Origin of the sequence: Polymorphobacter sp. PAMC 29334 (assembly GCF_019431245.1) — a bacterium.
Taxonomy (GTDB): Bacteria; Pseudomonadota; Alphaproteobacteria; order Sphingomonadales; family Sphingomonadaceae; genus Polymorphobacter_B; species Polymorphobacter_B megasporae.
This window is the reverse complement of sequence record NZ_CP080243.1, coordinates 1,712,205-1,769,875: the sequence shown is the minus strand read 5'-3', so window position 1 is coordinate 1,769,875 and position 57,671 is coordinate 1,712,205. Positions and strand designations below refer to the sequence as shown.

The 57,671-nt window shown below is 67.0% G+C and carries 45 protein-coding genes and 1 pseudogene (1 of these 46 only partly in view); 27 read left to right on the top strand and 19 right to left on the bottom strand.

Going from position 1 to position 57,671, the window contains the following annotated elements:
* Positions 1 to 74 precede the first annotated feature (74 nt).
* Genes KZX46_RS12235 through KZX46_RS12225 form a run of 3 tightly spaced genes read left to right on the top strand, consistent with a single transcriptional unit; the run spans position 75 to position 4,158 of the window.
* Positions 75 to 1,370 carry a cytochrome c gene (locus KZX46_RS12235; RefSeq protein WP_219776801.1) on the top strand — a complete coding sequence of 432 codons (1,296 nt, stop codon included), beginning with the start codon at positions 75 to 77 and terminating at the stop codon, positions 1,368 to 1,370.
* A complete protein-coding gene (locus KZX46_RS12230; RefSeq protein WP_219776800.1) occupies positions 1,367 to 1,831 on the top strand; it encodes a (2Fe-2S)-binding protein in 465 nt (154 codons plus the stop codon). The genes KZX46_RS12235 and KZX46_RS12230 overlap by 4 nt, the downstream gene beginning before the upstream one ends.
* Positions 1,828 to 4,158 (top strand): xanthine dehydrogenase family protein molybdopterin-binding subunit, encoded by a 2,331-nt coding sequence (locus tag KZX46_RS12225; RefSeq protein ID WP_219776799.1) that lies wholly within the window; start codon positions 1,828 to 1,830, stop codon positions 4,156 to 4,158. Before KZX46_RS12230 ends, KZX46_RS12225 begins: the two co-directional genes overlap by 4 nt.
* Before the next feature lie 334 nt (positions 4,159 to 4,492).
* Here the strand turns inward: KZX46_RS12225 and KZX46_RS12220 are convergent, their stop codons facing one another.
* Positions 4,493 to 6,559 carry a TonB-dependent receptor gene (locus KZX46_RS12220; protein ID WP_219776798.1) on the bottom strand — a complete coding sequence of 689 codons (2,067 nt, stop codon included), beginning with the start codon at positions 6,557 to 6,559 and terminating at the stop codon, positions 4,493 to 4,495.
* Between the two features lie 82 nt (positions 6,560 to 6,641).
* Positions 6,642 to 8,552 (bottom strand): M61 family metallopeptidase, encoded by a 1,911-nt coding sequence (locus KZX46_RS12215; protein WP_219776797.1) that lies wholly within the window; start codon positions 8,550 to 8,552, stop codon positions 6,642 to 6,644.
* 461 nt (positions 8,553 to 9,013) lie between these two features.
* On the opposite strand from KZX46_RS12215, the gene KZX46_RS12210 reads away from it, so the two are divergent.
* Complete coding sequence (locus KZX46_RS12210; protein WP_226896251.1) at positions 9,014 to 11,716, top strand: TonB-dependent receptor domain-containing protein; 2,703 nt, start codon at positions 9,014 to 9,016, stop codon at positions 11,714 to 11,716.
* 22 nt (positions 11,717 to 11,738) lie between these two features.
* Here KZX46_RS12210 and KZX46_RS12205 read toward each other — a convergent pair whose 3' ends face one another.
* Positions 11,739 to 13,679 carry a S9 family peptidase gene (locus KZX46_RS12205; RefSeq protein WP_219776795.1) on the bottom strand — a complete coding sequence of 647 codons (1,941 nt, stop codon included), beginning with the start codon at positions 13,677 to 13,679 and terminating at the stop codon, positions 11,739 to 11,741.
* 141 nt (positions 13,680 to 13,820) lie between these two features.
* On the opposite strand from KZX46_RS12205, the gene KZX46_RS12200 reads away from it, so the two are divergent.
* Both KZX46_RS12200 and KZX46_RS12195 read left to right on the top strand, forming a co-directional pair.
* The gene (locus KZX46_RS12200; RefSeq protein WP_219776794.1) at positions 13,821 to 15,377 is read left to right on the top strand and encodes a DUF1800 domain-containing protein; all 1,557 of its coding nucleotides are present in this window, start codon (positions 13,821 to 13,823) and stop codon (positions 15,375 to 15,377) included.
* 9 nt (positions 15,378 to 15,386) lie between these two features.
* Positions 15,387 to 16,589 (top strand): DUF1501 domain-containing protein, encoded by a 1,203-nt coding sequence (locus tag KZX46_RS12195; RefSeq protein ID WP_219776793.1) that lies wholly within the window; start codon positions 15,387 to 15,389, stop codon positions 16,587 to 16,589.
* A 7-nt stretch (positions 16,590 to 16,596) separates the two neighbouring features.
* Here the strand turns inward: KZX46_RS12195 and KZX46_RS12190 are convergent, their stop codons facing one another.
* From KZX46_RS12190 to KZX46_RS12180, 3 genes are all read right to left on the bottom strand, one after another.
* Positions 16,597 to 17,979, bottom strand: a complete 1,383-nt coding sequence (locus KZX46_RS12190) for a metallophosphoesterase (RefSeq protein ID WP_219776792.1) — start codon at positions 17,977 to 17,979, stop codon at positions 16,597 to 16,599.
* A 23-nt stretch (positions 17,980 to 18,002) separates the two neighbouring features.
* The gene (locus KZX46_RS12185; protein ID WP_219776791.1) at positions 18,003 to 20,441 is read right to left on the bottom strand and encodes a TonB-dependent receptor; all 2,439 of its coding nucleotides are present in this window, start codon (positions 20,439 to 20,441) and stop codon (positions 18,003 to 18,005) included.
* 134 nt (positions 20,442 to 20,575) lie between these two features.
* Positions 20,576 to 21,514 carry a nitronate monooxygenase family protein gene (locus tag KZX46_RS12180; protein WP_219776790.1) on the bottom strand — a complete coding sequence of 313 codons (939 nt, stop codon included), beginning with the start codon at positions 21,512 to 21,514 and terminating at the stop codon, positions 20,576 to 20,578.
* A gap of 233 nt (positions 21,515 to 21,747) precedes the next feature.
* On the opposite strand from KZX46_RS12180, the pseudogene KZX46_RS22905 reads away from it, so the two are divergent.
* A pseudogene (locus KZX46_RS22905) lies at positions 21,748 to 22,122 on the top strand (glycosyltransferase family 2 protein); the annotation flags it as partial.
* A gap of 631 nt (positions 22,123 to 22,753) precedes the next feature.
* Here KZX46_RS22905 and KZX46_RS22900 read toward each other — a convergent pair.
* Both KZX46_RS22900 and KZX46_RS12170 read right to left on the bottom strand, forming a co-directional pair.
* Complete coding sequence (locus KZX46_RS22900) at positions 22,754 to 23,347, bottom strand: SAM-dependent methyltransferase (protein ID WP_226896250.1); 594 nt, start codon at positions 23,345 to 23,347, stop codon at positions 22,754 to 22,756.
* Positions 23,347 to 24,459: an acyl-CoA dehydrogenase family protein gene (locus KZX46_RS12170; protein WP_219776788.1), complete on the bottom strand. Its 1,113-nt coding sequence runs from the start codon at positions 24,457 to 24,459 to the stop codon at positions 23,347 to 23,349. The genes KZX46_RS22900 and KZX46_RS12170 overlap by 1 nt, the downstream gene beginning before the upstream one ends.
* Positions 24,460 to 24,461: 2 nt before the next feature.
* Between KZX46_RS12170 and KZX46_RS12165 the strand changes: the two genes are divergently transcribed.
* Positions 24,462 to 25,220, top strand: coding sequence for a PIG-L deacetylase family protein (locus KZX46_RS12165; RefSeq protein ID WP_219776787.1), 759 nt, complete (start codon positions 24,462 to 24,464; stop codon positions 25,218 to 25,220).
* Here the strand turns inward: KZX46_RS12165 and KZX46_RS12160 are convergent.
* Positions 25,126 to 26,262, bottom strand: a complete 1,137-nt coding sequence (locus KZX46_RS12160; protein WP_219776786.1) for an MFS transporter — start codon at positions 26,260 to 26,262, stop codon at positions 25,126 to 25,128. The genes KZX46_RS12165 and KZX46_RS12160 overlap by 95 nt on opposite strands.
* A gap of 100 nt (positions 26,263 to 26,362) precedes the next feature.
* On the opposite strand from KZX46_RS12160, the gene KZX46_RS12155 reads away from it, so the two are divergent.
* Both KZX46_RS12155 and KZX46_RS12150 read left to right on the top strand, forming a co-directional pair.
* The gene (locus KZX46_RS12155) at positions 26,363 to 27,568 is read left to right on the top strand and encodes a hypothetical protein (RefSeq protein ID WP_219776785.1); all 1,206 of its coding nucleotides are present in this window, start codon (positions 26,363 to 26,365) and stop codon (positions 27,566 to 27,568) included.
* Positions 27,565 to 28,806, top strand: coding sequence for a cysteine desulfurase-like protein (locus KZX46_RS12150; protein ID WP_219776784.1), 1,242 nt, complete (start codon positions 27,565 to 27,567; stop codon positions 28,804 to 28,806). The genes KZX46_RS12155 and KZX46_RS12150 overlap by 4 nt, the downstream gene beginning before the upstream one ends.
* Before the next feature lie 579 nt (positions 28,807 to 29,385).
* Here KZX46_RS12150 and KZX46_RS12145 read toward each other — a convergent pair.
* The 3 genes from KZX46_RS12145 to KZX46_RS12135 are packed head-to-tail and all read right to left on the bottom strand — an operon-like array spanning position 29,386 to position 32,629.
* A complete protein-coding gene (locus KZX46_RS12145; protein ID WP_219776783.1) occupies positions 29,386 to 29,835 on the bottom strand; it encodes a TadE/TadG family type IV pilus assembly protein in 450 nt (149 codons plus the stop codon).
* A gap of 5 nt (positions 29,836 to 29,840) precedes the next feature.
* Positions 29,841 to 30,392, bottom strand: a complete 552-nt coding sequence (locus KZX46_RS12140) for a TadE/TadG family type IV pilus assembly protein (RefSeq protein WP_219776782.1) — start codon at positions 30,390 to 30,392, stop codon at positions 29,841 to 29,843.
* Positions 30,389 to 32,629, bottom strand: a complete 2,241-nt coding sequence (locus tag KZX46_RS12135; protein ID WP_219776781.1) for a pilus assembly protein TadG-related protein — start codon at positions 32,627 to 32,629, stop codon at positions 30,389 to 30,391. The genes KZX46_RS12140 and KZX46_RS12135 overlap by 4 nt, the downstream gene beginning before the upstream one ends.
* A gap of 520 nt (positions 32,630 to 33,149) precedes the next feature.
* Between KZX46_RS12135 and KZX46_RS12130 the strand changes: the two genes are divergently transcribed.
* The 10 genes from KZX46_RS12130 (at position 33,150) to KZX46_RS12085 (ending at position 41,314) form a co-directional block, all read left to right on the top strand.
* On the top strand, positions 33,150 to 33,329 hold the full coding sequence (locus KZX46_RS12130; RefSeq protein ID WP_370647544.1) for a Flp family type IVb pilin: 180 nt from the start codon (positions 33,150 to 33,152) through the stop codon (positions 33,327 to 33,329).
* Positions 33,330 to 33,493: 164 nt separating this feature from the next.
* Positions 33,494 to 33,673: a Flp family type IVb pilin gene (locus KZX46_RS12125; protein WP_370647543.1), complete on the top strand. Its 180-nt coding sequence runs from the start codon at positions 33,494 to 33,496 to the stop codon at positions 33,671 to 33,673.
* Between the two features lie 160 nt (positions 33,674 to 33,833).
* Entirely contained in the window at positions 33,834 to 34,670 is an 837-nt protein-coding gene (gene cpaB, locus KZX46_RS12120) for a Flp pilus assembly protein CpaB (RefSeq protein ID WP_219776780.1), read from the top strand.
* Between the two features lie 71 nt (positions 34,671 to 34,741).
* Positions 34,742 to 36,037, top strand: coding sequence for a type II and III secretion system protein family protein (locus tag KZX46_RS12115; RefSeq protein WP_219776779.1), 1,296 nt, complete (start codon positions 34,742 to 34,744; stop codon positions 36,035 to 36,037).
* Positions 36,034 to 36,282, top strand: coding sequence for a hypothetical protein (locus tag KZX46_RS12110; RefSeq protein WP_219776778.1), 249 nt, complete (start codon positions 36,034 to 36,036; stop codon positions 36,280 to 36,282). The genes KZX46_RS12115 and KZX46_RS12110 overlap by 4 nt, the downstream gene beginning before the upstream one ends.
* 15 nt (positions 36,283 to 36,297) lie before the next feature.
* Positions 36,298 to 37,464 carry a hypothetical protein gene (locus tag KZX46_RS12105; protein WP_219776777.1) on the top strand — a complete coding sequence of 389 codons (1,167 nt, stop codon included), beginning with the start codon at positions 36,298 to 36,300 and terminating at the stop codon, positions 37,462 to 37,464.
* A complete protein-coding gene (locus KZX46_RS12100; RefSeq protein WP_219776776.1) occupies positions 37,461 to 38,855 on the top strand; it encodes a CpaF family protein in 1,395 nt (464 codons plus the stop codon). The genes KZX46_RS12105 and KZX46_RS12100 overlap by 4 nt, the downstream gene beginning before the upstream one ends.
* Position 38,856: 1 nt before the next feature.
* Entirely contained in the window at positions 38,857 to 39,858 is a 1,002-nt protein-coding gene (locus tag KZX46_RS12095; RefSeq protein ID WP_219776775.1) for a type II secretion system F family protein, read from the top strand.
* Positions 39,855 to 40,814, top strand: coding sequence for a type II secretion system F family protein (locus KZX46_RS12090; protein ID WP_219776774.1), 960 nt, complete (start codon positions 39,855 to 39,857; stop codon positions 40,812 to 40,814). Before KZX46_RS12095 ends, KZX46_RS12090 begins: the two co-directional genes overlap by 4 nt.
* Before the next feature lie 2 nt (positions 40,815 to 40,816).
* Positions 40,817 to 41,314: a prepilin peptidase gene (locus KZX46_RS12085; protein WP_226896249.1), complete on the top strand. Its 498-nt coding sequence runs from the start codon at positions 40,817 to 40,819 to the stop codon at positions 41,312 to 41,314.
* Here KZX46_RS12085 and KZX46_RS12080 read toward each other — a convergent pair.
* Entirely contained in the window at positions 41,296 to 41,571 is a 276-nt protein-coding gene (locus tag KZX46_RS12080; protein WP_219776976.1) for a DUF1294 domain-containing protein, read from the bottom strand. The genes KZX46_RS12085 and KZX46_RS12080 overlap by 19 nt on opposite strands.
* Positions 41,572 to 41,735: 164 nt before the next feature.
* Between KZX46_RS12080 and KZX46_RS12075 the strand changes: the two genes are divergently transcribed.
* Positions 41,736 to 42,386 (top strand): hypothetical protein, encoded by a 651-nt coding sequence (locus tag KZX46_RS12075; RefSeq protein ID WP_219776773.1) that lies wholly within the window; start codon positions 41,736 to 41,738, stop codon positions 42,384 to 42,386.
* Here KZX46_RS12075 and KZX46_RS12070 read toward each other — a convergent pair.
* Both KZX46_RS12070 and KZX46_RS12065 read right to left on the bottom strand, forming a co-directional pair.
* Positions 42,355 to 42,999, bottom strand: coding sequence for a response regulator transcription factor (locus KZX46_RS12070; RefSeq protein ID WP_219776772.1), 645 nt, complete (start codon positions 42,997 to 42,999; stop codon positions 42,355 to 42,357). The two genes, KZX46_RS12075 and KZX46_RS12070, sit on opposite strands and share 32 nt — an antisense overlap.
* Positions 42,996 to 44,381, bottom strand: coding sequence for a sensor histidine kinase KdpD (locus tag KZX46_RS12065; RefSeq protein ID WP_219776771.1), 1,386 nt, complete (start codon positions 44,379 to 44,381; stop codon positions 42,996 to 42,998). The genes KZX46_RS12070 and KZX46_RS12065 overlap by 4 nt, the downstream gene beginning before the upstream one ends.
* A gap of 191 nt (positions 44,382 to 44,572) precedes the next feature.
* Between KZX46_RS12065 and KZX46_RS22895 the strand changes: the two genes are divergently transcribed.
* The 3 genes from KZX46_RS22895 to KZX46_RS12050 all read left to right on the top strand — a co-directional run bounded on the left by KZX46_RS22895 (position 44,573) and on the right by KZX46_RS12050 (position 47,914).
* A complete protein-coding gene (locus KZX46_RS22895; protein WP_226896248.1) occupies positions 44,573 to 45,565 on the top strand; it encodes a PEPxxWA-CTERM sorting domain-containing protein in 993 nt (330 codons plus the stop codon).
* Between the two features lie 136 nt (positions 45,566 to 45,701).
* A complete protein-coding gene (locus tag KZX46_RS12055) occupies positions 45,702 to 46,433 on the top strand; it encodes an ABC transporter ATP-binding protein (RefSeq protein ID WP_219776770.1) in 732 nt (243 codons plus the stop codon).
* Positions 46,430 to 47,914 (top strand): hypothetical protein, encoded by a 1,485-nt coding sequence (locus tag KZX46_RS12050; RefSeq protein WP_219776769.1) that lies wholly within the window; start codon positions 46,430 to 46,432, stop codon positions 47,912 to 47,914. Before KZX46_RS12055 ends, KZX46_RS12050 begins: the two co-directional genes overlap by 4 nt.
* Here the strand turns inward: KZX46_RS12050 and KZX46_RS12045 are convergent.
* Together KZX46_RS12045 and KZX46_RS12040 are read right to left on the bottom strand one after the other, a co-directional pair.
* Positions 47,909 to 50,707: a M14 metallopeptidase family protein gene (locus KZX46_RS12045; protein ID WP_219776768.1), complete on the bottom strand. Its 2,799-nt coding sequence runs from the start codon at positions 50,705 to 50,707 to the stop codon at positions 47,909 to 47,911. The genes KZX46_RS12050 and KZX46_RS12045 overlap by 6 nt on opposite strands.
* 120 nt (positions 50,708 to 50,827) lie before the next feature.
* Positions 50,828 to 51,034 (bottom strand): helix-turn-helix transcriptional regulator, encoded by a 207-nt coding sequence (locus KZX46_RS12040; protein ID WP_219776975.1) that lies wholly within the window; start codon positions 51,032 to 51,034, stop codon positions 50,828 to 50,830.
* A 415-nt stretch (positions 51,035 to 51,449) separates the two neighbouring features.
* Between KZX46_RS12040 and KZX46_RS12035 the strand changes: the two genes are divergently transcribed.
* Both KZX46_RS12035 and KZX46_RS12030 read left to right on the top strand, forming a co-directional pair.
* On the top strand, positions 51,450 to 52,796 hold the full coding sequence (locus KZX46_RS12035; protein WP_219776767.1) for a gluconate:H+ symporter: 1,347 nt from the start codon (positions 51,450 to 51,452) through the stop codon (positions 52,794 to 52,796).
* A gap of 26 nt (positions 52,797 to 52,822) precedes the next feature.
* Positions 52,823 to 53,509 (top strand): FadR/GntR family transcriptional regulator, encoded by a 687-nt coding sequence (locus KZX46_RS12030; RefSeq protein ID WP_216708743.1) that lies wholly within the window; start codon positions 52,823 to 52,825, stop codon positions 53,507 to 53,509.
* On the opposite strand, the gene KZX46_RS12025 is transcribed toward KZX46_RS12030, so the two are convergent.
* Entirely contained in the window at positions 53,506 to 54,399 is an 894-nt protein-coding gene (locus tag KZX46_RS12025) for an alpha/beta hydrolase (RefSeq protein ID WP_219776766.1), read from the bottom strand. The two genes, KZX46_RS12030 and KZX46_RS12025, sit on opposite strands and share 4 nt — an antisense overlap.
* On the bottom strand, positions 54,396 to 54,926 hold the full coding sequence (locus KZX46_RS12020) for a gluconokinase (protein WP_219776974.1): 531 nt from the start codon (positions 54,924 to 54,926) through the stop codon (positions 54,396 to 54,398). Before KZX46_RS12020 ends, KZX46_RS12025 begins: the two co-directional genes overlap by 4 nt.
* A gap of 218 nt (positions 54,927 to 55,144) precedes the next feature.
* Here KZX46_RS12020 and KZX46_RS12015 point away from each other — a divergent pair, with 218 nt between their 5' ends.
* A protein-coding gene (locus KZX46_RS12015) for a glycosyl hydrolase family 28-related protein (protein ID WP_219776765.1) crosses the window boundary here: on the top strand, positions 55,145 to 57,671 show its 5' portion. It continues 500 nt past the right edge of the window; only the first 2,527 of its 3,027 coding nucleotides appear in the window; it begins with the start codon at positions 55,145 to 55,147; the stop codon falls past the right edge of the window.

Genomic DNA, 57,671 nt, shown 5'->3' with positions numbered 1-57,671 from the left:
CGACCGAGGTGCGGCGCGGAGTCGCGGCCGCTCCGGAGCGCGTCGGAGGAAGCCACGATGACCATAGCCTCGCCTTGCTGAGACGCGTCATCATCGGCGTCGCGGTTGTCGGCCTGCTGGTCGTCATCGGCCTCGCCGCTTTGTCGTGGCGGCCCGCGATCGCTGCGATCGACCGCCCGGTGGCGGCGAGCTTCCCGGCGACACAGGTCGCGCAGGGCGCGGTCCTCGCGAGCGCCGGATACTGCTCCGCCTGCCATACCGCCAAGGGCGGCAAGGCGTTCGCTGGGGGTTATCCGATGGCGACCGGCTTCGGCACGGTCTATTCGACCAACATCACGCCCGACGTCGCCACCGGCATCGGCGGCTGGTCCGAGGCTGCCTTCCGCCGGGCGATGCACGAGGGCGTGAGCCGCGACGGCGCGCACCTGTTTCCGGCGTTCCCCTACGATCACTTCACCAAGCTGACCGACGCCGATGTCGCCGCGCTCTACGCCTATTTCATGACCCGCGAGCCGGTCCGGCAGGAGGCGCAGGCCAACACCATCCCCTTCCCGCTCAGCCTGCGCCCGCTCCAGGCTGGGTGGAAGCTGCTGTTCTTCACCCCTGGTCGCTACGTCGCGCAAGCGGCGCACGACGCTGCGTGGAACCGGGGCGCGTACCTCGTCGGGGGCATCAGCCACTGCGGCGCGTGCCATACGCCGCGCAACGCACTGGGGGCCGAGAAGCACGACCGGATGTACGCCGGTGCGCCGGTCGACCATTGGATCGCGCCCCCGCTCGACGCGACCAACCCCGCGCCGCTGGCTTGGGGCCACGACGAGCTCGTCGCGTATCTCGGCACCGGGATCAGCCGCTTTCACGGCACCGCCGCCGGGCCGATGGCCGAGGTTCCGCGCGGCCTTGCCAAGCTGCCCGCCGAGGATGTCGCGGCGATCGCGACCTACCTCGTCAGCCTCAACGGCTCCGCCGCGCGCGCCGCCGAGGGACCGGCGGTGGTGCAGAAGGCGCTCGCCGCCGACCGGATCGGGGTCGGCCTGCAATACGACCCGGCGGTGCGGCTATACGCCGGCGCGTGCGCGTCGTGCCACTATAACGGCCGCGGGCAGGTCAACCCGCTGCGCCCCGACCTCGCACTCAACAGCGCGGTGACGATGAACGACCCGACCAACCTGATCCGCGCCATCCTGTACGGGATCGATGCCAGGGACGGCGCACCCGGCGTGGTCATGCCGGGGTTCGCCCGCGGCTTCACCGACGCCGACGTCGCGCGCCTCGCCGCCTATCTCCGCGCGACGCGGACGACCAAGGCGGCGTGGCCGAGCCTCCAGAACACCGTCGCCAGCATCCGCGCGCAGGGCCAGGGCCAATGACCAGCTTCACGATCAACGGGCGCGCGGTGACCACCGACATCGCCGACGACACGCCTTTGTTGTGGGTAATCCGCGACGGCGTCGGGCTGACCGGCACCAAGTTCGGCTGCGGCATCGGCATGTGCGGGGCGTGCACGGTCCACGTCGGCGGGCGCGCGACGCGGTCGTGCATCACCCCGCTGGCATCGGTCGCGGGGGCCGACATCACCACGATCGAGGGCCTCGACCCTTCTTCGAACCACCCGTTGCAAGCGGCGTGGCGCGCGCTGCAGGTCCCGCAATGCGGCTACTGCCAGTCGGGGCAGATCATGCAGGCGGCGGCGCTGCTCCAGGATTTCCCGTCGCCGAGCGACGAGGAGATCGACGCGGTGATGACCGGCAACCTGTGCCGCTGCATGACCTATGTCCGCATCCGCGACGCGATCAAGCAGGCCGCCGGCAAGACGGGGACCCCGGCATGAGCCGCCTCGCCGCCGCCGCAACGTCGCCTTTGTCCCGCCGCGGCTTCCTCGTCGCCAGCGCGGCGACCGGCATCGTCTTCGGCTTTTCGCGCGTCGTCGCTGCGATTGACCCAGCAGTCCCCGGCAGCATCCCTGCGCCGACCACCGGCCCGTCGTTCGACCCGACGATCTGGTTCGGCATCGACGGCGACGGCCTCGTCACGGTCAACATCATCCGCGCCGAGATGGGCCAGCACGTCGGCACCGCCCTCGCCCGCATCCTCGCCGACGAGCTCGAAGCCGACTGGGACAAGGTCCGCATCGTCCACGTCGACAGCGACCCGAAATGGGGCCTGATGGTCACCGGCGGCAGCTGGTCGGTGTGGCAGACCTTCCCGGTGTTCAGCCAGGCAGGAGCCGCCGGACGCATCGCGCTGATCGAGGCGGGGGCGAAACTGATGGGCACCAGCCCCGCAGCTTGCACCGCCCGCAACGGCGCGGTCCATGCCGGGGGGCGGTCGGTATCGTACGGCGACATCGCCAGGAGCGGCGCGGTCGCGCGCCAGTTCACCGCCGACGAGCTGGGCAAGCTGCCGGTCAAGCCGATCGCCGAGCGCCGCCTGATCGGCAAGCCGGTCCACGGCCTCGACATCGATGCCAAGACCAACGGCACCGCGCTCTACGGCATCGACGCCAAGGTCCCCGGGATGGTCTATGCCCGGCCCAAGCTGCCGCCGACGCGCAACGGATCGAAGGTCGTGTCGGTCGACGACAGCGCGGCGAAGAAAATCCCCGGCTACCTCCGCTTCCTGATCCTCGACGATCCGTCGAACACCATCCCCGGCTGGGTCATGGTCATCGCCACGAGCACCTATGCCGCGATCAAGGCGACCGACGCGCTGAACGTCGTCTGGTCGGGCGGCACCGGCATCGACGTGTCGGAGGCGATGCTCCAAGACCATGCGAGGGCGCTCGTCGCCAAGCCCGACGGCGGCATCGAGCTCGACATCGTCAATGCCACTTCCGCCCCCGCGTTCGATGCCGCCGCCGCGACGACGATCGAGCAGGTCTACACCACCGGCACCGTCCTCCATTTCCAGCTTGAGCCGCTCAACGCGCTGGCGTTCGAGAAGGACGGGGTGTTCGAGATCCACACCGGCAACCAGTGGCAAAGCCTGATCCTGCCGACGCTGGCGAAGGCGCTCGGCGTCCCCGAGACCAAGGTCGTCCTCCGCACCTATCTGCTCGGCGGCGGCTTCGGACGGCGGCTCAACGGCGACTATACGATCCCCGCGGCGCTCGCGACCAAGGCGCTGGGCAAGCCGGTCAAGATGATCCTGACGCGCGAGGACGACGCGCGCTTCGACTCGGTCCGCTCGCCGTCGGTCCAGCGGCTGCGGATGGAGTTCGACGGCAGCGGCACGATCCGGGCGATGGAGCACCACGCCTGCGCCGGCTGGCCGACGCAGGTCATCGCCGGACCGACGCTGCTGGCGAAGACCAAGGCGGGCGGGCAGTACGACCCGTTTGCGATCTCGGGCGCCGACCATTGGTACGACGTCGGCCACCAGAAGGTCCGCGCGGTGGCGAACGACCTGGCCAACGCCACCTTCCGCCCCGGCTGGCTGCGCTCGGTCGGCCCCGGCTGGACCAACTGGGCGCTCGAAAGCTTCATCGACGAGGCGGCGCATCACTCGAAGCAGGACCCCGTCGCCTTCCGCCTCAAGCTGCTGACCGGCGCGGGGCGCAACGCCGGGTCCGCGCCCAACGCGATCGGCGGCGCGCTGCGCCAGGCCGAGGTCGTCCGGCGCGCGGCGGCAAAGGCGGGCTGGGGCGCGACGCTGTCGCCCGGCACTGGAATGGGCATTGCGACGAGCTTTGGGCAGGAGCGCGACATGCCGACATGGGTCGCCTGCGTCGCGCGGGTCGCCGTCGACCGCAAGACCGGGATCGTGACGGTCGAAAAGCTGACGATCGTCACCGACGCCGGGACGATTGTCGATCCCGACTCAGCGCTGGCGCAGGTGCAGGGCGGGGCGCTGTGGGGCCTGAGCATGGCGCTCCACGAAGGCACCGAGTTCGTCGCCGGGCAGGTCAGGGACACCAACCTCGACACCTATACCCCGGTGCGGATCGCCGACGTTCCGGTGATGGACATCAGCTTCGTCGAGAGCGCCTACGTCCCCGTCGGCATCGGCGAGCCCGCGACGACGGTCGTCGGCCCGGCGATCGGCAACGCCATCTTCGCCGCGACCGGCGCGCGCCTCCGCCACATCCCGATCACCCCGGCGGCAGTGCTGGCGGCATTGGGCGGGGGCGACAGGGCCGGGTCGCAACCAGCCGGCTGATCGCGTCGCCGAGTGGCCAAAGGTTACACAAGTCCACTAAACGACCAGCTTTTCGCCATTCGGACGCGCTGCGGTCGCCAGGTTGTCGCGGCGTTTTGGTTATTGGCCAGACGCCGCCCGCCGGTGAAAGGTTACACAAGTCCACCGAACGACCAGCTTTCACGGTTTCGGGCAGCGATCGCGTGGCGAGATTTTACGAATTCGGACTTCGGCCACCGCCTGTCGTGCGCATCATGCCAGCAATGAGAAAGAGCGCGGCGTCGGCAGATTACACGCCGACTCGGACTCCGGACTCTATGCCATTCGCGGTCGTGTAGGACAGGGCTAAGCACGCCTAGCGGCTGAAGCGCAGCCCGACCGTCAGCGTCCGCGGTGTCCCCCGGTCGATGATCCCCGTCGTCGACTCGCCCGACTGGATCAGCGCGTCGGTCAGGTTCTCCCCGCGCAGCGTCACGACGATGCCGCGCGCCACCGGCACGTCGATCACCGCGTCGAGCGTGGCGGCATCGGACAGGCGGCGCGTGCCGAGGTCGTCCTCGTTCTGCGCCCCCGAATAGCGCCCGGTGAGCGCGACCAAGGCATTTGGCCACGGCACCCAGCCGACCGTCGCGCTCGCCTGATGCGACGGAGTCAGCGCGGGTGGTAGCCCGTTGAGCGCCGCCGCGAGCCCCGATCCGCGGACGCGCGCATGGGTGTAGGCGTACGACGCATCGAGCCGCCACGCGCCCTCGGTCAGGTGCGCCTCCGCCTCGATCCCCTGCGCGACGATCGCGTCGAGGTTGCGGCGGACGCGGTATATGCCCCCGGCGGCGACGAAGCCGACCTCGGGATAGGTGCCGGGGCCGACCCCGGCGGTGACGTTGCCGATCGCGCCCTCGAGGCGGTTGGTGAAGGCGGTGATGCCGAGGCGGACCGTCGACGAGGGGTGAAAGTCGGCCCCGACTTCGGCCCCCTTGAGGCGTTCGAGCCCGAGCGCGCTGTTGCTCGCGGTGGCATCGGCGCCGACGCGGAACGGCCGGTACAGCTCGTTCAACGTCGGCAGGCGATAGCCGAGATACGCCGCCGCGCGGAGCTTGAGGCCTGCGACCGCGTCCCATGCGATCCCGCCCCGCCCGGTCGGCTCCCAGCCGTCGCGGTCGGCGGGTCGCTCGTCGATCGTCGTCGCGAAGGTCTGCGCGTCGATCTCGTGGAGGAAGCCGCCGGCGATCCGCCAATGGTCGATCCGCCCGCCTGCAGTCAGCGTAATGTCCTCGAGCGGGGTCACCGACACCTCGGCATAGCCGCCCGCGACCTGGTTGTGGCCGCCGCCCTCACGCAGCCGCGTGTACCGCCCGAGCAGGTAGCGCGAGCGTTCCTCGGTCTGGCCGGTGTCGTCGCGCAGGTCGACGCCGAGGCGCAGTTCGATGCCGTCGCCTATCGGCGGGCGAAGTTCGAGCTTGCCGCCAAACCCGGTTGCGGGCGTGTTGTATTGGTCGAGCGACGGGATCGCGACCGCGCGCGCGGCGTCGAGCGCGACGACGTCGTTGGCGAAGGTCTGCGCCTGCAGATAGGCGAGCGCCTGCCATTGCCAGCGCCCCGTGCCGAGAAGGCGGATGCTGGTGTCGACGCCGCGGACCGCGCTGGTGTTGCCGTCGATGCCGCGGACGCGGTGGTCCTCGAAGCCGAGCGCATCGACGAGCAATTTGGTCTCGTCGCCGACCGGGATGCTCGCGTCGAAGCCGAGGCTGCCCTGCGCATAGCGCGCCGGGATGTCGGCGGGGCCGGCCTGGTTGGCGGGGATGATGACATATCCGTCGCCACGGTCATAGCGGCCGAACAGCGATACCGCGCCGGTGCCGAGCGTGGTGCTGCCGACCGCGCTCGCGGTGAGCGAATTGCGGCTGCCAAAGTCGAGTTCGGCCTGCATCCCGGGCAAAGTTGCGGAGTCGGCGCTGCTAAGCTCGATCGTCCCCGCGAGCGCACCGCTGCCGAATGCCCCCGCTCCCGCGCCGCGCGTGACGCGGACATTGCCCAAGCGTTCGGGGGCGAGCGCGAACCACGGGATGTAGCCGGCGAACGGGTCGGCGACCGGCGCACCGTCGAGCGTCACCAGCGCGCGCGACGAGGCATTGCCGCCGAGCGAGCGCAACGTCGCGCCTTGGCTCGTCGGGTTGGCGGTCCGGCTGTCGGTGCGCCGGTACTGCTGAAAGCCGGCGACGTCGCGCAGCACGTCCTCGATCCGGTTCGACGCGCTCGTGGCCAGTTGGTCGTGGCCGAGGCTGACGATGTCGTAGGCGGTGTCGCCCTTCGCGATCGGGAGTCCGGTGACGACGATTTCGGGTGCGGTATCGGGCGCTGCCGCGTCCGCAAGCAACGGCGACGCAATCGACGCGCTCGCGGTCAGGGTTAGCAGCAAACGCATCGGATACGACTTTCGGTTACGGACGCACGCGTTGGCAGCCCGCAAGCGCGTTGTCGACCGCAACCGCTAGCCGTCGACCCGGTCAGTGCGCGGCGTAGAGCGCGTCGAGGGTCGACGGTCCCTTGCCGGTCCGTTCGAGCCGCGGGTAACGCAGCCCGCCGGTCCAGTCGACGACGACATCGCGGAAGGCGTCGTTCGACTTGACCAGCAGGCGGATCGGCGTGGTCGTGCCCTTGGCGCTCGTCACCGCTTCCTTGAGGCGGTCGTCGGAATAGGCGTCGCCGTCGACCGCGACGATCGTCGTCCCGACCGTCAGCCCGGCCTTGAACGCCGGTCCGTCCCACTCGACCTTGCCAAGGACGGCATCCTTGTCGACGACCATGCCAAGCGAATACGTCAGGTCGACGATCTTCTTTTCGCCCTCGCCCGCCTTCCAATAATGGGTGGGGGTGTCGGTGAAGGCGAGGCGGTAGCCGCCGCGCTCGATCCCGCCGAGCGGCGCGACCGGGGCCACGGCATCGACCCGGGCGTGGAGGAACCCCGCCCAGTCGTACGGCACGACCCCGTTCAAGGTTTTGGAGACGTCGTCGAAGGTGTAGGTGAGCTCGCCCCAGTCGCGGTCGCGGATGCCAAAGAATGCCTTGGCGAAATCGTCCATCGACTTGCGGCCGTGCGACTGCTCGCGGATGATCGCATCGACTTCGAGCCAGATCAGCTGCCCCTCCGAATAATAATCCTCGGTCCGCTGCCAGCTCGCCCAGCCGACCGGGCGGCGCTGCGAGACGATCTCCTCGTTGGTCGTATCGACGAGCGGACGCCACTTACGGCCCGGCAGCGTCGAGTAGCGTGCCGCGACCTCGGCCAGCGCCCCCATCGCATCGTCGTGGTCGACCAGCCCCGACCGCTCTGCAAGGATATTGCCCCAGAACTGCGTCTGGCCTTCGTAGACCCACAACAGGCTGTTGCGCATCGGCGTACGGAATTCCGGCGTCCACAGGTCGGCGGGGCGACGGAACTTGCCGTTCCAGCTGTGGGTGTATTCGTGCGGAAGCAGGTCGTGTTCGCCGACGGTGTCGCTCCACTTCATGAAGTAATCGCCGGCAACGCCGTCCTCCGACGACCGATGATGCTCGAGCCCGACGCCGCCAAGCCGGTCGCTGATCGCGAGCAGGAAGTTATAATGGTCGTAGTGCTGCGCGCCGTAGAGCTTGTTCGCCTGGACGACGAGGTTGCGGTGCGCGGCGATTTCTTCCGGGGTCGCGACCAATTGCGACGGGCGGTCGGCGAACAGGTTGAGCGTGACGTCGGGCGACAGCTGCTCGATCCGCGCATAGCGCCCGGCATAAACCGGGGAATCGACGAGCGTATCAAGGTCGACGGTCGGATATTGGATCGCGCCGGTCGCCACCGCGGTCGTCCGCAGCGCGGTCGCCGAGGTCCAGCCCGCGGGATAGGTCGCGCCCGCGTCGACCATGATCCGGCGCGCGAAATAGCCCGCCGGATACAGGATGACACTGTTCCATTCGAGGTTGAGCAGGTCGGGGGTCATCACGACCCGCCCCTGCGCTTCGGCGGTCGCCGACAGGAACTGGAAGCTGATATCGATCGACGCGACGCCGGGCGGCACCACGAGGTGAAAGGCCGAGACGTCGACGTGGTCGCGAACCCACGGAATGGACTTGCCGCCGGCAGTGATCGTCAATCCGGCAAGCTTGTCGATCGTCCCCTCCGGCGCGTGATCGCCGGGCAGCCATTCGGGGTAGAGCAAGACAAGCGGCCCGGCGGTGACCGGTATCGTCTCGTGGACGCGAAAGATGCCGCGCGCCGTGTCGCTGGCGTCGACGTCGAGCTTGATCGTGCCTGGAAAGGCAATGTCGCGCGAGTCCGGGATCGTATCGACGATCGGCGCCGGCTGGGGGGCGCTGTTGGCGGCCCACGCGGCAGGCGCGGTGGCTAGGGCGATGACGGCGGCGAGTGTCGCGCGATAGGTCATGGGCTATGGTTCCGCTGCTCAGCACACCGGCGGCGTGCTGTCGCCAATGCAGTAATACCGCAAAACCAATCGCGTTGTATTATTTCGCTTTCGTTACCATTGCTGACGCGTGTTGCAATAATATCACGTATCTAAAGCTTGTACCGAGGTGCGGCGGATTGTCACTTCCCGGCTTTTAACCAACCCCATAATCCTCGGCCCGTATCGCAGGGGGCTCGATAGTCGATGGTCAAATAGCAAGTTCAATTTTCGACGGGAGTGTTCAAATGGTGCTTGGTCGCGTTGTGGTACGCCCGTCATTGTTGTTCAGTTCGGCCATTCGAAGTTCCCTATTCGCAGTCATTGCCGCCGTCTCCGTCACGCCAATGTCTGCTTTCGCTCAAACGACACCCCTGGCGGCTCAGGCAGCGACTGCTGCCACGCCTGACGCGACGACGACCGCTGCCGCATCGAGCGCCGACATGCCCGACATTGTCGTCACCGGCAGCGTCTTCCGTCGCGCCAACAGCGAGACCCCGTCGCCGGTCACCGTGCTGACCACCGAACACCTGCAGAACGCCGGCATCACGACGATCTCGGACGCGGTCCGGTCGATTTCGGCGGACAGCAGCGGCTCGGTCCCGACTTCGTTCACCGCCGGCTTCGGCCAGGGTTCGTCGGGCGTCTCGTTGCGCGGCCTGTCGGTCAATTCGACGCTGGTGCTGATCGACGGACTGCGGACCGCGAACTACCCGCTCGCCGACGACGGCCAGCGCGGGTTTGTCGATCTCAACAGCATTCCGCAAAGCATCGTCGACCGGGTCGAGGTCCTCAAGGACGGCGCATCGTCGAACTACGGTGCCGACGCGATCGGTGGTGTCGTCAACATCATCCTGAAGAAGCAGATCGTTGGCGTCGAGGCGACCGCCGAGGCGGGGACGTCGAGCCGTTTCGACGGCGGCAACCGGCGCATCGCGCTGTCGGTCGGCCACGGCGACCTCGATAGGGACGGCTACAACGCCTACCTCAATTTCGAATATCAGTCCGACGAGGCGATCTACGCCAACCAGCGCGGGTTTCCGTACAACACCAACGACCTGACCTCGATCGGCGGATTCAACAACAATCCCGGCGCGAATGGTCCCGGTGCCACGACGAGCGCGGTCGTCCGCCCGGCGACATACGGCACTCCCGGCAATATCCTGTCCGGCGTTGCCGATCCGACCCAGCCGTACCGCGTGCTCAACCCCGCCGGCTGCGGCACGGGCACGATCGCCTACGTCAACGCGCCCTCGGCGACGACCGCGGGCGGCGCTTATTGCGAGCAGAACACTGCCGGCCAGTATCTGACCGACCAGCCGTCGCAGCGCCGCCTCGGCGCCACCGCGCACATCACCGCTCGCGTCGGCAGCGATGCCGAAGCCTATGCCACCGCGACCTACTACGAGAGCAAGGTCGACAGCACGAACACGCCGCAGTCGGTGCGGTCGGCGAACCCGATCAACACCCAGACGATCGCTCTGCCCGCGCTGCTGAGCAACGGCACGCTCAACCCGAACAATCCGTATGCCGCGACGGGCCAGTCGGCGCTGCTGTATTACACCTTCGGCGACATCCCCGGCGGGTCGACGACGTACAGTCACGTCGTCCGCGGGTCTGCCGGCATTCACGGCACCTTCGGCACCGGCTGGACGTACAGCGCCGATGCGACCGCGGCGCATAGCTGGCTCGACCTGACCCAACGCGGCTATCTCAACATTGCCGCGCTGACCGACGCGATCAACACCGGCAGCTACAATTTCGTCAATCCGGGCCTAAACTCGAACGCCATTCGCGCGGCGCTGTCGCCGAACGTCGGCATTCGCGCGACAAGCGATCTCGACCAGCTTCAGGGCGTCGTCACCAAGGAGCTGTTCCAGCTTCCCGGCGGCGCGGTCCAGCTCGGCGTCGGCGGCGCGTTCCGTTACGAGGCAGTCAACGATCCGAACGCCAACCCCGACCTGACGACGATCAACCTCAATCAATATTCGGCGAAGGGCCACCACACCGTCGAGTCGGCGTACTTCGAGCTCAACGCCCCGATCCTGACCAAGCTCGAAGTCAACGTCTCGGGCCGCTACGAGCATTATTCGGAGGGTTACAACAACTTCTCGCCGAAGGTCGGGGCGAAGTTCACCCCGTTCCGCCAGCTTGCGATCCGCGGCACCTATTCGAAGGGCTTCCGCGCCCCGAGCTTCGCCGAAGGCGCCCAGGGGTCGGTGATCGGCTTCACCACGACTGCCCCGCCGCAGAGCGTGATCGACGAGCATGGCAATAACGCCTACGTCCAGCGCTACTCGATCGGCTTCAACACCGTGTCGAACCCGAACATCAAGCCCGAAAAGTCGGAAAGCTTCACCGCCGGCGCGGTCTTCCAGCCGACCCCGTGGCTCAGCGTGACCGCCGATTACTACAACATCCGCAAGACCGGGGTCATCACCGGCGGCCCGAACGCAAACGACGCGATCAACGCCTATTACGCCGGAACGCCGATCCCGGCGGGCTACAAGGTCATCCAGGACGCGCCCGATCCCGACCTGCCCGGCGCGACGCGTCGCGTCATCGAGGTCGACTCGCCGTTCGTCAACGCGGCGTCTCTCAAGACGTCGGGCATCGACCTCGCCGCGACCGCAAACTTCAAGTTCAACAACGGCGTCCGCTTCACCAGCCAGGTCGAAGTCACCGACATCTTCAAGTTCGACTTCTCGCCGGGCGACGGCACGACGCTCCATTATGTCGGCACTCAGGCGCCGTACATCCTGTCGTCGGGCGCGGGGACGCCGAAGTGGCGCGGCAACTGGCAGAACACTGTCGAGGCCGGGCCGGTGACGGTGTCGGCGACGGTCTATTACGTCGACGGCTACAAGTCGGTCGCCGAGGATCAGAATGGCGCGGGCGCAACGACGTGCGACGACGCGCTGTATTCGCCTGACTTCTGCACGACGAAGAGCTTCGTCGACGTCGACCTCGTCGGCAGCTTCAAGGTCAACGAGCAGTTCACCTTCTACGCCAACGTGCTCAACGTCGGCGACCGCAAGCCGCCGCTCAACCCGGCAAACTATGCCGGGATCAACTATAACCCGACGTGGACCCAGCAGGGCATTGTCGGCCGCTTCTACAAGATCGGCGCACGGGTGAAGTTCTAGCCCGGATCGGCCCGCTGGGGCGCTAGGGCGTCCCGGCGGGCAGGTTGACGCCAAGGAAATCGACCGTGGCCTTGAGCATCGCGGTGCGCGTCTCGCTGTGGGACAGCCAGTGATCCTCGCCCTTGAGCGTGACGACTTCGGTCGGGCGGCCGGCGCGGGTGAGCGCCGCCGCCATCGTCTTGCTCTGCGCGAACAGAACGACCGTGTCGTCGATGCCGTGGATCAGCAGGACCGGGACGGTGACCTTCGCCGCCTGCTTTGCCGGTGAGATCAGGTCGAGCGCGGGATCGTTGCGCGACGAGGCACCCATGAAGCGCTGCCAGAAGCGCAGCGAAATGCCGACGCCGCCGCCGGCCGCCTGCTCGGTCGCCAGCATCGGCCGAAGGTCGGACGGCCCCGCGAGCGACACCGCGCAGGCGTAGACCCCCGACTGCAGCGTCACCCCGGCCAGCGCGGCATAGCCGCCATAGCTCGCTCCGACAATGCATGCCCGCGCCGGGTCGATCGTCCCGGCGGCGGCGAGGAACTTCACCCCGTCCGATAAGTCGGTCTGCATCTTGCGGCCCCATTCGCCGTAGCCCGCGGCATGGAAATGCTCGCCGAAACCGGTCGAACCGCGGAACTCGGGCTGGAGCACGGCATAGCCACGCGACGCGAGCGCCTGCGACCACCAGTCGAACCCCGCCTCGTCGCGCGCACCCGGACCGCCGTGGGCAAGGACGATGAGCGGCAGTTTGGCCCCCGCGTGCGCCGCGGGCAGCGTCAGATAGGCGGGGATGGGGAGTCCGTCGGCGGCGGGGTAGCTGATCAGCTTTCGTTCGAAGATGTCGTCGCCGGATATCTCGCGATATTCGTCGGCGAGCCATGCGGCGTGGTGCGTCGCCGTGTCGAGCAGGAAGAAGGCAGCGCCAAATTTGCCGCCCTCGACCTTGAGGACGATCTTATGGTGATCGTCCGACCACGACGCGAGTTCGACGACCGCATTCGGGAAGGCCTTCGTCACCTGTGTCCATAACCGGGCATCCTCGGGCGCGAAGAACGAATAGCTCACCCCGAGGCCAGTGGTGTGCCGGACCCCGATCACCACGCCGGTCCGCGAATCGTGCACCGGATCGCCATCATCGAGAACTTCGATGGGCTCGGACGGGTGATCGCCGCCGAGCGCCACCTCGCGATGCCGCTCGATCTCGTCGCCCGGAAAACCAACGAGAATCGTGTTGGCGTCGCGCCCGAAGCCGCGCACCGCCGGAACATCGATCGGGTAGGTGCCGCGCATCGAGCGCACGAGATGTCCGTCGTGGCCGGTCGACAGCGTCCACTCGCCGGGCTTGTCGTCGTAATCGACCCGCGCCACGATCTGGCCTGCCTGGTCGAGCACCCAGCCGCGGGTGGTGACCGTGCCCAGCGCAATTTCGCGCGCGTTCGCGGTTTCGAGATCGTCGCGGATCAAGGTCAGCACGCCGGCCCGGTCGGGAAACGAAATGCCTTCGACGAAGGCGATCGGCTTGCCGCCGATCATCCGCACCGTCGGCAATGCGGCGGCGGTGTTGAGCAGCCGCGAGACCCCGGTCACGACGCCATTGAGCACCTCTCGCGGCTTGTGCTTCGCAAGGTCGAAGTCGACGATCTGGAGATATTCGCGCTTGTTGCCGCTGAGATTATAGACCCACGCCGTCGTCGAGGTCGTGATCAGCAGATGATTTTCGCCCGCCCACATCAGGGCACGGACCTTCGTGTCTCCCGCCTTCGCCCCGAGCAACACCTTCATGTCAGCGGTACTGCGGACCTGTATCTGGCGGTTGTGTTCATCACCGACGAAGAGCGCGAGCTTGCTGCCGTCGGGAGAAATCTCGATCATGTCGACGCTCGGCAGGTGGCCGTAGGCTTCGATCGGCGGGACGGCGGCCGCCGAAAACGCGGCACCGAGCGCGGCAAGGCCGAGCCACACTGAAAACCGTATCATCTGGCCCCCCGACCCCAAGCCCCTCACTCTCGTCCCGGGCGGTCCCGCAGGTCAACCCTATCTTCAGGATAATATGCCGCTGGCGTTCAGGACAGCTTAACGGCCAGTAGCGCAATGCAGCCATTCGATGGAGATGTGGCGATGCGCGACCACTTGCTTTTACCTTGGACGATGCTGGCGGTGCTGCTTGCGACCGCCGCTCCCGTCGCGGCGGCTCCCGCGCGCATTACACCGTCGCAGGCGGCGCTGCTCGACCGGTTGACGTGGGGCACGGATGCGAGCGACGCCGAGGCGATCGCGCATGACGGCACCGCGCGCTGGCTCGATCATCAGCTCCACCCGGCGCGGACGACGGCGCTGCCCGCCGAAGTCGCTGCGCGGATCGCCGCGCTGCCGGTGACCAAGACGCCGATGGCCGACGCTGTCCGGCAGGCGGAAGACCTCAACCGCGTCGCGAACGCGATGGCCGATCCCGATGCGAAGGCGGCGGCGAAGAAGGTTTATAACGATGCGCTCGGCGCGGCGGGGCATCAGGCAGCGACCCGGTCGATCCTGCTCGCGCTTTACTCCCCCGACCAGCTGCAGGAGGTGATGACGTGGTTCTGGTTCAACCACTTCAACGTCCACCTGGGGAAGAACAACATCCGGCTGATGATCGGCGACTATGAGCAGGCCGCGATCCGGCCGCACGCGCTCGGGCGCTTCCGCGACCTGCTCGAAGCGACGGTGCGCCATCCGGCGATGCTCAGCTATCTCGACAATGCGCAGAACGCCAACGGCCACATCAACGAGAATTATGCCCGCGAGATCATGGAGCTCCACACGATGGGGGTCGGGTCGGGGTATAGCCAGAAGGACGTCCAGGAGCTCGCGCGCATCCTCACCGGGGTCGGCATCGATGCCAAGCCCGATGATCCGAAGATCGGCCCGCAGCACGCAGGCGACCTGGTTCGGCAGGGGCTGTTCGAGTTCAATCCGAACCGCCACGATTACGGCGACAAGGACTTCCTCGGCCACCACATCGCCGGGCGCGGGTTCGCCGAGGTCGAGGAGGCGCTCGATATTCTCAGCGAGCAGCCCGCGACCGCGCACCATGTCTCGATGGCGCTCGCCCGCCAGTTCGTCGGCGACGTGCCGCCGCCGCGCCTCGTCGACCGGATGGCGGCGACCTTCGTGCGGACCCACGGCGAGATCGCACCGGTGATGGCGATGATGATCGGCTCGCCCGAGTTCAAGGCTTCGCTCGGGACGAAGTTCAAGGATCCGGCGCACTACGTCCTGTCGGCGGTGCGGCTTGCGTACGACGACCGGATCGTCGTCAACACCCAGCCAGTCGAAGGCTGGCTCAACCGGCTCGCCGAGGGGCTGTACAACCACCAGACCCCCGACGGCTATCCGCCCGATGCGGCGGCATGGAATGGCCCCGGGCAGATGTCGGTGCGTTTCGAGATTGCACGCCAGATCGGCGGCGGAGCACCCGCGCTGTTCAAGCCCGAGGGCGCGCCGCCCCCGCCCCCGCCGGTACCGGGCGTACCCCCGACGCCGCAGCCGCCGGTGCCGGTTTCCGACATGCGGAGCACCGTTGCGGCGCTATTCCCTGCTCCCGACGCCGCGACGACCGGCGCGCTGGCGCAGGCCAAATCGCCCGCCGAGTTCTACACATTGTTCCTGTCGTCCCCCCGCTTCATGCGCCGCTAGGAGGCCATCATGGACCGCCGTTCGCTCCTCAAGTTCGCCGCCGCCGGGTTGCCGCTGGCCTTCTCCGGCAAGCTGTTCGCCGCCCCTGCCGCGGGTGGCACGCGGTTGCTCGTCGTCTTCCTCCGCGGGGCGTACGACGCCGCTAACGTCACGATCCCGCTCGGCGACTTCTACACAAGGTCGCGGCCGACGATCGGCATCGCCCACCCCGACCCGGCGAACCCGCTCGCGGCGCTCCCGCTCGACGCGAACTGGGGGCTCCACCCGGCGCTCAAGGACTCGCTCTACCCGCTGTGGGCGAAGCGGCAGATCGCCTTCGTGCCGTTCGCCGGGACCGACGACATGACGCGGAGCCACTTCGAGACGCAGGACACGATCGAGCTCGGCCAGCCGATCGGCGCGAGCCGCAACTACGCCTCGGGGTTCATGGCGCGGCTCGCAGCGACGCTGTCGGCGGGGACGGCCGCGCCCTCCCCGATCGCCTTCACCGACCAGGTCCCGCTCAGCTTCCGCGGTGACACCCCGATCCCCAACATCGCGCTCGGCGGCGTCGGCAAGCCCGGCATCGACGATCGCCAAGCGAAGCTGATCTCGGCGATGTACGCGGCCGACCCGATGGGCAAATCGGTCAGCCAGGGCTTCACCATCCGGAACGAGGTGTATCAGAGCCTCGCGGGTCAGGAGGTTGCCGCCAATCGTGGCGCGGTCAGCCCGAAGGGCTTCGAGTTGTCGGCGCGGCGGATGGGGCGGCTGATGGCGACCGACTTCAACCTCGGTTTCGTCGACGTCGGCGGATGGGACACCCACGTCAACCAAGGCGGCGCGACCGGCTATCTCGCGGGCCGCCTGACCGAACTCGGCACCGGGCTGGCGGGGTTCGTCGAGGAAATCGGACCGGCGGCGTGGTCGAACACCGTCGTCGTCGTCGTCTCCGAATTCGGCCGCACGTTCCACGAGAACGGCGACAAGGGCACCGACCACGGCCACGGCAGCAGCTATTGGGTGATGGGCGGCGGCGTGAAGGGCGGGCGCATGGCCGGGCCGCAGGTCGCGCTGACCGAGGCAAGCCTGAATCAGGCCCGCGACCTGCCGGTGCTGACCGATTACCGCGCGCTGATGGGCGGGCTGTTCGCGCGGATGTACGGGCTGCGTAGCGACCGCCTGGGGAGCGTATTCCCCGGCGCAGCGGCGAGCGAGCTGGGGCTGGTCTGAGTCGGCGCTAGCCCGCGGTGGCGGTCGGAACTTGCGCGCGGTCGCACGTCGAGTGCTGCCCGGTGATCGTGCAGCGGTTGACCTCGTGCCCGTCGATAGCGTGGACGATTGCGCGCCACGTCTCCGCGCCGGTGCGTTCGAGCGTCATATAGCCGAAGCCGTCGATCCACGACGAGAAGCGCGTGGGCGTCGCCCCCGGCGCAGGCTCGGCTCCGGGCGGCAAAGTCGCGGGGAGTGGCACGATGTCCTCGAGCGTGCCCGAGAAGCCGGTGATGAACTGGCTCGGCTGGTCGGTCGAGAAACTGACCTGCTCCCACGCATGATAATGCCCCGACAGCAGCACCGCGACGCCGGGCGGAAGCTGGCGCGGGCCGTGCGCGCCGAACACCGACTGGATCGACGGATTGCCGGGGCTGAGCGTCGCGACGCCCGATTTGGCGGTGGCGGCGAAGCCGAGGATCGGGTGGTGGTCGACCGCGAAAGTATAGCGCTCTTTCGCCGCCAGTGCCGCGAGCGACTGGTAGCTCGCCTCGAATGCCGGCCGTCGCCAGTCATCGGGCGCGAGCGCCTTGCCGCTTGCCGCCGCGAGGTCAAGCATGACGAGCTGCGCGCCGTGGCCGAGCGGCACCGCATAGGGCTCGCTCCAGTCGCCAGCCTGGTCGTTCGCCGGATCGTCGCAGTCGCGCCCTGCCGCACGCGGTCGCCCGTCGAGGAAGCGCCACCAGCCCTGCCCTGCGCGGTTGCACGTCTCGTGATTGCCGCGGGCGGGCGCAATCGGGGCGGCGGCGAGGAGTGCTGCGGCGGGGCCGAAGAAATCGGCGCGCCATGTATCCCAGCCATAGCCCCACGGGCTGCCGGTGCAGCCGCTCTCCGACGCGGGGCACGGATTTTCGCGATACTGATAGTCGCCGACATGGACGATCAGGTCGGGCTTCCACTTTGCGGCAGACGCGGCGATCCGGGCGAAGGGGTACTGTGCCGGGTCGTTGCACGGCTGGTACGCCTTGTCCGACGCCTTCAACCGGCAGCCGGTGTCGCCGATGACGACGATGCGGCGGATGTCGCGCTTCGGCACCGGCAGGCGGCCGCCGTCGACGGCGGCGCGCTTTGCTCCGACGGACAGCCTCGCCTCGCACACCGTCACCGGGAACGCCGAGGGCTTCGCATTCTCGGGCGTCGACGCGGTCGGGCGCTGCGGCACCGTCGCGGCGGCGAAGCGCATTGTCATCGCGACATCGCGCCCGTCGACCCGCAGTACCGGACACGTCGCGTCGGCCGTCACCACCCGCGCGATCGCCCCGCCGTCACCCATCACGACGTAGGCGGCGTCGGGGGCCGCGGTCACGGGGGCGGCGGCCAACACGGCGAGGAGCGCGATCAGGCGACGCATAACTATTCCATCCCGCGTAATTGTCAGAAGCGAACGCGCGCCTGTGCTTCGTAGCTGCGCCCGGGCTGGAAGAAGTACAGCGCCTGCCCGGCATTGGTCGGCGTGCCGATGCTCGTCGTCGAGCGATCGTCGAACAGGTTATACGCCGTGATGCCGAACGTGAAGTTGCCGACCGTGTAGCCCAGCGCCGCGATGCCGTTGCTGTACGCGCTGATCCGCACCAGCTGGTTGGTGTCGGCGTACTGGTGACCGATGAACTTGTGGAGATAGCTGACGCTGATCCGGTCGTGGGAGTAGATCGCCCCGAGCAGCGCGGTGTAGTTCGGCGCCTGCGCGAGCCACAGGTTGGTGACGTCGGCCTTCGACGTGTTGAGCGAGCCGTTGGCGATCGCGGTCAGCCCGCGGACAACGGCATAGCTGACCTGCCCTTCGATGCCCTTGTATGTCGCGCTGCTCGCGCTCTGGGTGGCGATGCCCGACGACGGATCGACGAAGGTCGAGTTGCTCGACTTGATGTAATAAATGTCGAAGTCGACGTTGAGCTGGTTGCCGGCATAGACCGTGCCCGCCTGATAATTGGTCGTCTTGGTTGGCTGGAGCAGCGCGCCGCCGATCGTGCCGCTAGCAGTCGGGGTCGCCAGCTCGAGGCTGTTGCTCAGCGAGGGGACGAGGAAGCCCTTGGCGAACTGGCCGTAAACCGAGAAGTTCGGCTGGATCAGGAAGTTGATCGACGCATACGGCAGGGTCGGCTTGTACGACGTCTGGGCGACGATGCCGACGCGCGAGGACTGGGCAGCGATCGGCGTGTCGATGCGGCGCGTAAAGTCCTGGACCTTGACGCCGGGCGTGATCGTCAGCCGGTCGTCGAGCAGTTTGAACGCGAACTCGCCAAAGCCCTGGATCTGGTCCCAGCTCGTGTGCTCGTCGTAGTTGATGTAGAGTGGGACCGGCTGGCCGTTAAGCTGGACGTTCGCCGCCTTGTCGGTCTGGCGCAAATTGTAGAACTTCGACATCGCGGCGAAGTCGAAGTCACCCGACGGGGTGAACGCCCCCGCGGCAAACGCCTGCGTGATGTCGTAGTCGTAGCGATAGCGGTGCGAGACCGAATGCTCGTACCACGCGCCGACCTTGGCGGTCCCGAACGACGTCTCGTAGTTAACCTGCGCGATATCGCCCGAGGTCCGGTACTGGTTGACCTTGGTATAGCCGGCGATGTTGCCGATGTTCTTCACCGCAACCCCGGCGGCGTTCAGCGTCGTCGTCTGGCCGACGACGTTGGTCGGGGCGGCGACGGTGCACGTCGTCGTCGTCGCGGTCAGGCAGTAGGTCGAGGTGTTCTCGGCCGAAAACGTAAAGTTCTTGTAGAAATACGTATAGGCCTTGTTGTCGAAGGTCAGCTTGTCGGTGATCTTGCCCTGGAAGCGGACGATTTCGAAGTCGGTCGCCTTGTGCGTCCAGTTCCAGTCCTGGTTGGCCGGTGAATAATGCGTGCCGCCAAGCTTCGAATTGTCGATCAGCGCAAAGCTCTTGCCGAACTGGCCGATCTGCGAGGCGGGATCGCACGTCGCCTGCGAGACTTCGCCCGGTGCCGGTGTCGTCAGCTTACTCGCGTTCGGCCCGTCGAAGCAGCCCGAGCCATTATTGTCCGACTGGCGGTAGAAGTCCTGGTTGTAGCTGCCGAGGACGCTGATCTTGCCCCATGATCCCAGCGGCTTCTCGACCTTGCCGAAGCCGTTGACGAACCACGCGCCCGAGCCCGTAAGCGCGCCGTTGGTCGCCTTATATTCGCCGACGACGACCGCCTTGAGGCCACCGAGCTTCTCGCTCGCGCCGGTCTGGATCGTGCCGCGGCCGAGGAAGGTGTTGTAGCTGCCGTAGACGCCTTCCGCCTCGATCAGCCGGGTGTCGGTGACCTCGCGCGAGATGATGTGGATGTTGCCGCCGTAGCTCGCCTGGCCGAGGTCGGTCGCCGAACCCGGGCCGCGGTCGACGATGATCCGCTCGTAGGTGCCGCTCGGGAAATAGGCGGTCGAGTGGTGGGTCGGGTCGTTCGAGTCGCCGAAGGGCACGCCGTCGTAGGTGATGTTGAACTGGCCGTCCTTGAAGCCGCGCAGCACGGTCTTCGACTCGCTCAGGCCGGGACCGTTGCCGTTGCTCGTCCCCGATGCGCCCGGCGTCAGCAAGATGACGTCGGAAAAGTCGGCGGTCGGCGACACCGCCTTGTCGATGATCGAGCGGCTGATGATCGACTGCGGCTCGAAGGTGAACACCGACGACGTGATCGGCGTCTCCTTGTTGACCCGGGTCGCGGTGACGACGATGTCGTCGGTGTTGCGGATACCCGTCGAGTCGGCGGCGCTGTCGGCTGGCACTGCCGCTGCAACGTCCGCCGCCTGCGCCATCGTCGCGATCAGCAATACGCCCATCGCGGCGCCCGCGCGCAACCCGGTCCTGATCGTCATGTCGCCGTCCCTTTAGCCGCCGGCGGTCGCTGCCGATCGTCGTGCAGCGCGGGTTAGGAGCGCTCCGTGACAGCTTTGTTACGGTTCGATGCGTCCTCGATGACAGAATATAACTGTCGTTAACTGTGGCAGAATTACCCGAAGTTGTGTCCGGTTGCGTACTGCCCAAGTCGCGCAGTCGCCGCGAAAAACCCTGCGATCGTATCGTCGATGATCGCCTTGACCGGCTCGACGCTGTCGATCAGCCCCGCGGTCTGCCCGGCGAGCCCGACCGATGCCTCCATGTCGCCGCCGAAATACAGGTCGAGGATGCGCGCGAAGGTGTCGGGCGGCATCAGCCCGGTCTCGGCCATCGCCGCGGTGCGGGCGGTCTTGAGCGCGCGGATACACGGCGACGCGCGCTTGTTGAGGACGTGGGTGCCGGTCTCCTTCGCCGCGACGATCGCCGCCTTGTAGTTGGCGTGGACCGGGCTTTCGGCGGCGCTGACGAAGCGCGTGCCCATCTGCACCGCCTCGGCCCCGAGTGCGAACGCCGCCGCCATCCCGGCCCCGTCCATGATTCCCCCCGCCGCGATCAACGGCACGTCGACCGCGCGGCGGATCGCCTGGAGGAGGACGAGCGTCGACACTTCCTCGGGGTTCTTGAAGCCGCCGCCCTCGGCCCCCTCGACGACGAGTCCGTCGATCCCGGCGGCGACGCATTTCAATGCGGCGTCGAGCGTCGGCACCGCATGATAGACGACGATCCCCGCCGCCTTGAGCGGGCCGATGAATTTCGCCGGCGACCCCGCCGAGGTGGTGACGAACTTGACCCCGGACTCGCAGATGAAGCGGACCATCGCGTCGTCCTTGAGGAACAGGATCGGCAAATTGACCCCGAACGGCGCGGTCGTCAGGTCGCGCATCTTGAGGATCTCGGCCTTGCAGTTCTCGGTCTCGCCCGACGACGTCTCGATGATGCCGAGCCCGCCCGCATTGCACACAGCGCTCGCAAGCTGCGACCGCGCGATCCACCCCATCGGCGCCTGGACGATCGGATAACGCGCGCCGGTATGCGCGAGGACTCGGTTCATCGGTATCTCCCCAAAGGGCCAATGTCCCTCACGGGGACCGACGGCCTCCCCTTCCCTTTAGGGGAGCGGCCGGGGGCGGGGAAGCCGCCGCGAGCGACCCGCCCGTGGCCGCCCCATCCCCGGGCCGACGCCATCGCGTCGTCTTTCGGCCCTGCCCTAAGCCACACGTCCGAAGTTCAATCGGAGCGGAAACGTACTGCAACTGTAACTGGAACGCATCGTTAACGCGGACCATGTGGATGTCGCGCACCCTCCCCGCCACCCCGGACCTGCCCCCCGCCCCTCCCCGCGCGGTGGCGATTGCGGTCCCGGCGCATAACGAGGACGAGTCGATCGGGGCTTGTCTCGGCGCGCTCGACCTCGCCGCGACGACAGCCTCGGGTCCGGTTTTCACCGTCGTTCTGGTTAACAACAGCCGCGACAAGACCGCGCAGATCGCCCGGCAGTTTCGCGCGCTGGCCATGACCGTCGTCGTTGCCGAGGTCGAGCTTCCGGCCGATCGCGCGCACGCTGGCGGGGCCCGCCGCACCGCGCTCGACTGGGCCGCCGCACTTCTCCCCGCCGACGGCGTCCTCATGACCACCGATGCGGATTCGGTCGTCGACCGCGGCTGGATCGCCGCCAACCTCGCCGAGCTGATTACCGCCGATGCCGTCGCCGGGGTCGTCGCGTTCGACGAGGCGACGCAGGCCGCTCTGCCGCCGCTGCCGTTGCGCGCTCTCGAATGGCGGCTCGCCGACCACCACGCGCGGCTCGCCAGCCTGATCGACCCGCGCCCGCACGATCCGTGGCCGAACCATGTCTGGGCGTGGGGCGCGAGCCTTGCGCTGACGTTGGCGGCGTACCGGCGTATCGGCGGGCTGCCGATCGTCGCGCTTGCCGAGGACCGCGCGATGGCGGCGGCAATCGAGGCACACGACCTGCGCTTGCGTCACAGCCATGCGCCGGTGGTGTACACCTCGGCGCGGCTCCATGGTCGCGCGCCGGGAGGTTTCGCCGACCTGTTGCGGACCTATGCAGCCGACGATACCGCATTGTGCGACGCCGTGCTCGAGCCGACCGAGTTGCTTGTCCAGCGGCTGAAGTGGCGCGCCACGCTCCGCCAGCGGTTCGAGCGACAGAATGCGACCGGTTTCGGCGCGCAGTGGCAGGACATCGAGGCGACGGTATCGGGCCTCGCGCGGCAGCGACTAGCGCCGGCGGATCTCGCTTATGAAGTCGCGCTCGCCGAGCGGCTGATCAGCCGGCTGGAAAGCGCAGCACGTCGAGGCGATACTCGGGCGTTCGATCCTGCGCGACCATTGTCGCTCCACGCGCACCCGCTGTCGCCGCATCCAGAAATGCCGTCACCGCCGTCTCACCATCGAGCGGATAATCCGGGGTCGGCCCGAGCCAGTGGACCAGCATGACATCGGCCCCAGCGCGCGCCATTCCGGCCACCGCCCGCGCCATCGCCGCGACACCATCGCGATCGAAATAATAGATGATCTCCGACAGCATGATCAGGTCGAACGTCCCCGGCGGCGGGGTCGCGGGAAGGGTCGATAGCGCGAATTCGACGTGGGGCAGCGCGGCGCAGCGCTTCGCCGCCGCATCGAGCGCCGCCTGCGCGACATCGAGCCCGAGGAGATGGTCGCAGCGTGCCGCGAGCCGCTCGGTCAACACCCCGATCGAGCAGCCAATCTCGACCGCGCTGGCGTAGCGTTTACGCAGCAGGGCGGCGAGCGTCGCTGAGTATTTGGCGTCCTCATACGCGCTGGTGGTGAATTTCCACGGGTCGGGATCGCCCGCGTAGAGCTTATCGAAATAGCCTGCTTCCAACGACTTCGCCATCAGATGCGTCCTTCATGTGCGAGAAGCCATGTCGCCGCGTGATCGCGCGAGCTGTCGACGAACGGCTGGCGGAGGTAGGTTTCGAGGTCGCGCAGCACCCGGTCGAGCGGGTCGGGGGCGATGAAGGTACTTAGGCCGACGTTGCGCCGGGCGGCGTCGATGCAACCGAGCGCGAGGTCCTCGAAGATCGCGCGGGCGAGGTCGACGTAGGCGTCGATCGCCGCCGGGTCGCCGCCCGCCTCGGCCTGGGTCGCGGCTTCGGCGACGAGCAGCCGCGCTACTTCGGCGCTTCCTGCCGCCCGAGCGAAGCGGGCGCGGAAGACCGGGTCGGTGCCGCGCCCGCTCGCATTCAATCGCCCGGTATGGAGGTGCATCACCCTCTCCACCCCGCCGAGCTGGACCGCGAGGACACGCCACGCCCCGCCCGAGAACAGTGGCGAGCGGTAGTAATCGCCCGGTCCCCCGACCGCCGCCGCGTCGGGAACGAACACCCCGGCGAAGTCGACTGTCCCCGTCGCGGTCCCGCGCATCCCCGCTGCGCGCCAGGCGGTGAGGTCGATGCTGACGGCGGGGCTGGTCAGGTCGGGGAGGAATAGCCGGACCGCGTCGTCCTTATCGCGCGCGGTGACGAGCGGTCGCCAGATCGACCCCGCTCCCGAACAATGGATCTTGCGCCCGTCGAGCCGCCAGCCGCCATCGACCTTCGCGGCGCGGAGGCCGGGGCCGCGCTCGGCGTTCCATACGCCCGAGATGCGCCCGGCAGCGGCTTCGGCGGCGATGACCGCGCTCGGCCCGCCGTAGCGGTCGACGAGCTTGGCGGCGTTGACGTGGCCCTCGAACAGCCGCCCGACCGTGAGGCTGGCGCGCCCGACCGCGCTAAGTAATGTCCGCAATTCGGCGACGTTGCCGGTCAGCCCGACCCCGCCGCCACCGACCGACATCGGGAGCGGAGCGGCGAGCAGCCCCGCCGCCGCAAGCGCCGCAATGTCGACGCCGGGGAACGCCGCCGCCTCGTCGACCGCCGTCGCTCGCGCGAAGATCTCCGCCTCAAGGCCCGCGTCGAGCGCGTCGGACACGAACGGAACATCGGCGAGGGCGGGAGCATTGCGCATGCGTGACGAACCGTTGGCCCCCGCGCGTGTTCCCGCTCGATGCTGCGGCGATTATCCGCGCCACCGGCGGTCGGAGACTGGTGATCGTCGCGCCGCATCCCGACGACGAGACGCTCGGCTGCGGACTGCTGATCGCCGCTGCGGTCCGCGCCGGGATCAGCGTCGCGGTGATCGCGCTGACCGACGGGCAGGCGTCGCATCCAGGGTCGCGCCGCTGGCCTCCCGCGGTGCTCGGCCGGTTGCGCCGGGCGGAGTTGCGGCGGGCAATGGCGCGGCTTGGGGCGGGCAGCGCGGCGGTACGGTTCATGGGGTGGCACGACGGCAATGTCGCCAGCGAAGGCCATGCGCTTGCACTCCGGCGGGTGCTGACCGAACTCGGAGCCGGGGTCGTCGTCGTCGCCTCGCCGCGCGATCATCATCCCGACCATCAGGCTGGGTGGCGGCTGAGTGTCGTGGCAACGCGGGGCAGCGACGTCGCGCTCGTCAGCTATGCAGTCTGGTCACGGGTCGACGCGGGCGGTCCGCGCGCACACGGTCCTATCGCCGCGAAGCGCTGGGCGGCGCGGGCGCACCGCTCGCAGGTCGGCGGCTACATCGCCGACGCCGCCGAGGGCTTCCGCCTCACCGCCGGGCACCTCGCCAGCTTCACCGGCGAGGTCGAGGTCTTTACCGCCGCGCGACGAGGACGAGAAAAAGCGCGATCCCGGCCATCGCCGCCCCCGCAACCGCGACCCATTCGTACGCCAGCCCGAGCGCGATAACCCCGCCCCCCAGCGCCGCTCCGGCCGCGTTGCCGAGGTTGAACGCGCCGATGTTGAGCGACGAGGCGAGGTTCGGCGCATCGTGCGCCACCGCCATCACCCGCGACTGGAGCGGCGGCACCAGCGCGAAGGTCGCCACTCCCCACGCGAAGATCGTCGCCAGCGCCGGGATCGTCGCGTGCATCGTCCCCGCAAACACCAGCAGCAGCACCGCGAGCGCGACGAGCACGACGATCAGCGTCGGCGTCAGCGCGCGGTCGGCGAAGCGTCCGCCGAGCCAGTTGCCGAGCGTCAGCCCGACGCCGTAGACGACGAGCGCCACCGTCACCAGCGTCGGCGAGACGTGGGTCACGTCGCGCAGGATCGGGACGATATAGGTGAAGACGGTGAACATCGCCGCCGACCCGAACGCCGTCGTCAGCAACGCCAGCACCACCGGCCATCGCGCCGCAACACGGAGCTCGGCGCCGATATCGGTCTCGGCGTCGGCAGGGAGTGGCGGCAGCGCGACCGCCAGCGCCGCGATCGCGATCAGGCCGAGCCCGGCGATCCCGGCGAACGCGGTCCGCCAGCCGATCGTCGCGCCGACCCAGGCCGCGAGCGGGACGCCGCCGATGTTGGCGATCGTCAGCCCCGCGAACATCGCCGCGATCGCCCCGGCGGCCTTGCCCTTGCCAGCGAGCTTCGCCGCGACGATCGACCCGACCCCGAAATACGCGCCGTGGCACAGCGACGTCACGACCCGCGCCGCGAGCAGGCTGGCGTACCCCGGCGCGATCGCCGACAGCGCGTTGCCGAGTGTGAACAGCGCCATCAGCCCGATCAGCAGCGTCTTACGGTCGACCCTGCCGGTCGGCAGCGTCAGCAGCGGCGCGCCCGCGACGACGCCGAGCGCATAGCCGGTGACGAGCAGCCCCGCCTTCGGCACCGACACCGACAGCCCCGCCGCGATCACCGGCAGCATCCCCATCGGCGCGAACTCGGTCGTGCCGATGCCGAACGCTCCCACGGCCAAAGCGACGATCGGCCAGTTCGACTTCATGGCGGTCCTTTGCGGGCTGAGTGCGGGCGTGTGCGGGTGCTTGTGCGGACGGCAACGATTGCCGGTAGCGGTCGGCTTCACCGTGTTGCATGAAATGCGGATGACCGCAGCATTGTCCCGACTCGCCCTCGCCGCCGCCACGGTCCTCGCGACCGCCGCCGCCGCTCCCGCACCGCAGACCGAGGGCGGGGCGTACACCCGCTACGAGCTGCTCGCCCCCGACAGTCACAAGTTCCGCATCGTCTACGAGATCACCGCGACGACCCCGGGCGCGACGGCGTACTACAACCCGGTCCGCCCCGGCAGCATCGCCAGCGACGAGCACGTCACCGACCGCGCGACCGGCAAGCCATTGATCTTCAACGAGGTCGACGGCGCGGTCGCGAAAGCCGGGGGTGTCGCCGACGCCGCGCCGGGGAGCCGCTACATCGCCGTCACCCTCGCGCATCCGGTCCCGGATAACGGCGGCGGCGGACGCATCCTGATCGACAAGACCTACGAGGACGCCAAGAGCTATCACCGCGACGGCGATGCGATCGTCTTCGACCGCCCGCTCGGGATCAAGCGCAACACCGTCGTCCTCCCCGCCGGCTACCGGCTGGCGGCGTGCAACGTCCCGTCGCAGGTCCTTCAGCAGCCCGACGGGCGGATCGCGATATCGTTCGTCAACACCTCCCCCAGCCAGGCCCCGCTGATCCTCCGCGCCACCCCCGGCGCGGTCCCCGCCGGACCGTCTAGCCTCGCAAAGAAGCTCGACGACCGCGCCGCGCAGAGCCGCGAGATCGTCTATTACCTGCGCCAGCCTGAGACCCACGCCTTCGACCTGACCCACGACTATACCGAGACCAAGCCGGGGGTCGCCGCCTACGTCAACATCGTTCGCACCGGCAGCACCGCAAGCAACCCGTCGGCGCGCGACCTCGACACCGGCGCGACGATGCCCCCGGAAATTATCAAGGGTGCCGCGATCACGGCGCTCGAACCCGACGCGACCGACGTCACGCCCGACACGGCAGCGGTCGTCTTCCGCTTTCCCGCGATCGAGCCCGGCACGAGCCGCCGCCTGCGGATCGCCGAGACCTACACCGACCGCGACCGCTACGGCCTGAGCGGCGACGAGCTCGTCTGGCACCGCAGCTTCGGTCGCCCGGCCAACGCGATCGTCCTCCCCGCAGGCTGGCTGCTGACCAATTCGTCGGTCCCGGCGAGCATCACGACGACCCCCGACGGGCGCATCCGCCTCGACTTCATCAACCCCCGCACCGACGAGATCGACACCGTCGTTACCGCAAGGCGTGCCCGATGACCTTCCCGATCGACGCCGTCCGCGCGCAATTCCCCGCCCTCGCCGCGACCGACGGCGGGCGCAGCCGCGTCTATTTCGACGCCCCCGGCGGCACCCAGATCTGCGCCCCCGCGATCGCCGCGATGGTCGCGCACCTCGAAGGGGGGACCGCCAACTCCGGAGGCGCCTTCACCAGTTCGGTCGACACCGACCGGACGAGCGCGGCGGCGCACACTGCGATGGCCGACCTGATCGGGGCCGATCCGGGCGAGATCGCCTTCGGGCCGAACATGACGTCGCTGACCTTTGCGGTGTCGCGGGCGCTCGCGCAGGACTGGCAGGCGGGCGACGAGTTGGTCGTCACCCGGCTCGACCATGACGCCAACGTCTCGCCGTGGCTCCGCGTCGCCGCCGATTGCGGCATGACGGTGCGCTGGATCGACTTCGACCCGGCGACGGGGGTCCTCGACCTCGCCGCGCTCCCCGGATTGCTCGGGGAGAAGACCCGCCTCGTCGCGGTCGGCGGTGCGAGCAATGCGCTCGGCACGCTCAACGATATCGCCGAGATCGTCCGCATCGTTCGCGCGCATTCGGCGGCGCTGATCTTCGTCGACGCGGTCCAGCTCGTCCCGCACGTCGCGACCGACGTCGCCGCACTCGGCGCCGACCTGCTCGTCTGCTCGCCATACAAGTTCTTCGGCCCACACCAGGGCGTGCTGTGGGGCCGCGCGGCGGTGCTCGAGACGATCGCGGCGTACAAGGTCCGCCCGGCGAAATCGCTCCCCGCGGCGTCGCGCTTCGAGACCGGGACGCCGTCGTTCGAGGGGCAGGCGGCAGTCGCGGGGACGATCGACTATCTCGATTGGCTCGGCGGCGAGATCGGCGACCGGAGCAACGACCGGCGGTCGCGCCTCCGCGCGGCGATGGCGGCAATCGCGGCGTACGAGGCCAGCCTCGGCGAGCGCTTCCTCGCCGGACTCGCGACGATCGAAGGCCTGCGGCTGTACGGCCCGCCGACGATGGCCGGGCGCGTCCCGACCTTCGCCTTCACCATCGACGGCATCGCGCCCGACGCGATCGCCGCGCACCTCGCCGCCGAGGGCATCTGCGGCTGGTCGGGCGATTTCTACGCAGTCGAAGTCATCGCGCGTCTCGGTCTGGCGCAGAGCGGCGGCCTCGTCCGCCTTGGGTTAGCACATTATTCGACCGTCGAGGAAGTCGACCGGACGATTGCGGCGCTGTCGGGACTGCGGCGCTAAAGCACGACCGTTTGCTGCAATCATCCCGCGAAGGCGGGGATCCATCACCCCAACTGTCCGTGGTGATGGGTCCCCGCCTTCGCGGGGATGACGCTCGTTGTATAAATAGGCGCTCGATGCCCGGGCACGCGAGGCAGCGGTTCTTGCAGCAGCGGCCGGTGCAAACACTGCTGTCCTACAGGGGCGTCAAAGCGATATAATTGGAGCTTCGAGTCGAGCCGCGTTGGTTCGGCATCGCGCTCTTTCTCATTGTTGGTCGGGACGAGTGACCCAACTGCGCTGCCTTTCCTGCTCGCCTCCTCTTTAGGGGAGGTGTCGGGGGTGGGGCAGTCGCCGCAAACTATCCCTCCGAGAACTCCCCACCTCCGGGCCGTCGCAAGCGCGACGTCTCTCGCCCCTCCCCTGAAGGGAAGGGGAAGCAGCGCGCGAGCATAAAGCTCGCACGTGCGGATCAACGTTCAATACCGTGAACTTCGTGTGACCTTTCAACCCGCAACGAGGGTCGCCACCTTCAATTAACAGCTCAATCGTAATCGCGGCTCGGCTCAAAAAGCGCCAGTCCGGTTCAGCCTAACCACCTCACGTCTGGTTCGGAAAGCACGCATTTGTCACCAGGACCGGGTTTGCGCCGAGCGATGTTAGCAACTTCGGCACCGCGGTGCGAAAGGTCAGCGTCAGCGTGACGAGAGCGAAGCCGGTCTGGCCGCCGCAGGTTCCGCTCGCAGTCACGGCAACGCCCGCCGCCGGGATCGCGACGCTCAAGCCGAGCGCGTTGGTCTGGGCAAAAGTCACGGCCTTGGTCACGTTGGGAACGCCGCCGGTCGCACATTGGCTCTGGTGAACCCCGAGGCACCGCGCGGTGGCGACGGCAGTCTGCTGCATCGCATTGCGCGTCCACAGCAGCCGCCCGAACTCGATCCCGCCGAAGAGCAGCATCATCAGCGGCACAAGAACGAGCGCGAACTCGACCGCACTCGACCCCGACCGGACACCGCGCGATCGACGGGCCGCAGCAGCAGGCGACGACATTCGCGTCATCCGGTCTGGACCAGCGTGCTGACGCTGACCGTCCCGCTCTTGACGATGCCATAGCCCGAGAACAGCGGCGTGTGCGCCCGCGACGCCTGGATCTGGACGAACTTACCGGCGCGCAGACCGCTCGGACAGGCGTTACCGCAGGTGACAGGCGACCCCCAGACGAGCGTCGGCGTCGCTGTCGGGCAATAGCATTGGTCGGCGTTGCTCGCGGTGCCGGACGGTGCCAGCGCGACGCCGAGTACCACCTTTTGGCTCGGGCCGTCGTTCACCACCACCGCCGAATCGGCATACTGCGTCGTGCCCGATCCCGAGACGATGCTGGCCAGCGCGGTCGCCAGCGCCGCGCCCTTGGCGCTCGAGACGTTCGCCTGGCTGACCAGCGCATAGTTGGCCGCCGCCGACAGCGTGTTGTCGAGCTGGAACCGCTTGAGCAGGACCGCGCCGATGTCGAGCGTCCCGGCAAACAGCAGGGCGAATACCGGCGCAATAATCGCGAATTCGACCGCGCTGGCCCCGCGCCGATCGCCAATGACGGAGCGCCGTCTCACTGGACCAGCACGACCGAGCCGCCGCCGCTCGAGTTCCCCGCAATGCAGGTCGACGCCAGCGTCGAGCCGCCGTTGAGCAGCACTTCCTTGCCGATCAGCTGCAGGCACTGCCCGGTGGCGTTGCCGACGCTCGCCGCGCCGTCGAGGCGGACGCTGCCGACCGGGAAATAGACCAGTCCGCTCAGCGTCGTGCCGCTCGATCCCTCGGTAAAAAAGGCGCCTCCGGTCAGCGAAGCCGGGCCGATGATCGCCATCTTGGCGGTTGCCCCGGTAGTCGGGGCCGACAGGATGACGTTGGCATAACCCGCCGCGACACAAAAGGATTGGCCGGCACAGGTCCCCGTTAGTGCCGCGCCGTTCCCGCCGACGATGAGGCTGACATTGTTGGCGAGCAGCCCGGTCGTCGCGCCGTTGCAGGTGACGTCGCCGCCGCCGTTCGCGCCGATCCCGACCGAGCCGTAGACGGTATACACCCCTGCGCCGAGGACCGTTGCACCGGCGGTCAGCAGGCTGCCCTTGATGTCGTGCTGCGCCGCCGCGGAGACGACGGTGCAGCTCCCGCCGCCGCTGGCGATGTTGAAGCTGCCGCCAATCTCGAACACGCTGTTCGTGCCCGTGGCATCGCCCATCTTGAAGGTCGAGCCGCCGCCGACGAGGATGGCATTGCTGTAGACCGGGCCTGAACCGACGTACGACGGCCCGATCCGGAAGCTGTTGTCGGTCCCGGCATTGCCGAGGATCAGGGTCGACCCGCCTTTGACGTCGAGCCCCGAGTTGAGCGCGAAACTGCTCGGTCCACCGAAGATCGTCGAAGCCGCACCGCTGTAGAAACTATATTGCGCGCCGTCGTTCGCCGCTGTCATCCGCCCTATGCTGAACGACCCGGCGGCAAAGGTGACGACTGCGCTGCCCGCGGTCTGAAGGCCCCCGGTGAGCGTCGCGCTCAGTGGTGCCGAGCTGCTGCCGAAGGTCATCGTCCCATAGGTGCCGACGTTGAGCAGCCCCCCGACCTTGAGCGAGGTCAGCGCGTTCAACGTGATGCTGGTGCTGACGGTGAAGTCCCCGGTCACCGCGATCGTCGACTGGGCGCCCGTCACTGCCGCCGTTGTCGCCAGCGTCCCGATGACGTTGAGCGTCCCGCTGCCGAAGCTCGCCCCGCCGTAGCCGATCGTCAGCCCCTGCATGAAGGTGAAGGTGCCCGGGCCGAAGTTCATCGACGCCCCGGTGGTCACCGGTTGGGCAAAATTATACGTCGTCCCCGTCGATCCGGCGAAGGTCACCGAGAGCCCGCCGCCAACGGTGAAGGCGTTGAAATTATGCGGTCCCGACGGACACGTCAGCGTCCATGTCGACCCCGACTGGCTCGCGGTACAGCCCAGCGCGATCGCCTGCGTCTGGGTCGACGAAGGGTTGTAAGCAAGGTCGATGTCCTTGAACGTTCCCGTTGGCGTGGCAACAACCGGTGCGGCCGGACTGGCCGGTGCCGCCAGCGCCCCGGCCGTCGTCAGCCGTCCTCGCGCCGCCGCGGTCTCGGCATCACTGGCAAGCGGATCGGGCGTGCTCTTCTTGGCAATCACCACCGTCGCCGCAGTGCCGTCGGGGCCGATAACACCACCCGGACAGCCCTGGGTGAACGTCGTATTGTAGCTGACCCCGGCGCTCTTGATCCCGGTCCCGCACGGCACCGAAACCGTGGCATCCGACGCGATCACGCACCCTGTCGCGGTCACCTTCGTCCCGCCGGTCAGCGAAACCCCGCCCGCGCTCGGCGACAGCGCGAGGATGCACGAGCCGACCGACGGGCGGAGCTCGGCATACGCCTGCGCCGGCACCGCGAGCGTCGCCGACGATCCGACCAGTCGCGCAAAGATCAGGGGCACGCTCGTCGTGACCGTCACTCGAACCGCATTGGTGTTCGCGGTGCCCGTCGGTGACGGCACGATCGCAGCCGTCACCTTTGCCGCAGGAATGCCGTTGAGAACCGCGACCGCCTGCGCCGCACTGGTCATCGCGGTCGTCGCGGTCGAGGTCGACGTCGCCGCATTATAGGCGACGGCACCGGCGTAAGCACTCAAGTCGGCAACGCGCTGGTTCTCGACCTTCTCCAGAACGCCGTGCCCATATTCGACCACAAGACCTGCGGTACCGATGAGGCAGGGCAGCGTTAGCGCGGCCAGTAGGCTAACAGCACCCCGGCGCTGGGCAAACAGCCCGGCCAAAAACTCGACAAAACGCATACAACTCCTGCTGCAGGCGTATCGGCAATTTGTTACTATACAGTTATGCCTCGAATCACTGTCTTAAGTAGCGTGTGCTTTGTACGAAATCATACAAACTATGCATGGTGATTCGCGATAATGAAGCTATCATTAGGCCGGTGAACGATCGGTATATTCCAGTCGCATCAGTCATTTCCTCAATGAACTGATACCGATGTGACGATTTTTTAGTTAACACCATCGCTGGCAAACTGATCCGCATTGGTCGCTTCTCGTTGGTAGAAATTGAGGAACGCGCATTAACTATTTAATCTGGTTAATTTGTAGCAATAAAAAAACTGTTGCGGCCTCTATCGCTTTCAGCCGAGTTGGCAGTGGGTAACAGGGAATTCTCACGATCCTCGGTGTTGCAGAACAGAACGCTTTGAATCGACTGGCCTGCAACATAGGATTCTCGCCGACCCGCGTCGCTTGCACCAATTCCGGTGCGGGCATTGTAACACGCTGCCAAACAGTGTGCTGTAGCGAGGCGTACATTATGATGAAGCTCCTGAAGCGGGTTCGTGTCAGCAAGTCCGGTGCATCGGCAGCCGAATATGCTTTGATCCTGGCGGTCATCGGTGGCGGTATCGTGGTCGCCGCTATCGCCCTGAAGGGTTCGATCTCGGGCTCCATGAACAAGACCGCCACTCTGATCTCGACCAATACGCCCACCTGACACGGATCATGAGAATTGGACGTGGCAATCTCCCGCTACGTGCATGCAGTCGAACCAACCCTCTTTCATCAATATCGAAAGAGGCTCGTCGGGCAGACTCTCGTCGTTTCAACGAGGGATTATAGTATGCGCTGGAAACAGCGTCAGTAGAGGGGCGTAATAGTATGATGAAACTTTTGAAGCGGGTACGAGTCAGCAAGTCCGGCGCATCAGCCGCGGAATATGCGCTGATACTTGCGGTCATCGGCGGCGGCATCGTCGTTGCCGCGATTGCCCTCAGGGGGTCGATCTCCGGGGCCATGAACGGCACGTCGAACGTGATCACGACCAACACTCCGACGTAATCGACAGACTTCGGTCCGCGCGCACAGGTCGAAACTGCGCTTGGGCTGTCGAAGACCATCGCCCTACCCTGTCGCAAGGGCAGGTGATGGATGTAGTGCGTAGTTGCTTACTGTTGCTTAACCACAGGAATTGCCAGTAGTGCCGCAACGGTCGCTTTTCATGCTTATTGGCGCGATCGTTCTCGGTCTTCTTGCTGTCCTGCTCATGCGTACCTACATCGGAACGGGGGGTAGTTCCGGCGTCGCGACAGCCGCGATTGCTCCCCGTTCTACCCCGGTGGTCGTCGCCTCGAGTGACCTCCCGCCCGCGGCTGCGATCGACAAAACCAAGCTCAAGCTGATCGACTGGCCTGCCGACAGTGTTCCTGCCGGTAGTTTCCGGTCGCTCGCCGCAATCCCTGCAGACCGCGGGTTAATGCTGCCGATGGTCGCTGGCGAGCCATTGCTTGCCGGCCGGATGACCGGCGGCACCGCGCGTCCCGGCATCGCTCCCAGGATCGCCGATGGCATGCGTGCCGCCACGGTGCGCGTCACCGACGTCACCGGCACCGGCGGCTTCATCCTGCCCGGAGCGCGCGTCGACGTTCTCATCACCCAGGCGGCGACGCAGAGCAACACGCCGTTCAACGACGTCCTGTTCGAGAATGTACGGGTGATCGCGGTCAACCAGGACGCCAACGAAGCCAAGGACAAGCCCGAGGTCGCACAGACCGTGACGATCGAAATCACTCCGGTCCAATCGCAAAAGCTCGCACTCGCCCAGACCGTCGGCACGGTCAGCCTCGTCCTGCGCAATCCGGCAAACGCCGCTTCTGGGCCGATCACAACGGTCCATGTCAGCGATCTGCGTGCAAGCCCCGCAACCTCGTCAGCCGACCATGCTCCGCGCCGGATTCTCCACGTGAGCCGCCGCGAACCTGTCGCTACCGCAAGGACAAGCGTCGAAATCGTGCGCGGCGTCGACCGTGCCACCTACCAGATCGCGCGGAGCCAATAATGCCGGTTACATGTTCACCGGCCCGACGGAGCCTGCTCGCGTCCGCGCGGCGCCAGCACAAAGCGGGATGTATGGCGCTAATTGTTGCCGCCGTATTCGCCTCGATTAGGCCGTCGTCGGCGACGGCACAGGTCGCCAGCCTTGCTGGGCTGGCGGGTCAGCAGTTGGCCGTCGTCCAGGGCAAGAGCCAGCTGCTCCGAATTGGCCGCCCGTTCGCTCAGGTGCTCATCGGCGACCCGGCGGTCGCCGACATCCTGCCGATGAATGGCGACACGATCTACGTCTTGGGTAAGAAAATCGGGACTACCAACCTCACCGTCTACGACCGCAGCCATACACTTGTTGCGGTGATCGACCTCGCCGTCGGTCCGGATGCGGCGGGACTGCGGACGCAGCTCGCGGCGTTGCTGCCGGATGAAAAGATCGGCGTTCGTCCGACCAGCGACTCACTCCTGCTGGAAGGGACCGTATCGAACGCCGTCGTTGCCGAACGCGCGATGCATCTCGCTGAAGTGTTCGCGCCGGGAAAGGCGATCAACTTCCTCGCTCTTGGCGCACCTCAACAGGTCCTCCTCGAAGTCCGTTTCTCGGAAATGCAGCGGAGCACGGCGCGCTCGCTCGGGATTCGCACATTGGCGCTTTCGAACAGCGGCAACTTCTCCTCGCAGACCGGCAGCACGAGCACCGATTCGACGGCGACGATCGGCGGCAGCTTCGGTATCGGCGCGGTCAACATCAATGTTGCCCTCGATGCGCTCGAGCAGAAGGGCTTGGTTACGACCCTCGCACAACCCAACCTCGTCGCGCTTTCAGGAGAGACCGCATCGTTCCTCGCAGGCGGCGAGTTTCCCGTACCCATCGCATCGTCGCCTGCAACCGCCGGAGCGATCGCGACGATCACCGTCGCCCCCAAAGAGTTCGGCGTCAGCCTAGGCTTTACCCCCACGGTGCTCGCCGACGGCATGATCAACCTTGTCGTTGCTCCCGAAGTCAGCGCGATCGATCCCGCGGCGTCGATCACGCTCAACAGCATCGTCATCCCGGGGCTGCGCACCCGGCGGGCGAAGACCACGCTCGAACTGCGTGACGGCGAGAGCTTCGCAATCGCCGGGCTGATCGGTGCCGATTTCGCCGACACGATCCGGCAGGTTCCGCTGCTCGGCAGCCTACCGATCATTGGCGCGCTGTTCCGCTCGACACGCTTCGACCGCAGCGAAACCGAGCTCGTCATCACCGTCACCCCGCACCTTGTCCACCCGGTGAAACCCGAGGCGCTCCACTTGCCGACCGAGCAATTCCGCGCGCCCGACGAAGCCAGCCAGTTCCTGCTCGGCGCCCGCCAGGCGCCCCATGAGGTCAAGCCATGATCCTGATCATCGCCGCCGCCAGCTTCCTGGCGACGCCGCTCGCGGCATTCAATGCCGATCCGCATCTCGGCGACGCGACGCGCGCCAATCTGGAGGCGATGATCGTCCCGCCCGGCCCTCGCGGCCCGGCAATCGAAGGCGGGAACGGCGTTCTGGCCGTCGGCGCAATCCGGCGATTGGAAAGCGATAAGGTCAAGGCCCCCGCCCGTGCGACGACGTCGACGGTCGGAGCGTCCGGTGGATAGCCGGGCAGCACTCAGATGAGCGCGCTGCCCATTGGCATGCCCGAAGCGGCCAGCGACCGGCTGCGGACGTTGCGTGTCGCCGTCGTGGTCGATCCCGCGACGACGTCGCCAATTCCGGCAGTCGCGCTCGCGTCGGCCAATCTTCATCTTCACCTCGTTCCGCTCACCGAACTCGACCCGGCGCTGCCGTTTATGCGTCAGGCCGACGTCGTCATCGTCGAGGTGAGGCTCGATCGGCCGGGTGAAATCGAGACCTTCGCCCGCGTCGTCGCCGAGCAGCCGCGTCCGGTGATCGCCGCGGCCCGTGCCCTCGACGCGTCGGCCGTGCGGTCGCTGATGCGGGCGGGTGCGGTCGATGCGGTGGCGCTCCCGCTCGATGTCCGCGACCTCCACGAGGCACTCGACGCCGCGCGGCGGACGCTCTCCACTCGCCCGCAGGCGGCGGCAAAGGGCCGGATCATCAGTTTCCTCCGCGCGGTCGGTGGCGCTGGCGCTACCGCGATAGCAACCCAGATCGGCTGCTTGTGGAGCGTCCGCCAGACGACCTGCCTGATCGACTTCGACCTGCAGTTCGGGGCGGTTGCGCTATACCTCGACATGCAGCCGCAACTCGGCATGCTCGACCTGATCGAGGCGCGCGACCGGCTCGATCATACGCTGTTCGCGACGATCACTGCGCAGCACAGTTCGGGCCTGACGATCATCGCGGCCCCGCGCGACATCGCCCCGCTCGAATCGCTGACCCCGGCGATCGTCGCACAAATCCTGACCCTCGCGGCGCAGACGTTCGAGGTCGTGCTGGTCGACCTGCCCGCGGCGTGGACGCCGTGGTCGCTTGCAGCGCTGGCGCATTCCGATGCCGCGTGCCTCGTCACCAACCTGAGCGTGCCGGGACTGCGCCAGGCGCGGCGGCAGCTCGATCTGATCGAGGCCAACGGTGTCTCGGCGCCGCTCAAGATCGTGCTCAATCGCGTTCCCAAAACGCTGTTCCGCACCATCGACATGGGCGACAGCGAGCGCGTCCTGCGGCGGCGGGTCGACTACACGATCGCCAACGATTTCGCGACGATGACGAGCGCGATCGACCAGGGGCGGCCGATCGGCAGCATCCGGAGCCGCTCGCCGCTCGAAGCGGACCTCATCGGCCTGATCACGGGCCTGACCACGGTGCTTGCAGCATGATATGGCCGACCCGCAAATCGTCGCTCGTGCCCCCGCTCGTCGTCCAGCCGCGCCCGGCGGCGCCAGCGAGCATGCCGGCCAAAGCCGCGGCTTCCGCCATCGTCGCGCCGCAACGCGAGCGGCGGACCGATCTCAAGGTCGACCTTCACCAGCGGCTGATCGAGCGGATCAACCTGTCGGCGCTCGACACGATGAGCCGCGAGCAGATCGCGGTCGAGGTCAGCGACATCGTCCAAGACATGCTCGTCGAGCAGAACCATGCGCTAAACCTCGCCGAACGCGGCGAACTGATCGAGGACATTCTCGACGAGCTGCTGGGCCTCGGGCCGCTCGAGCCGTTGCTCAAGGACCCGACGATCACCGACATCATGGTCAACACTTGCAATGTCGTCTTCGTCGAGCGGAAAGGCCGCATCGAAGAAGTCAAGACGCGCTTCAAGGACGACCGCCACCTGCTCCGGATCATCCAGAAGATCGTCGGCGCGGTCGGACGCCGGGTCGATGAAAGCTCGCCGATGGTCGACGCGCGACTGGCCGACGGCAGCAGGTTGAACGCGATCATCCCGCCGCTCGCGGTCGACGGACCTTTGCTCTCGATCCGAAAATTCTCGAAAACGCCGATCGATATGTCGAAGCTCGTCGGCTATGGCGCGCTGCCGCAGGAGGCGGCCGACGTGCTACTCGGCGTCGTCGAGGCCCGGCGCAACGTCATCATCTCGGGCGGGACCGGATCGGGCAAGACGACGATGCTCAATGCACTGTCGGCAGCGATCGACGGCACCGAACGCATCCTGACGATCGAGGATTCGGCCGAGCTCCAGCTCCAGCAACGCCACGTCGTCCGCCTCGAAACCCGGCCGGCGAACATCGAGGGACGCGGCGAGATCAACCAGCGCGAGCTCGTCAAGAATGCGCTGCGGATGCGGCCCGACCGCATCGTCCTCGGCGAGATCCGCGCCGGTGAGGCCTTCGACATGCTCCAGGCGATGAACACCGGGCACGACGGGTCGATGACGACGGTCCACGCCAACACGCCACGCGACGCACTCAGCCGCATCGAGCAGATGATCGGCATGAGCGGGATCGACATCAGCCCGAAATCCGCGCGCAGCCAGATCGCGGCGGCAATTCACGTCGTCCTGCAGCTTGCCCGGCTGAGCGACGGCTCGCGCCGCGTGATGTCGATCAGCGAAGTAACCGGCATGGAAGGCGAGACCGTGCTGATGCAGGAAATCTTCCGCTACAAGCGCACCGGCATGGGCGACGACGGCAAGGTCATCGGCCATTTCGAGGCGACCGGCATCCGCCCGAAGTTCATCGAGCATCTGATCGCGCGCGGCATCCATCTGCCACCGCATCTGTTCGATCCGAGCCATAAGATGGGGACCTGAGGTGGCCGCCGCGATGCCCAACTGGGCGACTCTGACGGCATACGCCCTCGTCTTCTGTGCGACCCTATTGTTCGCCGACTTCGCCATGGGGACGATCAGCGCGCGCCGGTCAAAGCAGGCGGTCAACCGCCGCCTCGGCCTGATCGCCGCCGGCAAGTCGCGCGTCGAGGTCATGCAGCTTCTGCGCCCGCAACGTCGCGGCGCGACGCGTGGATCGCTGCTTGGACCCGTCGTCCGCTGGATCGAACCCAAGCTGACCCAGGCGGGAATGCGGATCAGCGCGCAGCGGATGCTGGCGATGATGGCGATAGCCAGTGCATCGATCGGCGTCGCTTTCCCGCTCGCCGCACAACTGACGACGCAGTTCAATTCGTTGTCGACACTGCTGCTTCTGGCGATCTTTGCGATCGGCGTCGGCTTCGCGATGCCGATCTTCTACCTCAACATGCGGGCGGCGAAGCGGATCAAGGAATTCGACCGGCAGTTCCCCGTCGCGCTCGATATCTTCGTCCGCGGCCTTCGCGCCGGCCACCCGGTGTCGGCGGCGCTCGACCTGCTGACGACCGAGATGGCGGACCCGTCCGGATCCGAGTTCGGCATCGTGATCGACGAGGTCAATTACGGGCTCGACCTGCGCGAGGCGCTGACCAATTTGAGCAACCGGATCGGCAGCCAGGACGTCCAGATGTTCGTGGTTTGCGTCGCGATCCAGAACGAGACCGGCGGCAATCTCGCGGAGATCCTCGAAGGGCTGACCAAGGTCATCCGCGAGCGGATGGGCATGGTGATGAAGGTCAAGGCGCTGGCGAGCGAGGGTAAGATGATCGGCACGATGCTGTCGATCCTGCCGCTGTTCACCTTCACCGTCGTCTTCACGAGCTCCCCGGAATTCTATCTCGATGTCGCCGGTGATCCGTGGTTCATGCCCGGCGTCGGCATCATCCTCAGCCTCTACACCCTCGGCATCCTGACAATCCGCAAACTGGTGGACCTCAAAGTATGATCGCACCGATCGTCGCGCAGGGACTGTTGATTGCAGTGGTGTTTGCCGCAGGATGCCTGTTGTTTCTCGGTCTTGCGCCGCTCTTCGCCAACAAGGTCGACCTGCGTCACCGCCTCGCAGGGACGACCGCGCCGACCGCCGCCCCGCGGGCGAGCCTGCGCGTCGACCAGGGCCCGTCGCTGGGATCGCGGTTGGTGCGCAGCATTGAAAAGCGCGGCGTCTCACTGGCCGACAGCAAGCCGGGGGTTCATTCCGAAAAGCTGGTCCAGGCGGGCTTCACCCAGCCGCATGCGGCGCGTCTGTTCATGCTCGTTCGCACAATCCTGACCCTCGTGCTGCCTGCCGTTGGCGCGACGATCGTCCTGCTTACCTCCGACCCCAAGCCGGTGAAGCTGTATATGATCGTTGCCGGGCTCGCCTTCGCCGGACTCTACCTGCCGGGCTTCTACGTCGGCAGCCGGGCTGCATCGCGCGGCAAGGCGATCCTCAACGGCTTTCCCGACACGCTCGACCTGATGCTCGTCTGCGTCGAGGCGGGGCTCGGCATCGACGCCTGTTTCACCCGCGTCGGGCAGGAAGTCCGCCGGTCGCATCCGCTGCTCGCCAACGAGTTTGCCGTCGTCGCGCTCGAGCTCCGCGCCGGTCGCAGCCGGGAGGACGCGCTGAAGGGGCTGGTCCGCCGCACCGGGGTTGCCGAGATCGGCTCGTTCGTGACGCTGATCATCCAGTCGGACAAGCTCGGGTCGAGCATCGCGCAGGCGCTCAAATGCTATGCGATCGAAATGCGCGAGGCGCGCAAGATGCGCGCCGAGGAAAAGGCGCACCGCCTGCCGGTGCTGATCTCGATCCCGCTCGTTGCCTTCATGCTGCCGACGATGATCGCGGTGCTGATCCTGCCCGGCGCGATCCTCGTCAAGCGCGACCTGCTTCCGAGCTTCGCCAACGCGGGCAAATAATCGTGTTCGGTCAAGTCGCAGCCGCGGCGGCCCTCGCCTGCGTCGCCGGCGCGGCCTACGCCGACATCCGCCATTTCGAGATTCCGGACGGTTGGTCGATCGCAGTTGCTGCGCTGTTTGCCGTCTTCGCGGTCACTGCGACGACGATCGAACCATGGTGGGAACATGCTGCGGCGGGGGCGATCGTTTTCTTCATCGGCGCATTGCTGTTCGATCGCGGCTGGCTGGGCGGCGGGGACGTCAAACTGCTCGCTGCGTGCGCATTGTGGGCGGGCTTTTCGGGCTTGCCGTTACTCTTGCTTGGAACCGTGTTCGCCGGGGGGGCCATGGCGGTGATCGCAGTCGTCGGCCGCAAGCTGGCAAGGCCGGGGGCGACCTACCCCGCGTTCCAGTACAATGGACCGCTCCCTTATGCAGTCGCGATCCTTGGCGGCGCGATCCTCCTCGCGAGCGTGCCGCCGCTATTATCGCCGGCGCAGGCTCAGACGATCGCCAGATAGAGCGCGCCGCACCCGAAGACCGCCCCGAGCTGCAGTCCGAAAATCAGCAGCAGCATATCGGCGAACGGCTGCTTGCGCGTCTTGTGGCGGATGACACGTTGCGCCAGCAGTGCGCCGATCGAACCGCCGGCAGCCGCGAACATCAACATCCGGAATTCTGGAATGCGGTACAGTCCCGCCGCCGATCGCGCCTTGTCTTCTGCAAAGAGGAAGAACGCACCGGCGTTGATCAACAGAAAAAACCCGACGTACGCCATCACACAATCGCCTTAACCGAACGACGGTATTTTATCGCAGCCCAGCGCGCTTTCAAGCTGAAAGGAAATAATTAAGCAGCTTTCGTAAGTCTTTAGACCACTATAAGGTAGAGTTACCGGAATGTTTACTGCGCCTGGCTGGCGGTAGAAATGAGATGTTTACGATGTCGAAAAGGGCGTGGTGGTTGACCGGAGCGGTGGCGGCCGCCTTCGTCCTGCTGACGCTCGGCGACATTCTGTCGACCTTGGCGTCATTACGAAATGGCACCGGCGTCGAACTCAATCCCAACGCCGCGCGGGCCGACGGCGGCATCCGCATCGGCTTTCTCGTGCTGAGCAACGCGCTTCTGTTAATCCCCCTGCTGGGCGCATTTGTCCTCGGCATCGGTCGCGCGGCGACGGTGCCGACGGCGGTCCTGACCTATTGGTGGCGGCACGTGTTCGACATCTTCTTCATCAAACCGCTCGACCATCGCGCGCGGACCCGGTCGCCTTTGCGGCTCGTTACCGCGACGATGACCTTGCTCAACCTCAAGGTCGTAATCCTTGCCAACAACCTGCTTGCGGCACATGGCATCGTCGGGCCGGTGTCGCTGCTCGCGTCCGCCTGCACGTCGATCGGGCTGACTGGCGGCACTCGCTATTGGACAGCGTACCTCCTCCTGATCCTGCCGTGCTACGTCGCGGCGGTCGGCATCGGCGCGCGCCTGCTCGCGTTCGCCGCGGCACCGGGCCGGGCTTCACTCCAGCCCTCTGTAATCTTCGGCACGCCGCCCGGTCCGCTCAAAGCAAGCCGCGGGCGCGGGCGCGGCTAGCCGCATCGGTCCGGTTTTTCGCTCCCAGGATCGTTTGCACATGGGCGAGGTGGGTCTTGACCGTCGCCGGCGACAGGGCGAGCGATTGCGCGACTTCCTTGTTCGACAGGCCATTCGCGACCAGCCGCAGGACCGCGATCTGACGGTCGGTCAAGCCTGGGCGGTCAGCAGGTAGAGCAGACTTCGCCGACGGACCGGTGTCGAGACGCGACGCGGCGATCTCGGCAAGACGAGGCGGCAGATAGCGGCCGCCGGCAGCGATCAAGCGGAGCGCCGCTTCGATGATCTGACCATTCGAAGTCTTCCCCGCGAAACCGGCAATTCCGAGATCGAGCAGGTCGAGCAGCAGGCGGTCGTCTTCGGTCCCGGTCACGATGAGGATCGCAGTTTCCGGCGATGCCTCGCGAATTCCGCGAACCCCGACAAGCGGCGACGCGCCGGGCATCATCAGGTCGACGATCGCAACGTCGGGCTGGCCCGCAGCGGCGGCGGCCCATGCGCTCGTGAAGTCGCCGACCTCGGTCACGGCAACATCGGGCCACGCCATGCGAACGGTCCCTGCGAGCGCCTCACGCATCAGGACATGGTCGTCGGCGATGAGGCACGCCTTCATGCCGCAAGTTCTCCGTGCCGCCTGGCAGACGACGCGACCGACGCAGCGCCGAATTCGAGATAGAACGCCGCGCCCCGTCGCCAGCGAGCATCGAGTCCGGCGCTGCCCGCCATCACGATCGCCAGCCGGCGCGCCGATGACAGGCCGAGACCGAAGCCGTTGCGTTGCGCCGCGCCGCCGGTATCGGCCTGGTAGTAATCGTCGAAGATGTGCCGGGCATCGATCGGCGCGACGCCGACACCGTCGTCGATGACCCACAAGCGAACGATGTCGCCCTGCCGCCGTGCCCCCAGCAATATTCGTCGCCCCCGGCTATGCTGGATCGCGTTGTCGATGAGGTTGCCGAGCGCGCGTTCGATTAGAGGCGGATCGAGCAGGAGCGACAGCCGTGCGCCAGTGGTGCGCAGGGCGATTCCCGCCGCCGCCGCAGCCGGCGCATACTGTGCAGCAACCCGGGCGAGGAGCGGACCGACCGCGACCTGCGATCGGTGCGGCTCGACCGCGTCCGCCTCGAGCCGAAGGTGGCCGAGCATGTGCGACAGCAGTTGATCGGCGGAGGCGAAGGCGCGGCGGACGCCTTCGATCGCCTTCGCCCGCGCGAGGTCGTCGGTCGTCCGTAGGCTTTGGTCGAAAAACAATGCAGCCGCTGCAAGGGGTTGGCCGAGATCGTGCGACGCTGCGGCGATGAATTTGGTCTTGGCATCGCGCTCGGCCGCCACCTCCGAAAGCAGCCGGTCGAGCTTGCGCGCGGCAGCATCGCTCGCCAGCCGGGCAGCGACGGTGGCGCGGACCGTCCCCGCGACCCGGTCGCCCAAAATGAGCATGATGATCGCGAAGCCGAAGATATACAGCGCGGCGAAGGTCGTGAATTCGGTCCCGCGCGTCGCGAAGAAGGCACCAAGCGAGCCGATCACCCCGACGGCACCGCTGCGATTGGCCAGGCTATTTTCTGGGCTGCAGATCAGCTGCACCGGAACGCATCCGATCAGCGGGATTGCCAGCAAAAGCTGACCGTCGAGGCGGAGGAAAGGCATCACCCCCCAGATCAGGCCGAAGCACGCCAGGTGGCTGCCAAGAATGATGAAGATCGCGAGACGGCTCCACACGCGGACGCGCTCGGCGTGGCCGGCACGACGCGCGACCATGACCACCAGTCCCGCAACCCATAAGAGGACGAACGCCGCGGTATAGATCAGGAGCGGCATCGTCAGCGGCGGCGGTGACGCCCGGATGGTCGCATAGCTCAGGACCGACGAGAGCACGAATAGCCCGAGCGACAGGATACCGGCGGTAAGCATCGGGCGCAGCGGATGCGTCACCGCATAGTCACGGTCGGCTTGTTCAAGACCCGGGCTGACCGCGTCGCGCAGGATATTCGGCATGGATCGCGCCATGCGGCGACCTTCGCCGGGAGCCCGCAAAAGGTCAAACCACCGTTCGGCCATCGGCCATCCGGCTCCACCATCCGGCCGATACCGGCGGCGCAGAGTGGGCGGTACGAGTGTTCCAGAAACTGAATAGTTAACGTCCGTACATCCGGAAGCAGCCCTTGACCGTCGATAGGAGACTTAGAATGATCCGCCCAATACGCCGCGCAACCCTTGCGTTTGCCGGCACCGCAAGCCTGATCATAGGCATGGCCCCGGCCCACGCCGGCTATTCGGTCAGCACCTTCGCCAACACTGGACGCAGCTATAATCGCGGCTGTGCAGCGCTATATAACTCAGGCCGGACGGGTGCAGGCTTCATCAACAATGATGGTGGCGGCAGCGATTGCGACCCGAGCTCATACAGCTCGTTTCAGACCGTCACGGTTAGCGGCACGACCGACACCACCGGCACGCTGACGCGGGCGAACGATTATTCGAGCGTGGTCAGCGTCACCGGCTTGCCGGATACGGCGGTCGCCACATCTTCAGCCGACCTCGCAACGGGCAAGATCTACCTCACCGCTTCCGCCGCCGGCCCCCTCGCCGGCGCGAACGCGAGCGCGCAACTCGCCGACACGCTGCATTTCACGATTGCCGGCGCGAACGCGAGCACGATCACCTACATCCCGGTCAGCTTTGCCTTTTCCGGCACGGTCGCCACCACCGACTATGATCACGCCAGCGCCGAGCTCGGCTACGGTTTCTATTTCGGCGGTGCCTCGGCGTATGAATTCGGCGATTACGGCGCTGGCTATTACGGCGGCAATTACCGCTCACCGACATTTGTCTATGCCTCCGATCCGCGGGTCGGCGGCTGGGTCTCCTCGTCGTTCGCCAGTTACACCCCGACCGATACGCGCTTCTCCGGCATTTATGCGATCACCGGCGCGACCGCCGACATTCCCATCAGCTTCAATCTCAGCCTTAACACCTACAATTCGACGCTCGATTATTCGCACGGCGGCGGCATCAAGATCGGCCATGTCGACGGTGTCTCGTACACGTCGGACTCGGGCGTATTTCTGACGAGCGTCGCCGGCGCGGTTCCCGAGCCAGCGAGCTGGGCAATGCTCGTCGCCGGTTTCGGCATCGTCGGCGGGGCAGCCCGCCGTCGCCGGATCGCGGTCGCCGCTTGAGGCTTCGGCGCGCGTCGCCACTGCGCGCCTGAGCGGGGGAGCGCGGCGCGGTCATCGTCTTATCGGTTTGCTGTCACGGCAAATCGAGTCACAAAGCCCTGGGCCGCGGAGCGACTCCCGCGGCCGGGGGACGACGATGACCGACGCCGCGCTGACCGTCTCGAAGCTGCGTAAATCGTTTTCGCGCGTCGCCGTCGACGACCTCGATCTCGTCGTCCGCGCCGGCGAACTCTACGCCTTGTTGGGCCCAAATGGCGCGGGGAAGACGACGACGCTTCGGATGGTCGCGGGGCTGCTCTCACCCGACTCGGGCGGCATCGATATTTTCGGGATCGACGCGCTTAGCGATCCGATCGCGGCGAAGCGCAGGGTCGCGTGGCTGCCCGACGATCCATTACTCTACGACAAGCTGAGCCCGCTCGAATATCTCGAGTTCGTCGCCGGATTATGGGGCATCGACCCCGGCCCTGCGGCGGTGAAAGCGGAGGAATTGCTCCGTTGGCTCGATCTGTGGAACCAGCGCGACGCACGCTGCGAAACCTTCTCGCGCGGGATGAAGCAGAAGACCGCGCTCGCCGGGGCATTGATCCACGATCCCGCGCTGCTCATCCTCGACGAGCCGTTGACCGGGCTCGACGCGGGCGCGGCGCGGCAGGTCAAGGACCTGCTCGTCGCGCGGGTCTCCGCCGGCGGCACGGTGATCCTGACGACGCACATCCTCGAGGTCGCCGAGCGGCTCGCCGACCGGATCGGCATCATCCGCGCAGGCCGCCTCGTCGCCGAAGGGACGCTCGAGGAGCTTCGCAGCCGCCGCGGCGACACCGGAGCCAGCCTCGAGGAAATGTTCATCGCGCTGGCGGGCGAATGAGGCCGGCGCCGGGCGGGTTTACGCGGCTCCTCAGCCATGAATTGCGCCTTGCGTTGCGCGGTACGGGAACGCGAACGAGCTGGTTCGCGCGTAACGTCCCGACGATCCTGCTCGCGACCGTGCCGACGATCGGCGGCGTGCTTCTCGCGTGGTCGCTGAGCGACGTCGGCCCGGTCTCCGAGCATATGCGCGTCGCGGTCCTCGGCTACCTCGGCGCGGCGGTGGTCGGACTCCTCATCTTGATGATGTCGACGGCGTCGATCGCAGTCTTGCGGACGTTCCACGAGCGCCAGGATCTCGACCTGCTGCTGTCGGCGCCGCTGCCGCCGGCCCGCGTGCTCGCGGTCAAGGCGATCGGCGTCATTTTCACCGTCGCCGCGCCGTTCCTGCTGTTCACCGCGCCATTCCTGATTACTTCTGCGATCCTCGGCCATCCGCGCTGGCTCGGCGGCCTCGTTATGATCGCGGTCGACGCGACAGTCGCGACGGCGATTTCGATCGGTTTGATCGGAGTGCTTTACGATGCCATCGGCGCGCGGCGGGCGCGGACGGTAGCGCAGCTGGGTGCGGCGGTGATGGGCGGGGCGATCTTCCTGCTCGCCATGCTCCAAAATGTCTCGCCGGCGCTGTCGCACAATCTTTCGCGCCTCGTCACGGCACCATGGCCGGCCCCGCTCGACTGGCCGGCGCGTGCCGTACTCGGCGAAAGCGGACCGTTGCTGGCGATGGCTGCGATCGCGCTGGGCGCGACGTGGATTGCGACACGGTCGGGCGCGCGGCATCTTGCGGCATCGAGCGACACCGGGGCTCGACACGTAGTCGCGCGCGACCGTCGTGTCCGCTTCGGCACCGGTCTCGCGCGGATCATCGTGACGAAGGAATTGCGGCTGATCGCGCGCGATCCCGAACTCATCACGCAGATCGCGCTGCGGCTAATCTACATGATCCCGCTGGCCGCGCTGGTCCTGCGCGACAAGCATGGCCTCGATGCGCCAGGGATCGCCGCTGCCGCGACCGCGTGCGCCGGGCTGCTCGCATCGTCGCTCGCGTGGATCATCGTCTGCGCCGAGGACGCGCCCGATCTTCTCGCTGCGGCACCGGTGGCACGCGCCGCGATCGAGCGCGCCAAGCTCGCTGCCGCCTGCCTGATACCGGCCGGAGTCGCGATCGTCGCCGCGCTCGCCATCGTGCAGGCTGCGCCATGGGCCGCGCTCGTCGTGCTCGTCATGGGTAGTGTCGCGGCGCTGACCGCCGCCTTGCTTCAGGCGTGGTTCGGCCGCCCCCAGCCACGTTCAGCCTTCCGTCGCCGCCAATCCGGGTCGTTCGTCGTCGGCCTCGGCGAGGTCGCCCTGGCGGGCGCGTGGGCCGGTACCGCCGCACTCGCCGCACGCGGATCGCTGTGGGCAATCGCCCCGGCGTTGCTCGGCGCAATGATCATGGCTGGGGCGGTCGAGGCACGGAGCGACCAACCTGCGTCATGACCCGCGATGTGCTTCGGCACGACCAGCAAAGATGCCGTTAAACAGGAACTTGAAGGTGGCGTAGGGCTGTCCGCGCTGCGTGACCTCGCCGCCGATCAGATAGACCCGGCCGCGACCGAGCGTGGCATCGACGATGCTCGCGTTGCCGTTCAACAACTTCTGGCCCCACGCCCAGCCCGACACGAGCGGGTCGTCGTTGTAATATCCGGCAACCTGCCGCGCCGTCGTCGCGCCGGACGTCAGGCTGAACACCGGATTGTTATTGTAGAACATGTTGACGGTTTCGGGGACGCCGTAGGCAAGCGGGTCGGCGACATCGACCTTTACCGTCACGATCGAGCCGGGAACGTAGAACTTGCTCGACGAAATCGGCTTGTCCTTGCCGTCGCCCCCGGCGGTGACGAGGATGTTCTTCACTGGCACGCCGAGCGCCGGGCCGATCCGCGACGCGTCGCCGACTGCGATCACCGTGCCCCCGGCCTTGGCGAAGCTGGCGATCGCCGGATAGGTACGCTCGGCGCTGATCCGGCCGAGCATTGCGCGGTACTCGACTGGGATATCTTCGGCCTTGGGCTGTTCGCGACCGCCGCCCTCCTCGCGTCCGAGGATGTCGCTCTGGAGGATCAGGACGTCATACTTACGGTCGAGGCGGCCTTTGTCGAGCTCCTGCGGGTAGACCCGGGTGTATGGAAATTCGAACTGGTCGAATAGCCAGCGGGTCCAGCCCGATGCCATCGACCCGCCATAGATATCGACCAGTCCGATCCGCGCGGGCTTGACCGCGATGGTGTCGCCCGCAGGCTTTGCAGCGACCGCGTAGGCGTCGATGCCGAGCGGGCCGACGCTCTGAGCTACGATCGCTTTCGCCCTCGCCGATGCCGGGATCCACAGCGCACCCGGCGCGAGGGTCGCGCCAGCAACGATCGTCGGCGACTTAAGCCAGAACACCGGCAGTCGCGCCTTGAGCAGCCGGTTGGACAAAGTGAAGCTGTTGTTCGTCGCATGGCTGACGACGAAGCCCGCAAGCCCCTCCCCGACAATGTGACCCGCGGGCGGTGCGTCGATCACGTCGGCGACAGCCGGAAACTTTGGCGCGAAGGTATCTAGAACGCGGTCGAAGCGGACGTTCATCTGCAGCGCCAGCGTGTAACCGGTGACGTCGTACGGCTTGATCGGCGGCCCGCCGGGATAGGCGAAGTCCTGCGGATGGTCCTGCGGCTCGAACATGTCGAGGACATGCGGCCGGAACGCCTGATCGGTCCGCACGACGAACGACCCGGCGGGATAGGTCACCCCGGCAAAGGTGAACGGCGCATCGGCGCGCTCGACCTCGATCCCGGTCTTGATCAACGCGTTGAGGAACTTGATCGTTGTCGGCATATCCGGCTGGCGGTCGCCCGGGATGATGTATGCCCGGGGCGCGCGCATCGCCGGGTCCTGCAGCACCGTCTGATACAAGCTCGCGGGAACGATATCGCGGCTGTTATACCCCGTCAGTCCATCGAGCGGGGTGCCCTTGTGCTCGGTCTTGATCGCCGCCGCCGCGGTCTTGAGCGCCTCGATCCGCTTCGGTGTCACGATCCAGCTATCGCTGCTGCCCTTCGCGATCTGGTTGCGGCCCATGACGTAGCGGTTGAACAGGACGGTCTCGCGATACCGCGACGCATAGTCGAGGATCGCGCGGTCCATTTCCTTCATGTAATCGAGCGACTGCTGGAAATGCCACTTTTGCGGCGCGATCGGCATCACCTCGTCCTCGCGCGCGAGCTGGTTCGCCGGCACAAGCGGCAGGTCGAACGGGGTCGGGTTGCCGATGATCTCGGTGAGGATGCCGATCTGGTTGTGGAAATAGCCGATCGTCCGGACGCCGCCGTTGAACCACGTCGAATATGGCGCGCCCGACCGCATCACCGACCCGCCCTTGCCCTGCGCGACGAGGCGCGCATGCATCATCTCGCCGACGATATCGGTCTGGTTGATCACCAGTGGCTCGTTGTTGAAATTATACGGATCGCGGAACGGCGGGATGAAGACGACGGCACCGAGCGGTCCAGTCTGGTGCTGATTGTAGAGGATCTGCGGAAACCAGTCGCGGTACGCCGCGCGGTTCATATTGGTCGTCTCGGGCTGGGTCGAGGCGAAGCTGTCGCGGTTGTCGTCGTGGCCGATGTACTTCTGGTACAGGATCGGGATCGTATCGCTGACCCGCTTCGCCTTATCGGCTGGGCGCATGTACCAGTTCGACACGAGCTCAAGCCCGTCGGGATTGGCGAAGACGAACAGCATGATGTCGTCGCCGAGCAGGCGCAGCGTCTCGGGATCGTTGCGAGTCAGCATCTCGTGGATGATCTCGATGTGCGACTGCGCGGGGACGACCTCGGTCGCGTGCAGCCCGGCGTCCATCCAGACGACCGAGCGTCCCTCGGCCGCCAATTTGTGCGCCTCGTCGTCGGTCATACCCTTGGCGAGCGCGAGCCGCCGCGAGATTTCGCGAAGCCGGTCCAAATTGCGGATGTTTTCGGGCGACGAGACGATCGCCATATATTGGTCGCGGCCCTCGGCGGTCTTGCCGATGCTGATGAGCTTGATGCGGTCGCTCTCGCCCGCGATCTGATGAAGCCACGCGCTGATCTGGGTGTAGTTGGCGAGGACATAGTCGGCGCCGGGCTCGAACTTCAGCAGTGCCGCGGGATTGGTGATCGTCGTCGCCGGAGCGTCGCTGGCATCGCCGGGAATGGCGATGATTGCTGCCAGTACCGCCGCAAAAAAACTGCCGCCCCGAAACCGCCGCATAAAACCCCTTCCCCACGCTTCGCTGTATCGAGTGAGCAGCGCAGCATTAGAGTGCGCGATTAGCGGCGCGATAGACAGTGTTTCGTTAACCTTCCGCAATCGCGGGAGAAATGCGCCAGCTCAGAGACCAGCGCTGATCATCTGGGCGACGACGGCGACCTGAGTCCGATTGCGGACGTTGAGCTTGCGCATCAGGATCGTCATGTGCGCCTTAACAGTGGCTTCGGCGACCCCGAGATCGAACGCGATCTGCTTGTTGAGCCGCCCTGAATGAACGCCGTCGAGAACCTTGCGCTGGGTCGGCGTCAGGTGAACACGGCCCGGCACGTCGCTATCGCGGGTCGCGCCAGAAGACGCCGCGCCGTCGGTCTGGATAGCTATCAAGTCGACTCTCCCCTCTTCGCGCGATCATCGACCACGCTCCATTTGTCGTCGGTTTGCACCGATCTCATTGCGTCGACATGAGTCGCGCCGTGCAGCAAGCGTAACTGAACTTGTTGGACAGACTCAAGCGGCAAACCCGTTTTCGGCGCAATAATCGCCACATTTTCCAGTTTTCGGTAGCGACCGTGGCAATGCTGTCATACTAGTCTAGCGAAACGATGGTGCGGCGCCAGTCTGTCTGGTGACAACGCGACACAGTCAGGGGGAGAGCTGAGTTGGGCATCGAAGCACATCGGTCGAGCCATTCGCGCGCCATTTCAAGCAGGCCGCGTCGTCTGAAGGTATCGGCGCCCGTGCGATGATCGTCGCCGACGCGCGGCTGATCGCTGCAGCCGTCACTGGCATCGCCTTGTCGGTGATCCTCGTCGTCCGGGGCCGGCTCCATCCATTCATCGCCTTGTTATGCGGCGCGTTTGCCGTCGGCCTGTTGTCGGGCATGCCGATCGCGGTAACCTCGAAGGCCGTGCAAAAGGGCGTCGGCGACATTCTTGGCGGGACCGGGCTGGTCGTCGCGCTCGGCCTCGCGCTCGGCGCGATGTTGCAGTTGTCGGACGGCGCCGGTGGCCTCGCCCGCGCCGCGCTCAAGGCGTCGGGGGTCGCCGGGGCACCGTTCGCCGCACTGATCGCCGGGCTCGTCATCGGGCTGCCGCTTTTCTTCGAAACCGGGCTGGTATTGCTGCTCCCGATCGTCGCCACTGCCGCCGCCGCGCTGCCCGCGAAGGGCCGGGGCGACGAAGCCAAGCTCTCGTTGATGCTGTGCGCAATCGCCGGTCTCGCGGTCGTCCACGCGCTGGTACCGCCGCATCCCGGTCCGCTGCTCGCGGTCGACGCGCTCCATGCGAACCTCGCGCGGACGATCGGCTACGGCCTGCTCGTCGGCATCCCGACCGCGATCATCGCCGGCCCGCTCCTGTCCAAGTTCACCGCACGCGGCGTCTCGATCGCGCCGCCGGTCCTTGCGGCGGCCAAGCTCGACGTTCCCGACCCCGGGGTCGGCCGCGCCTTGATCGTTATTCTGATGCCGGTGGTGTTGATCGCCGCGGGTCAGGTCGAGGCGCTGCTGCCGAAGTCGGTCGCCCCGAATTTCGCTTGGCTCAGTGTCGCCAGCAATCCCGTCCTCGCCTTGCTGATCGCCTGCCTCGCCGCACTCCCGCTGCTGTTCGGCCGCCGCCTGTTCGAGCGCGGGGTGCAGGACGCTGTGTGGGCGGAGGCGATGGTGCCGGCGGGGACGATCCTGCTCGCAATCGGTGCGGGCGGCGCGCTGAAGCAGGTGCTCGTCCAGGCGGGCATTTCAGACCTGCTCGCGCGCGTCGCCAGCCACGGCGCGCTGTCGCCGCTGCTCGTCGCATGGCTTGTCGCGGCGGCGATCCGGCTGTCGATCGGCTCGGCCACCGTCGCGACGATCACCACCGCCGGGATCATGCCGGCGCTGGTCATCAGCTCGGGGGTCTCGCCCGAATGGACCGTGCTCGCGATCGGCGCGGGGTCGGTCTTCTTCAGCCATGTCAACGACCCCGGCTTCTGGCTGGTGAAAAGCTACCTCGGCACCGACATGCCGGGGACGTTCCGCACGTGGTCACTGCTGGAAACCGCGGTGTCGGTCGTCGGACTGGTGTTCATCCTGGTTGCCAGTAGGTTCCTCTAGGCCGTGACGACAGACGGGAACCGGACATGACCGTGCAGCGGCTCGCCGACAAAGCCTATTCGGGGATCGTCGAGATCATCAAGGCAGACAGCCTCGATGTCGGCGACCGCCTGCCGTCGGAAGCGCGCCTTGCCGAGCTGTTCGGCATTTCGCGGACGATGGTCCGCGAGGCGCTGGTGCGGCTGGCTTCGGATGGTATCACCGAAGCGCGGCGCGGTGCCGGATCGTTCGTCAAGAGCCGCCCGTCGGACCGGCTGATGACGTACCTGCCGATGTCCGAACTGTCTTCGACGCTCGGCAGCTATGAGGTTCGCTTCGTCCTCGAGGCGGAGGCGGCACGGCTCGCGGCGGCGCGCCGGTCGACCGAGGAGATGGCGGAGATCCAGTTTGCCCTCGACCGATTACGCGAGGCGATGCTGTCGAACGAGCCCGCCGACGCCGAGGACATGGAATTGCACCGCCGCATCGTCGCCGCGACCGCCAATCCCGCGTTCGGCCTCGCCTTCGACGCGCTGACCGGCGACATCGAACGCGTCATGCGCGCCGGGGTCGACATTTCGCGCTCGCGCCCGCCGCACGTCCTCGGCGCGATGCTGCGCGAGCATGAGATGATCGTCGAGGCGATCCGGGCGCAGGATTGCGACGGGGCCGCGCTGGCGATGCGCTGGCACCTCTCGGAGGGGCGCAAGCGCCTGATGCCGAGCGAGCTTTAGTAATTGCCGGGGGCTGGCTTCGCCCCTCCACCGGGGCGAAGCCAGCCCCCGTCCGACAGCCAGTCGGCAAGCCGGTCGGGCCAATGCGCGACCCCGAGCCGTTCCGAATGCATCCCGACGTTGAACGCGTGATCGGTGTCGGCGAACAGGTGCAACTCGACCGACACGCCCGCCGTGCGAAGCTGCTGATACAGGGTCAGCACCGGCACCGCGCAGCATTGGTCGAGCGTCCCCGCGACGAGGAACGCGGGCGGCGCACCGACAGCGGCGGTCGCGGGAATGCCGAGCGGTCCGGGATAGACCAGCACCTGGAAATCGGGTCGGGCACTGAGGCGATCGATCGTGTCGGCATTCGCCGGTGTCGGCGGTGCGGGTGCGTCGGCGACCATCGACACCAGTTCACCGCCCGCCGAAAACCCCATCAGCCCGACCCGGTGGGGATCGACGCCGTACTCCGCGGCATGGGCGCGGACCCAGCGAACTGCACGGCGCGCATCGGCGGCGGCATCGCGCGCAATGTCGTAATTCGACCCGGCTTCGCGGGCGAGGCGATACGTGAGCACGAACGCGGTGACGCCGAAGCGATTGAGCATCCGCGCCGGCATCACGCCCTCGTTGACCCAGACGAGCATTCGGTGCCCGCCGCCCGGAACGACGATAACCGCCGCACCATTGGCGTGTGCGGGATCGGCGCGGAACACCGTCAGCGACGGCTGGTGGACGTTGCGGACGTAAGTGTTCTCGACGATCTCGGGTTCGGCGCGGCGCTCCTCCGAACCCGGCGCGCCTTGCGGCCACAGCGCGACGGTCGGCGGCCCCGGCGGAGTCTGCGCTTCGGTCCGTCCGGCAACCGCGAGCAGAACCGCGATCAAGATGCATTTGATCGTCATCGACGGGTTCCGTTCGGGGGCATGGCAAGCGGGCGCTCGAGCCAGTCGAGCGCGGTTCGTGCGAGCAGGTCCGGCGGCGTGCCGGTGTCGAGGGTCAGCGCCGCCTCGTCCGCTCCCGGTCGTTCGAGCGTGGCGAGCTGGCTCGCAAGCAGGCTCGGCGGCATGTAGTGACCCGCGCGTTCGGTCAGCCGTTCACGCAGTGTGTCGGCGTCGGCATCGAGCAGCACGAACCGCGTCGGCACCGTGACGCATCCCGCGAGCCGGTCGCGATAGACGCGCTTGAGCGCCGAGCATGCGACGACGACGACGCCGATCGCCGATACCTCGCGCGCCAGCGCTGCGCCGACGCGATCGAGCCACGGCCAGCGCTCGCGGTCGCCGAGCGGTTGCCCCGACCGCATCATCGCGATCGCCGCAGCGTCGTGGAAGGTGTCGCCCTCGACGAACCGGCACCCCAGCCGCGCGGCGAGCATCGCCCCCAAGGTCGACTTGCCGCTCCCGCTGACGCCCATGACAACGATCGCCATCGACGCAATACCGTTGCGCTCGACCGACGGCAGTACGCTGCTCCCCCCGGTTCCGGCCAGACGCTGTCGATCAACCTCACCCATAACGGGGCGAGCCTATCGGCTGCGGCGAGCGCGACGGGAACTACGACCTTGGTCGCGGATGCCGATAGTTGAATTATTCCCTAATCGAGCCGGATCGACGCTTTCCGGCAAGACGGCAGCGACGGGGGGATTGCATGAAGGCAGCGTGGTTGGCGATGACAGCGGTGCTTCTGGGTTCGCCCCAGATCGCCGGGGCCGCGTCTGCCAAATCGACGTTCGCCACGATGCCCGCCGATCCGCGCGCGGTCACCGTTCACGGCGTTGGCAATGGCCGCGCCGATGACACCGACGCCGTGCAATCCGCGCTCGACGCCGCGCCCGACAAGACCGGACACGGCATCGTCTTCCTGCCCTCGGGCCGCTACCGGCTGAGCCGCACGCTGCTTGTTCCCGCCGGTGTGCGCATCTTCGGCGTCGGCAAGACCCGCCCAGTCCTGCTGCTCGGCGACAACACCCCCGGCTTCCAGTCGGGCCTTGCGATGATGATTGTCTTCACCGGGAGCGACCAATATCAGGTCGGCAAGATCCCGGTGCCGGTCCCCAATGTCGTTCCCTCGGGCAAGCTCGTCCGCGATGCCAATTCGGGCACCTTTTATTCGGCGATGAGCAACGTCGACATCGAGCTCGGGCAAGGCAATCCCGCCGCTGCGGCGATCCGCTTCCGCCTCGCCCAGCACGGCTTCCTCAGCCACATGGACTTCCGCCTCGGGTCGGGGTTTGCCGGGGTATACCAGGCCGGCAACGAGATGGAGGACATCCATTTCCACGGCGGCCGCTACGGCATCGTCAGCGAGAAGACCTCGCCCGCGTGGCAGTTCACGCTGATCGATTCGAGCTTCGATGGCCAGCGCGACGCCGCGATCCGCGAGCATGAAGTCGACCTGACGCTGGTAAACGTCGCGATCCGCAACACGCCGGTCGGCATCGACATCGACGAAGGCTATAGCGATTCCCTGTGGGGTAAGGACGTCCGCTTCGAGAACGTCTCGCGCGCCGCCGTCATCATCTCGAGCGAGCAAAGTCCGTTCACCCAGATCGGCTTCGACAACGCCGTCGCCCACAACACCCCCGTCTTCGCGCGCTTCCGCGAGAGCGGGCGGACGGTGGCGGGGGCTGGTCCAGCCTACCGCGTCGCCAGCTTCAATCATGGCTTTGCGGTTCCGGGCCTCGGCCAGGTCGGCGTCCCCGCAACGACGAGCACGATCACCCCGCTGGCGAAGCTGCCCGCCCTACGCACCTCCGCAATCCGCTCGCTGCCGCCCGTCGCCGAGTGGACCGACGTCCGCTCGCTCGGAGTGAAGGGCGACGGCCTCACCGATGACACCGCCACGCTCCAGCGCGCGATCGACGGCCACCGCGTCCTGTATTTCCCAGTGGGCTTCTACATGGTGACCGGAACGCTCAACCTGCGCCCCGATACCGTCCTACTCGGGCTCCACCCGGCGATTACCCAGCTCGTCATTCCCGACAACGACCCGGGTCACGCCGGGATCGGGACGGTCGTGCCGATCCTCGCCGCACCGTCGGGCGGGCGGAACATCGTCTCGGGGCTCGGCCTGTTCACCGGGCGGGTCAACCCACGCGCCAATGCGATCGTGTGGAAAGCGGGCGCCGACTCGCTGATCGACGACGTCAAGATCATGGGCGGCGGCGGCACCCCGACCGCCGACGGCAAGCCGCTCGGGACACTTAGCGCGCAAAGCGGCGATCCGGTCGCCGACAGTCGCTTCGACGCACAGTATCCGAGTATCTGGGTCGCCGACGGCGGCGGCGGCACCTTCGCCGCAATCTGGTCGCCAAACACCTTCGCGACGGCGGGTTTCTACGTAACCAACACCAAGACGCCGAGCCACGTCTACGAGCTGTCGAATGAGCACCACGTTCGCAACGAGATCGTCCTCGACGGCGTCGAAAATTGGGAGTTCCTGGCGCCGCAGACCGAGCAGGAAGTCCCCGAGGGCATGGACGCGGTCTCCTTCGAGATTCGCAACTCGCACAACATCCTGCTCGCCAATTACCACGCCTACCGCGTCACGCGCACCTTCCACCCCGCCGTCACTGCGGTGAAGCTGTTGAATTCGAGCGGTATTCGCTTCCGCAATGTCCACATCAACGCCGAGAGCGGCTTTTCGACGTGCGATGACATCGGCTGCGGCACCTATGCCCGCGCGAGTAAATTCCCGTTCGAGAATGCGATCGAGGACAAGACGCATCACCTCGAGATGCGCGAGCGTGAGTTCGCCACGCTCGACATCCCCGCCGACCCCGCCGCGGTCGTTCCGGCGACGCTCCCGGGCGCGGGGCCGGTTCAAAAGCTCGAGGGCGGCTTCTGGTCGATCTCGGGCGGCGCGGTCGATGCGAGCGGCGCGCTGTACTTCGTCGAACATCGCTTCCAGCGCATCTACCGCTGGACCAGCGCCCGTGGTCTCGAAGTCGTGCGCGACAATGCGCTCGATCCGGTCAACCTCGCGGTCGACCGCTCGGGGCATCTGCTCGTGCAATCGTCGTTCGGGCCGCAGGGCACCGTCTACAGCTTCGATCCTGCCGCGCCGAAGCAGGAGCTGACGTTGATCCCGGCGACACCGATCGCACCATCCGACGGGGCAACGACGCTGCTTCCGGTCAACTGGTGGAACAACGGCGAGTTTCGCGACCAGTTCG

What these genes read in the sequence shown, in the direction of transcription:
- KZX46_RS12200 (WP_219776794.1), top strand. Translation starts at nt 13,821, where the DNA reads ATGCGCGACCACTTGCTTTTACCTTGGACGATGCTGGCGGTGCTGCTT.
- KZX46_RS12185 (WP_219776791.1), bottom strand. Translation starts at nt 20,441, where the DNA reads ATGACGATCAGGACCGGGTTGCGCGCGGGCGCCGCGATGGGCGTATTG.
- KZX46_RS12030 (WP_216708743.1), top strand. Translation starts at nt 52,823, where the DNA reads ATGACCGTGCAGCGGCTCGCCGACAAAGCCTATTCGGGGATCGTCGAG.
- KZX46_RS12065 (WP_219776771.1), bottom strand. Translation starts at nt 44,381, where the DNA reads ATGCCGAATATCCTGCGCGACGCGGTCAGCCCGGGTCTTGAACAAGCC.
- KZX46_RS12180 (WP_219776790.1), bottom strand. Translation starts at nt 21,514, where the DNA reads ATGAACCGAGTCCTCGCGCATACCGGCGCGCGTTATCCGATCGTCCAG.
- KZX46_RS12090 (WP_219776774.1), top strand. Translation starts at nt 39,855, where the DNA reads ATGATCGCACCGATCGTCGCGCAGGGACTGTTGATTGCAGTGGTGTTT.
- KZX46_RS12130 (WP_370647544.1), top strand. Translation starts at nt 33,150, where the DNA reads ATGATGAAGCTCCTGAAGCGGGTTCGTGTCAGCAAGTCCGGTGCATCG.
- KZX46_RS12220 (WP_219776798.1), bottom strand. Translation starts at nt 6,559, where the DNA reads ATGCGTTTGCTGCTAACCCTGACCGCGAGCGCGTCGATTGCGTCGCCG.
- KZX46_RS12225 (WP_219776799.1), top strand. Translation starts at nt 1,828, where the DNA reads ATGAGCCGCCTCGCCGCCGCCGCAACGTCGCCTTTGTCCCGCCGCGGC.
- KZX46_RS22900 (WP_226896250.1), bottom strand. Translation starts at nt 23,347, where the DNA reads ATGGCGAAGTCGTTGGAAGCAGGCTATTTCGATAAGCTCTACGCGGGC.
- KZX46_RS12020 (WP_219776974.1), bottom strand. Translation starts at nt 54,926, where the DNA reads ATGGCGATCGTTGTCATGGGCGTCAGCGGGAGCGGCAAGTCGACCTTG.
- KZX46_RS12055 (WP_219776770.1), top strand. Translation starts at nt 45,702, where the DNA reads ATGACCGACGCCGCGCTGACCGTCTCGAAGCTGCGTAAATCGTTTTCG.
- KZX46_RS12150 (WP_219776784.1), top strand. Translation starts at nt 27,565, where the DNA reads ATGACCTTCCCGATCGACGCCGTCCGCGCGCAATTCCCCGCCCTCGCC.
- KZX46_RS12050 (WP_219776769.1), top strand. Translation starts at nt 46,430, where the DNA reads ATGAGGCCGGCGCCGGGCGGGTTTACGCGGCTCCTCAGCCATGAATTG.
- KZX46_RS12080 (WP_219776976.1), bottom strand. Translation starts at nt 41,571, where the DNA reads ATGGCGTACGTCGGGTTTTTTCTGTTGATCAACGCCGGTGCGTTCTTC.
- KZX46_RS12195 (WP_219776793.1), top strand. Translation starts at nt 15,387, where the DNA reads ATGGACCGCCGTTCGCTCCTCAAGTTCGCCGCCGCCGGGTTGCCGCTG.
- KZX46_RS12170 (WP_219776788.1), bottom strand. Translation starts at nt 24,459, where the DNA reads ATGCGCAATGCTCCCGCCCTCGCCGATGTTCCGTTCGTGTCCGACGCG.
- KZX46_RS12135 (WP_219776781.1), bottom strand. Translation starts at nt 32,629, where the DNA reads ATGCGTTTTGTCGAGTTTTTGGCCGGGCTGTTTGCCCAGCGCCGGGGT.
- KZX46_RS22895 (WP_226896248.1), top strand. Translation starts at nt 44,573, where the DNA reads ATGATCCGCCCAATACGCCGCGCAACCCTTGCGTTTGCCGGCACCGCA.
- cpaB (WP_219776780.1), top strand. Translation starts at nt 33,834, where the DNA reads ATGCTTATTGGCGCGATCGTTCTCGGTCTTCTTGCTGTCCTGCTCATG.
- KZX46_RS12230 (WP_219776800.1), top strand. Translation starts at nt 1,367, where the DNA reads ATGACCAGCTTCACGATCAACGGGCGCGCGGTGACCACCGACATCGCC.
- KZX46_RS12155 (WP_219776785.1), top strand. Translation starts at nt 26,363, where the DNA reads ATGACCGCAGCATTGTCCCGACTCGCCCTCGCCGCCGCCACGGTCCTC.
- KZX46_RS12045 (WP_219776768.1), bottom strand. Translation starts at nt 50,707, where the DNA reads ATGCGGCGGTTTCGGGGCGGCAGTTTTTTTGCGGCGGTACTGGCAGCA.
- KZX46_RS12035 (WP_219776767.1), top strand. Translation starts at nt 51,450, where the DNA reads ATGATCGTCGCCGACGCGCGGCTGATCGCTGCAGCCGTCACTGGCATC.
- KZX46_RS12075 (WP_219776773.1), top strand. Translation starts at nt 41,736, where the DNA reads ATGTCGAAAAGGGCGTGGTGGTTGACCGGAGCGGTGGCGGCCGCCTTC.
- KZX46_RS12190 (WP_219776792.1), bottom strand. Translation starts at nt 17,979, where the DNA reads ATGCGTCGCCTGATCGCGCTCCTCGCCGTGTTGGCCGCCGCCCCCGTG.
- KZX46_RS12205 (WP_219776795.1), bottom strand. Translation starts at nt 13,679, where the DNA reads ATGATACGGTTTTCAGTGTGGCTCGGCCTTGCCGCGCTCGGTGCCGCG.
- KZX46_RS12160 (WP_219776786.1), bottom strand. Translation starts at nt 26,262, where the DNA reads ATGAAGTCGAACTGGCCGATCGTCGCTTTGGCCGTGGGAGCGTTCGGC.
- KZX46_RS12215 (WP_219776797.1), bottom strand. Translation starts at nt 8,552, where the DNA reads ATGACCTATCGCGCGACACTCGCCGCCGTCATCGCCCTAGCCACCGCG.
- KZX46_RS12115 (WP_219776779.1), top strand. Translation starts at nt 34,742, where the DNA reads ATGGCGCTAATTGTTGCCGCCGTATTCGCCTCGATTAGGCCGTCGTCG.
- KZX46_RS12025 (WP_219776766.1), bottom strand. Translation starts at nt 54,399, where the DNA reads ATGACGATCAAATGCATCTTGATCGCGGTTCTGCTCGCGGTTGCCGGA.
- KZX46_RS12145 (WP_219776783.1), bottom strand. Translation starts at nt 29,835, where the DNA reads ATGTCGTCGCCTGCTGCTGCGGCCCGTCGATCGCGCGGTGTCCGGTCG.
- KZX46_RS12110 (WP_219776778.1), top strand. Translation starts at nt 36,034, where the DNA reads ATGATCCTGATCATCGCCGCCGCCAGCTTCCTGGCGACGCCGCTCGCG.
- KZX46_RS12100 (WP_219776776.1), top strand. Translation starts at nt 37,461, where the DNA reads ATGATATGGCCGACCCGCAAATCGTCGCTCGTGCCCCCGCTCGTCGTC.
- KZX46_RS12125 (WP_370647543.1), top strand. Translation starts at nt 33,494, where the DNA reads ATGATGAAACTTTTGAAGCGGGTACGAGTCAGCAAGTCCGGCGCATCA.
- KZX46_RS12105 (WP_219776777.1), top strand. Translation starts at nt 36,298, where the DNA reads ATGAGCGCGCTGCCCATTGGCATGCCCGAAGCGGCCAGCGACCGGCTG.
- KZX46_RS12210 (WP_226896251.1), top strand. Translation starts at nt 9,014, where the DNA reads ATGCCCGACATTGTCGTCACCGGCAGCGTCTTCCGTCGCGCCAACAGC.
- KZX46_RS12070 (WP_219776772.1), bottom strand. Translation starts at nt 42,999, where the DNA reads ATGAAGGCGTGCCTCATCGCCGACGACCATGTCCTGATGCGTGAGGCG.